General features: G+C 71.6%; 48 protein-coding genes, 2 pseudogenes and 1 riboswitch. Of the genes and pseudogenes, 21 read left to right on the forward strand and 29 right to left on the reverse strand.

The window, feature by feature from the left end:
* Window positions 1-136: 136 nt before the first annotated feature.
* From ACIRQ9_RS19565 to dxr, 6 genes are all read right to left on the reverse strand, one after another.
* A complete protein-coding gene (locus ACIRQ9_RS19565) occupies window positions 137-1,843 on the reverse strand; it encodes a proline--tRNA ligase (protein WP_404174544.1) in 1,707 nt (568 codons plus the stop codon).
* Window positions 1,844-1,916: 73 nt separating this feature from the next.
* On the reverse strand, window positions 1,917-2,462 hold the full coding sequence (locus tag ACIRQ9_RS19570) for a GNAT family N-acetyltransferase (RefSeq protein WP_404174547.1): 546 nt from the start codon (window positions 2,460-2,462) through the stop codon (window positions 1,917-1,919).
* Window positions 2,463-2,520: 58 nt separating this feature from the next.
* Window positions 2,521-3,369, reverse strand: coding sequence for a GNAT family N-acetyltransferase (locus tag ACIRQ9_RS19575; protein WP_404174550.1), 849 nt, complete (start codon window positions 3,367-3,369; stop codon window positions 2,521-2,523).
* A gap of 331 nt (window positions 3,370-3,700) precedes the next feature.
* On the reverse strand, window positions 3,701-4,858 hold the full coding sequence (ispG, locus tag ACIRQ9_RS19580; protein ID WP_404174553.1) for a flavodoxin-dependent (E)-4-hydroxy-3-methylbut-2-enyl-diphosphate synthase: 1,158 nt from the start codon (window positions 4,856-4,858) through the stop codon (window positions 3,701-3,703).
* Between the two features lie 170 nt (window positions 4,859-5,028).
* Window positions 5,029-6,321 (reverse strand): M50 family metallopeptidase, encoded by a 1,293-nt coding sequence (locus tag ACIRQ9_RS19585; protein ID WP_404175117.1) that lies wholly within the window; start codon window positions 6,319-6,321, stop codon window positions 5,029-5,031.
* 8 nt (window positions 6,322-6,329) lie between these two features.
* Window positions 6,330-7,601 carry a 1-deoxy-D-xylulose-5-phosphate reductoisomerase gene (dxr, locus tag ACIRQ9_RS19590; protein ID WP_404174556.1) on the reverse strand — a complete coding sequence of 424 codons (1,272 nt, stop codon included), beginning with the start codon at window positions 7,599-7,601 and terminating at the stop codon, window positions 6,330-6,332.
* Between the two features lie 188 nt (window positions 7,602-7,789).
* Between dxr and ACIRQ9_RS19595 the strand changes: the two genes are divergently transcribed.
* Entirely contained in the window at window positions 7,790-8,248 is a 459-nt protein-coding gene (locus ACIRQ9_RS19595; protein WP_404174563.1) for a lamin tail domain-containing protein, read from the forward strand.
* 1 nt (window position 8,249) lies between these two features.
* Here the strand turns inward: ACIRQ9_RS19595 and ACIRQ9_RS19600 are convergent, their stop codons facing one another.
* Window positions 8,250-10,184, reverse strand: coding sequence for an acyl-CoA dehydrogenase family protein (locus ACIRQ9_RS19600; protein ID WP_404174566.1), 1,935 nt, complete (start codon window positions 10,182-10,184; stop codon window positions 8,250-8,252).
* A 293-nt stretch (window positions 10,185-10,477) separates the two neighbouring features.
* Between ACIRQ9_RS19600 and ACIRQ9_RS19605 the strand changes: the two are divergent.
* The 3 genes and pseudogenes from ACIRQ9_RS19605 to ACIRQ9_RS19615 form a co-directional block, all read left to right on the forward strand.
* Window positions 10,478-10,632 (forward strand): annotated as a pseudogene (locus tag ACIRQ9_RS19605) (LacI family transcriptional regulator); the annotation flags it as partial.
* A 4-nt stretch (window positions 10,633-10,636) separates the two neighbouring features.
* Entirely contained in the window at window positions 10,637-10,906 is a 270-nt protein-coding gene (locus ACIRQ9_RS19610) for a hypothetical protein (protein WP_404175144.1), read from the forward strand.
* 45 nt (window positions 10,907-10,951) lie between these two features.
* On the forward strand, window positions 10,952-11,683 hold the full coding sequence (locus ACIRQ9_RS19615) for a dienelactone hydrolase family protein (protein ID WP_404174570.1): 732 nt from the start codon (window positions 10,952-10,954) through the stop codon (window positions 11,681-11,683).
* A gap of 94 nt (window positions 11,684-11,777) precedes the next feature.
* On the opposite strand, the gene ACIRQ9_RS19620 is transcribed toward ACIRQ9_RS19615, so the two are convergent.
* From ACIRQ9_RS19620 to ACIRQ9_RS19630, 3 genes are all read right to left on the reverse strand, one after another.
* On the reverse strand, window positions 11,778-13,226 hold the full coding sequence (locus ACIRQ9_RS19620; RefSeq protein ID WP_404174573.1) for an aldehyde dehydrogenase family protein: 1,449 nt from the start codon (window positions 13,224-13,226) through the stop codon (window positions 11,778-11,780).
* 192 nt (window positions 13,227-13,418) lie between these two features.
* Window positions 13,419-14,984 (reverse strand): PucR family transcriptional regulator, encoded by a 1,566-nt coding sequence (locus ACIRQ9_RS19625; protein ID WP_404174576.1) that lies wholly within the window; start codon window positions 14,982-14,984, stop codon window positions 13,419-13,421.
* 131 nt (window positions 14,985-15,115) lie between these two features.
* Complete coding sequence (locus ACIRQ9_RS19630; protein ID WP_404174579.1) at window positions 15,116-17,284, reverse strand: ATP-binding protein; 2,169 nt, start codon at window positions 17,282-17,284, stop codon at window positions 15,116-15,118.
* Between the two features lie 307 nt (window positions 17,285-17,591).
* Between ACIRQ9_RS19630 and gabT the strand changes: the two genes are divergently transcribed.
* Both gabT and ACIRQ9_RS19640 read left to right on the forward strand, forming a co-directional pair.
* Window positions 17,592-18,926 (forward strand): 4-aminobutyrate--2-oxoglutarate transaminase, encoded by a 1,335-nt coding sequence (gene gabT / locus ACIRQ9_RS19635; RefSeq protein ID WP_404174582.1) that lies wholly within the window; start codon window positions 17,592-17,594, stop codon window positions 18,924-18,926.
* A 176-nt stretch (window positions 18,927-19,102) separates the two neighbouring features.
* Entirely contained in the window at window positions 19,103-19,990 is an 888-nt protein-coding gene (locus ACIRQ9_RS19640; protein ID WP_404174585.1) for a phosphatase PAP2 family protein, read from the forward strand.
* On the opposite strand, the gene ACIRQ9_RS19645 is transcribed toward ACIRQ9_RS19640, so the two are convergent.
* The 8 genes from ACIRQ9_RS19645 to ACIRQ9_RS19680 all read right to left on the reverse strand — a co-directional run bounded on the left by ACIRQ9_RS19645 (window position 19,929) and on the right by ACIRQ9_RS19680 (window position 29,714).
* Window positions 19,929-21,725 (reverse strand): chitinase, encoded by a 1,797-nt coding sequence (locus ACIRQ9_RS19645; RefSeq protein WP_404174588.1) that lies wholly within the window; start codon window positions 21,723-21,725, stop codon window positions 19,929-19,931. The two genes, ACIRQ9_RS19640 and ACIRQ9_RS19645, sit on opposite strands and share 62 nt — an antisense overlap.
* Before the next feature lie 221 nt (window positions 21,726-21,946).
* Entirely contained in the window at window positions 21,947-22,390 is a 444-nt protein-coding gene (locus ACIRQ9_RS19650) for a hypothetical protein (protein ID WP_404174591.1), read from the reverse strand.
* A gap of 130 nt (window positions 22,391-22,520) precedes the next feature.
* Window positions 22,521-23,948, reverse strand: coding sequence for an NAD(P)/FAD-dependent oxidoreductase (locus ACIRQ9_RS19655; protein WP_404174594.1), 1,428 nt, complete (start codon window positions 23,946-23,948; stop codon window positions 22,521-22,523).
* A 35-nt stretch (window positions 23,949-23,983) separates the two neighbouring features.
* Window positions 23,984-24,784 carry an ABC transporter permease gene (locus ACIRQ9_RS19660; protein ID WP_404174597.1) on the reverse strand — a complete coding sequence of 267 codons (801 nt, stop codon included), beginning with the start codon at window positions 24,782-24,784 and terminating at the stop codon, window positions 23,984-23,986.
* The gene (locus ACIRQ9_RS19665) at window positions 24,785-25,717 is read right to left on the reverse strand and encodes an ABC transporter permease (protein ID WP_404174600.1); all 933 of its coding nucleotides are present in this window, start codon (window positions 25,715-25,717) and stop codon (window positions 24,785-24,787) included.
* Complete coding sequence (locus tag ACIRQ9_RS19670; protein ID WP_404174603.1) at window positions 25,717-26,883, reverse strand: ABC transporter ATP-binding protein; 1,167 nt, start codon at window positions 26,881-26,883, stop codon at window positions 25,717-25,719. Before ACIRQ9_RS19670 ends, ACIRQ9_RS19665 begins: the two co-directional genes overlap by 1 nt.
* Before the next feature lie 7 nt (window positions 26,884-26,890).
* Window positions 26,891-28,126, reverse strand: coding sequence for a PotD/PotF family extracellular solute-binding protein (locus ACIRQ9_RS19675; RefSeq protein ID WP_404174606.1), 1,236 nt, complete (start codon window positions 28,124-28,126; stop codon window positions 26,891-26,893).
* 52 nt (window positions 28,127-28,178) lie between these two features.
* Window positions 28,179-29,714 (reverse strand): gamma-aminobutyraldehyde dehydrogenase, encoded by a 1,536-nt coding sequence (locus ACIRQ9_RS19680; protein WP_404174609.1) that lies wholly within the window; start codon window positions 29,712-29,714, stop codon window positions 28,179-28,181.
* 209 nt (window positions 29,715-29,923) lie between these two features.
* On the opposite strand from ACIRQ9_RS19680, the gene ACIRQ9_RS19685 reads away from it, so the two are divergent.
* Window positions 29,924-30,496, forward strand: a complete 573-nt coding sequence (locus ACIRQ9_RS19685) for an NADAR family protein (protein WP_404174612.1) — start codon at window positions 29,924-29,926, stop codon at window positions 30,494-30,496.
* Window positions 30,497-30,973: 477 nt separating this feature from the next.
* Here the strand turns inward: ACIRQ9_RS19685 and ACIRQ9_RS19690 are convergent, their stop codons facing one another.
* Window positions 30,974-31,681 (reverse strand): DUF4190 domain-containing protein, encoded by a 708-nt coding sequence (locus tag ACIRQ9_RS19690; RefSeq protein ID WP_404174615.1) that lies wholly within the window; start codon window positions 31,679-31,681, stop codon window positions 30,974-30,976.
* 68 nt (window positions 31,682-31,749) lie between these two features.
* Between ACIRQ9_RS19690 and ACIRQ9_RS19695 the strand changes: the two are divergent.
* The 6 genes and pseudogenes from ACIRQ9_RS19695 to ACIRQ9_RS19720 all read left to right on the forward strand — a co-directional run.
* A pseudogene (locus ACIRQ9_RS19695) lies at window positions 31,750-32,918 on the forward strand (adenosine deaminase); the annotation flags it as partial.
* A 33-nt stretch (window positions 32,919-32,951) separates the two neighbouring features.
* Complete coding sequence (locus ACIRQ9_RS19700; protein ID WP_404174618.1) at window positions 32,952-33,647, forward strand: glycerophosphodiester phosphodiesterase; 696 nt, start codon at window positions 32,952-32,954, stop codon at window positions 33,645-33,647.
* Between the two features lie 110 nt (window positions 33,648-33,757).
* Window positions 33,758-34,477 carry a LuxR C-terminal-related transcriptional regulator gene (locus ACIRQ9_RS19705; RefSeq protein ID WP_404174621.1) on the forward strand — a complete coding sequence of 240 codons (720 nt, stop codon included), beginning with the start codon at window positions 33,758-33,760 and terminating at the stop codon, window positions 34,475-34,477.
* Window positions 34,478-34,672: 195 nt separating this feature from the next.
* Entirely contained in the window at window positions 34,673-36,376 is a 1,704-nt protein-coding gene (locus tag ACIRQ9_RS19710) for an NAD-dependent malic enzyme (protein WP_404174624.1), read from the forward strand.
* Window positions 36,377-36,469: 93 nt separating this feature from the next.
* Complete coding sequence (locus tag ACIRQ9_RS19715) at window positions 36,470-37,393, forward strand: LysR family transcriptional regulator (RefSeq protein WP_404174627.1); 924 nt, start codon at window positions 36,470-36,472, stop codon at window positions 37,391-37,393.
* Window positions 37,394-37,453: 60 nt separating this feature from the next.
* The gene (locus ACIRQ9_RS19720; RefSeq protein WP_404174630.1) at window positions 37,454-38,332 is read left to right on the forward strand and encodes an SDR family NAD(P)-dependent oxidoreductase; all 879 of its coding nucleotides are present in this window, start codon (window positions 37,454-37,456) and stop codon (window positions 38,330-38,332) included.
* A 176-nt stretch (window positions 38,333-38,508) separates the two neighbouring features.
* Here the strand turns inward: ACIRQ9_RS19720 and ACIRQ9_RS19725 are convergent, their stop codons facing one another.
* Window positions 38,509-39,702, reverse strand: a complete 1,194-nt coding sequence (locus ACIRQ9_RS19725) for an extracellular solute-binding protein (RefSeq protein ID WP_404174633.1) — start codon at window positions 39,700-39,702, stop codon at window positions 38,509-38,511.
* 189 nt (window positions 39,703-39,891) lie between these two features.
* Window positions 39,892-41,340 (reverse strand): gamma-aminobutyraldehyde dehydrogenase, encoded by a 1,449-nt coding sequence (locus ACIRQ9_RS19730; protein ID WP_404174636.1) that lies wholly within the window; start codon window positions 41,338-41,340, stop codon window positions 39,892-39,894.
* A 166-nt stretch (window positions 41,341-41,506) separates the two neighbouring features.
* Between ACIRQ9_RS19730 and ACIRQ9_RS19735 the strand changes: the two genes are divergently transcribed.
* From ACIRQ9_RS19735 to ACIRQ9_RS19755, 5 genes are all read left to right on the forward strand, one after another.
* The gene (locus ACIRQ9_RS19735) at window positions 41,507-42,025 is read left to right on the forward strand and encodes an Lrp/AsnC family transcriptional regulator (RefSeq protein ID WP_089098474.1); all 519 of its coding nucleotides are present in this window, start codon (window positions 41,507-41,509) and stop codon (window positions 42,023-42,025) included.
* Window positions 42,010-43,392: an aspartate aminotransferase family protein gene (locus tag ACIRQ9_RS19740; protein ID WP_404174639.1), complete on the forward strand. Its 1,383-nt coding sequence runs from the start codon at window positions 42,010-42,012 to the stop codon at window positions 43,390-43,392. The genes ACIRQ9_RS19735 and ACIRQ9_RS19740 overlap by 16 nt, the downstream gene beginning before the upstream one ends.
* A gap of 190 nt (window positions 43,393-43,582) precedes the next feature.
* A complete protein-coding gene (locus ACIRQ9_RS19745; protein ID WP_404174642.1) occupies window positions 43,583-44,323 on the forward strand; it encodes an ABC transporter ATP-binding protein in 741 nt (246 codons plus the stop codon).
* Window positions 44,305-45,699: a hypothetical protein gene (locus ACIRQ9_RS19750; protein WP_404174645.1), complete on the forward strand. Its 1,395-nt coding sequence runs from the start codon at window positions 44,305-44,307 to the stop codon at window positions 45,697-45,699. Before ACIRQ9_RS19745 ends, ACIRQ9_RS19750 begins: the two co-directional genes overlap by 19 nt.
* Before the next feature lie 107 nt (window positions 45,700-45,806).
* The gene (locus ACIRQ9_RS19755; protein WP_404174648.1) at window positions 45,807-46,214 is read left to right on the forward strand and encodes a VOC family protein; all 408 of its coding nucleotides are present in this window, start codon (window positions 45,807-45,809) and stop codon (window positions 46,212-46,214) included.
* A gap of 29 nt (window positions 46,215-46,243) precedes the next feature.
* On the opposite strand, the gene ACIRQ9_RS19760 is transcribed toward ACIRQ9_RS19755, so the two are convergent.
* Entirely contained in the window at window positions 46,244-46,429 is a 186-nt protein-coding gene (locus ACIRQ9_RS19760; protein WP_404174651.1) for a hypothetical protein, read from the reverse strand.
* Between the two features lie 154 nt (window positions 46,430-46,583).
* Between ACIRQ9_RS19760 and ACIRQ9_RS19765 the strand changes: the two genes are divergently transcribed.
* On the forward strand, window positions 46,584-47,714 hold the full coding sequence (locus ACIRQ9_RS19765; protein WP_404174654.1) for an LOG family protein: 1,131 nt from the start codon (window positions 46,584-46,586) through the stop codon (window positions 47,712-47,714).
* Window positions 47,715-47,852: 138 nt separating this feature from the next.
* Window positions 47,853-48,581 (forward strand): LAETG motif-containing sortase-dependent surface protein, encoded by a 729-nt coding sequence (locus tag ACIRQ9_RS19770; RefSeq protein ID WP_404174657.1) that lies wholly within the window; start codon window positions 47,853-47,855, stop codon window positions 48,579-48,581.
* 82 nt (window positions 48,582-48,663) lie between these two features.
* Here the strand turns inward: ACIRQ9_RS19770 and ACIRQ9_RS19775 are convergent, their stop codons facing one another.
* The 5 genes from ACIRQ9_RS19775 to ACIRQ9_RS19795 all read right to left on the reverse strand — a co-directional run bounded on the left by ACIRQ9_RS19775 (window position 48,664) and on the right by ACIRQ9_RS19795 (window position 54,044).
* The gene (locus ACIRQ9_RS19775) at window positions 48,664-49,686 is read right to left on the reverse strand and encodes an ABC transporter ATP-binding protein (RefSeq protein WP_404174660.1); all 1,023 of its coding nucleotides are present in this window, start codon (window positions 49,684-49,686) and stop codon (window positions 48,664-48,666) included.
* Window positions 49,686-51,284, reverse strand: a complete 1,599-nt coding sequence (locus ACIRQ9_RS19780; RefSeq protein WP_404175120.1) for an ABC transporter permease — start codon at window positions 51,282-51,284, stop codon at window positions 49,686-49,688. The genes ACIRQ9_RS19775 and ACIRQ9_RS19780 overlap by 1 nt, the downstream gene beginning before the upstream one ends.
* 35 nt (window positions 51,285-51,319) lie before the next feature.
* Window positions 51,320-52,390, reverse strand: a complete 1,071-nt coding sequence (locus ACIRQ9_RS19785) for a thiamine ABC transporter substrate binding subunit (protein WP_404174664.1) — start codon at window positions 52,388-52,390, stop codon at window positions 51,320-51,322.
* 76 nt (window positions 52,391-52,466) lie between these two features.
* Window positions 52,467-52,574, reverse strand: a riboswitch (TPP riboswitch).
* Between the two features lie 17 nt (window positions 52,575-52,591).
* Complete coding sequence (gene rlmN / locus ACIRQ9_RS19790) at window positions 52,592-53,698, reverse strand: 23S rRNA (adenine(2503)-C(2))-methyltransferase RlmN (RefSeq protein WP_404174667.1); 1,107 nt, start codon at window positions 53,696-53,698, stop codon at window positions 52,592-52,594.
* A 133-nt stretch (window positions 53,699-53,831) separates the two neighbouring features.
* A complete protein-coding gene (locus ACIRQ9_RS19795; RefSeq protein ID WP_404174670.1) occupies window positions 53,832-54,044 on the reverse strand; it encodes a hypothetical protein in 213 nt (70 codons plus the stop codon).
* 81 nt (window positions 54,045-54,125) lie between these two features.
* On the opposite strand from ACIRQ9_RS19795, the gene ACIRQ9_RS19800 reads away from it, so the two are divergent.
* Window positions 54,126-54,332: a hypothetical protein gene (locus ACIRQ9_RS19800; RefSeq protein ID WP_404174673.1), complete on the forward strand. Its 207-nt coding sequence runs from the start codon at window positions 54,126-54,128 to the stop codon at window positions 54,330-54,332.
* A 180-nt stretch (window positions 54,333-54,512) separates the two neighbouring features.
* On the opposite strand, the gene ACIRQ9_RS19805 is transcribed toward ACIRQ9_RS19800, so the two are convergent.
* On the reverse strand, window positions 54,513-55,163 hold the full coding sequence (locus ACIRQ9_RS19805; protein WP_404174676.1) for a tetratricopeptide repeat protein: 651 nt from the start codon (window positions 55,161-55,163) through the stop codon (window positions 54,513-54,515).
* Between the two features lie 295 nt (window positions 55,164-55,458).
* Entirely contained in the window at window positions 55,459-56,694 is a 1,236-nt protein-coding gene (locus ACIRQ9_RS19810; RefSeq protein ID WP_404174679.1) for a cytochrome P450, read from the reverse strand.
* Window positions 56,695-56,818 lie beyond the last annotated feature (124 nt).

Below are 56,818 nucleotides of genomic sequence, written 5' to 3' on the forward strand. Positions count from 1 at the left end.
GGGGCTCTGGGACGCCCGCCACGCCCCCCCCGCGGTGGGGGGGGGGCGGGGGGGGGGGGGGGGGGGGGGGTGCGGCCGGCGCGCGGGGGGGGGGGGGGGGGGGGCCCGGGGGGCCCCCCGCGGCGGGAGTCGCGCCTCAGTGGGCGGTCAGGCGGGCGATCGCCTCGTCCACCGTCAGCTCCTCGCGCTCGCCGGACCTGCGGTCCTTGAGCTCCATGACGCCCTCGCCGGAGCGGCGGCCCGCGATCAGGATCTGCGGGACGCCGATCAGGTCGGCGTCGGCGAACTTCACGCCCGGGGAGACGCCGGCCCGGTCGTCGACCAGGACGCGCAGCCCGGCGGCGCGCAGCTTCTCCGAGACGTCCAGGGCGAGTTCGGTCTGCAGCGCCTTGCCCGCGGCCACCACGTGCACGTCGGCGGGCGCGACCTCGCGGGACCAGACGAGGCCGCGCTCGTCGGCGGTCTGCTCGGCGAGGGCGGCGACCGCGCGGGAGACGCCGATGCCGTAGGAGCCCATGGTGACGCGGACCGGCTTGCCGTGCTGGCCGAGGACGTCCAGCTTGAGCGCGTCGGCGTACTTGCGGCCCAGCTGGAAGATGTGGCCGATCTCGATCGCGCGGTCCAGGTTCAGGCCGGTGCCGCACTTCGGGCAGGGGTCGCCGTCCCGCACGACCACGACGTCGACGAACTCGTCCACCTCGAAGTCCCGCCCGGACACCACGTTCCTGGCGTGCGTGTCCGCCTTGTTGGCGCCGGTGATCCAGGCGGTGCCGGGGGCCACGCGCGGGTCGGCGACGTACTTCACCTTCTCGCCGAGGCCCTGCGGACCGACGTACCCGCGCACCAGGTCGGGACGGCCGGCGAAGTCGGTCTCGGTGACCAGTTCGACGGCGGCCGGCGCGAAGTGCGCCTCGACCTTGTCCATGTCGACCTCGCGGTCACCGGGAACGCCGACGGCCACGATCTCGCCGTCGACCTTCACCAGCAGGTTCTTCAGGGTGGCGGAGGCCGGCACGCCGAGGTGGGCGGCCAGGGTCTCGATGGTCGGGGTGTCCGGGGTCGGGATCTCCTCCAGCGCGGGCACGGCGGACCCGTCCACCGGCTTCAGCTCGTAGGTGATCGCCTCGGTGTTGGCCGCGAAGTCGCAGTTCGGGCAGTCCGCGAAGGTGTCCTCGCCGGCCTCGGCGGGGGCCAGGAACTCCTCCGACTTCGAGCCGCCCATGGCGCCCGCGGTGGCCGCGCAGATGCGGTAGTCCAGGCCGAGGCGCTCGAAGATCCGCTGGTAGGCGGCGCGGTGCAGGGCGTAGGAGTGGGCCAGGCCCTCGTCGTCGAGGTCGAAGGAGTAGGAGTCCTTCATCAGGAACTCGCGGCCGCGCAGGATGCCGGCCCGCGGGCGGGCCTCGTCCCGGTACTTGCTCTGGATCTGGTAGAGGATGACCGGCAGGTCCTTGTAGGAGGAGGCCTGGTCCTTCACCAGCAGGGTGAAGATCTCCTCGTGGGTGGGGCCGAGCAGGTAGTCGCCGCCCTTGCGGTCCTGGAGGCGGAACAGCTCGGCGCCGTACTCCTCCCAGCGGCCGGTCGCCTCGTAGGGCTCCCGGGGCAGGAGGGCCGGCAGCAGCACCTCCTGGGCGCCGATCGCGTCCATCTCCTCGCGGACGACCCGCTCGACGTTGGACAGCACCTTCAGACCGAGGGGCAGCCAGGACCAGATGCCGGCCGCGGTGCGGCGGACGTAGCCGGCGCGGACGAGCAGCTTGTGGCTGAGGACCTCGGCGTCCGCCGGGTCGTCACGCAGCGTCTTCGCCATCAACTGGGACATGCGTTGGACCGGTGCGTTCGCCATGGTTCTCGTACTCCTGCCGGGAAAGGGTGATGGCTAGGAGGTTAGCCGGGCCTGCCGGGCCGGTGGAAATCCGTTAACGGCGTCCGCTCCCGGCGCGCCGCAGCGGCAGCGGGGCGCCCATCACGGCGTACGGCTTCGGTGCGCTCGGGAAGTGGACCTGGCGGGCCAGGTCGGTGTAACCGAGCGAGTGGTAGAGGCCGCGGGCCGGGCTGTCGGTGTCGATGGCGGAGAGGATCGAACGGGGCTCGGCGGCGCCGTCGGTGATCGTCGTGATCAGCCGGCGGCCGACACCGCGGTTCTGGTGGCGGGGGTGCACGTGCAGCTCGGTGATCACGAAGGAGTCGTCGAGCCAGCCGGCGTGGCCCTCGGCGCGCAGGTAGGGCTCGACGACGGTGGACCACCAGTGGGTGCGGCTGTTCGGCATGCCGTAGACGAAGCCGACGAGCAGGCCGTCGGCGGTCGCGCCGAGCGCCCTGGCACCGGGGTACTGCATGTGGCGGACGACGATCTGGCGGCGTACGGCTACCTCGTCGGGGCCCAGGCCGAAGGCGATCGCCTGGACCGCCAGGGCCTCGTCCACGTGGGCGGAGAGATCCAGGGGGCCGATCACGAGGTCCATGGGGGGAGGGTACAGGCAGGGCTCGGCTCGCGCCCCGTCGCCCGTGGCGGGGGAACGGTCAGAACAGCACGCTCATGAAGGCGCCGACTTCCCTGAAGCCCACCCTCAGATACGTCCTGCGCGCCGCGGTGTTGAAGTCGTTGACGTACAGGCTGACCACGGGCGCCACGTCGGCGAGCGCGTAGCGCAGCACCGCCGCCATGCCGGGGGCCGCCAGCCCCATGCCCCGGTACTCCGGGGCGACCCACACGCCCTGGATCTGGCAGGCCTCGGACGTGGCCGCGCCGATCTCCGCCTTGAACACGACCCTGCCGTGCTCGTCGAGCCGGGCGAACGAGCGGCCGGAGCCGACCAGTTCGGCGACCCTCGCCTGGTAGAGGAGTCCGCCGTCGCCGGCCATCGGGGAGACGCCCACCTCCTCGGTGAACATCGCCACGCACGCCGGCATGATCGACTCCATCTCGTCCTTGCGGATGCGGCGGACGTACGGATCCGGGGCGATGTCGGCGGGCATTTCTTTGGTGACCATCAGGGGCTGGTGGGCGCGGACCTCGCGGGCCGGGCCCCAGTGCGGTTCCAGCAGGCGCCACAGCTGGGTGGTGGCCTCGCTGGGGCCGACGATCGAGGAGCAGCGGCGGCCGGCCCGGCGTGCGCGGTCGGCGAAGGCGCGCACCGCGCGCGGAGTGGCGCAGATCGGGACCAGGTTGGCGCCGGCGTAGCACAGGGACGTGAGCATGCCGTCCTCGTACCAGCCCCACATCTCGCCGCCGAGGCGCCAGGGATCGAGGCCGGCCACCTGGACGCGCGAGGTCACGAAGGCGTTCGTGACCGGCTCGCGGCCGAGGACGGCGAGCGCGGCGTCCAGGTCGCTCGGTTCGAGCACCCGGGAGGTGGTCTGCGTCAACACGTGCGGGGCCTCACACTGAGGGGTTCTGCTGATCTCCGCACTGTACCTGCGGAAGCTTGGCGATGCCGCCCCGTGTGGGTGACCGCGGGCTCGGTGGCCGGTGTCGGCCGCGGTCCCGTCGCCGGGGTCCGCCGTCTGCCGCGACCCCGCTCACAGACGCCCATGGGCCGGGATGGGCCTGTCCGTTCACGAGCGGGGGTGGTCCGTGGCCGCTCGCGCGGTTCCCCGCGCCCGCTTCGGGACGGCGGACCGGCCGGCGTCGACCAGGGTGCGGCCCCTCAGGGTGCGGCGGCGGGGGTGACGAACCCTCCCCCGCCGGCCGGGGACCGCCTCAGCCCGCCACCGAGATCGACGGCTCGCCCGACGCCACGCCGTCCGCCTCCATCTGCTCGGCCAGCTTCATGGCCTCCTCGATGAGGGTCTCCACGATCTTGGACTCGGGGACGGTCTTGATGACCTCGCCCTTGACGAAGATCTGGCCCTTGCCGTTGCCGGAGGCGACGCCGAGGTCGGCCTCGCGGGCCTCGCCGGGCCCGTTCACGACGCAGCCCATGACGGCGACGCGCAGCGGCACCTCCATGCCGGTCAGGCCCGCCGTGACCTCCTCGGCCAGCTTGTAGACGTCGACCTGGGCGCGGCCGCAGGACGGGCAGGAGACGATCTCCAGGCCGCGCTGCTTGAGGTTGAGGGACTCCAGGATCTGGTTGCCGACCTTGACCTCCTCGACCGGCGGGGCCGACAGGGAGACCCGGATGGTGTCGCCGATGCCCTGGGAGAGGAGGGCGCCGAAGGCGACGGCCGACTTGACGGTGCCCTGGAAGGCGGGGCCGGCCTCGGTGACGCCGAGGTGCAGCGGGTAGTCGCACTGCGCGGCGAGCTGCCGGTACGCCTCGATCATGACGACCGGGTCGTTGTGCTTGACGGAGATCTTGATGTCCCGGAAGTCGTGCTCCTCGAAGAGGGACGCCTCCCACAGGGCGCTCTCCACGAGCGCCTCCGGGGTGGCCTTGCCGTACTTCTGGAGCAGACGGCGGTCCAGCGAGCCCGCGTTGACGCCGATCCGGATCGGGGTGCCGTGGTCCTTCGCGGCCCGCGCGATCTCCTTGACCTTGTCGTCGAACTGCTTGATGTTGCCGGGGTTCACCCGGACCGCCGCGCAGCCGGCCTCGATGGCCGCGAACACGTACTTCGGCTGGAAGTGGATGTCCGCGATCACCGGGATCTGGGACTTCCGCGCGATGGTCGCCAACGCGTCCGCGTCGTCCTGCGTGGGGCAGGCGACGCGGACGATCTGGCAGCCGGAGGCGGTCAGCTCGGCGATCTGCTGAAGGGTCGCCCCGATGTCCGACGTGCGGGTCGTGGTCATCGACTGGACCGAGACCGGGGCGTCTCCGCCGACAGCCACGGAGCCGACCTGGATCTGCCGGCTCTTCCGGCGCTCGGCGAGCTTGGTCGGAACGGACGGCATGCCGAGAGAAATCGCAGTCATCTGCTGTGCAACCCCAAGTCGTGGATCTAGGTCCAGGTCCCGTCGAAAGCGGGTTCCAGACTCCGAGATTACGGCACCACCACCGGCGCGAGCACATCCCCTACCGCTAAACCCACTCGATGGAAGCGGCCCGGAACATGCCGTTCCGGGCCGCTTCGAACGCCGCGTGGCTAGGAGATTTTGACCGGGTTAACCACGTCGGCCACCAGGACGAGCAGGGTGAAGCAGATGAAGACGCCCGCGACCACGTAGGCCACCGGCATCAGCTTCGCCACGTCGAAGGGGCCGGGGTCCGGACGGCGCAGGACCCTGGCCAGGTTGCGCCGGAGGGACTCCCACAGGGCGCCCGCGATGTGGCCGCCGTCCAGCGGGAGCAGCGGCAGCATGTTGAAGAGGAACAGGGAGAGGTTGAAGCCGGCCACCAGCATCAGGGCCATGGCCAGCTGCTGGGTGGGCGGGATGTCGAGGGTGAAGATCTCACCGCCGACCCGGGCCGCGCCGACCACGCCCATCGGGGAGTCCGGCTGGCGGGGTGCGCCGTCGAAGGCCGCGTCCCACAGGGCCGGGATCTTGCCGGGCAGGCCGGCGATGGAGTCGACGGCCTCGCCGAGCCGGTCGCCCATCCAGGTCACCGACTGGCCGAGGTCCTGGCGGACGACGCCGGTGGCGGCGCTGAAGCCGAGGAAGCCGGCGGTGACGAACTGGCCCTGGACGATCTGGCCGCTGGAGTCCTTCTTGGCGACCTGGTTGCTGGCGATCCTCGCGTGCAGGGTGACGTCCTTGCCCTTGCGGTCGACGACGATCGCGACGTCCTTGCCGGGGGTGGCGCGGATCAGGTCGGAGAGCTGGTTCCAGCTGGTGGTCGGTGTCCCGCCGAAGGAGACGATCTTGTCGCCGGCCTTCAGGCCCGCGGCGGCGGCCGGGGAGGCCGCGTCGGTCTTCTTGCAGCTGTCGCGGTTCTCGCTCTGGGCGATCACGCACTGGGAGACCGAGCTGACGGTGGTGGTCTGCTGGCTGATGCCGAAGCCCATGAGGACCGTGAGGAAGAGGGCCACCGCGAGGATCAGGTTCATGAACGGGCCCGCGAACATCACGATCACGCGCTTCCAGGGCGCGCGCGTGTAGAAGAGGCGGGACTCGTCGCCGGGCTGCAGCTCCTCGAAGGCGGCCGAGCGGGCGTCCTCGATCATGCTGCGCCAGGGCGAGGTGGAGCGCGCGGTGATGCGGCCGTCGGCGCCCGGCGGGAACATGCCGATCATGCGGATGTAGCCGCCGGCCGGGATGGCCTTGAAGCCGTACTCGGTCTCGCCCTTGTGCCGCGACCAGATGGTCGGGCCGAAGCCGACCATGTACTGCGGGACGCGGATGCCGAAGAGCTTGGCGGTGGAGAGATGCCCCAGCTCGTGCCAGGCGATCGAGACCAGCAGGCCGACCACGAAGACGACTATGCCGAGGATCATCATCAGGGCTGTCATGCACGCGCCTCCGCGGTCGCCGTCTGTGCGGTCAGTTCCCGGGCCCGGGCCCGCGCCCAGGTCTCCGCTTCGAGTACGTCCGGCACGGTGAGCGAAGTTCCCGTACGAGGCGTGCCGTGTTCCTCGACGATCCGGGTCACGGTTTCCATGATCCCGTTGAAGGGCAGCAGACCGCTCCGGAACGCCTCGACGCATTCCTCGTTGGCGGCATTGAACACCGCCGGCGCGGTGCCCGCGAGCTCACCGACGTGCCGTGCGAGGTTCACGGAGGGGAAGGCCTCGTTGTCCAGCGGGAAGAACTCCCAGGTGGAGGCCTTGCTCCAGTCGAAGGCGGGGGCGGCGTCCGGCACCCGTTCGGGCCAGCCGAGACCGATGGCGATCGGCCCCCGCATGTCGGGGGGCGTCGCCTGCGCGATCGTGGATCCGTCCGTGAACTCGACCATCGAGTGGACATACGACTGCGGATGCACGACCACCTCAATCCGGTCGAAGGGAATGTCGTAGAGGAGGTGCGCCTCGATGACCTCCAGTCCCTTGTTGACCAGCGTGGCGGAGTTGATCGTGATGACCGGTCCCATCGCCCAGGTGGGATGGGCGAGCGCCTCCTCGACGGTCACCGTGGCGAGGTCGGCCCTGGTACGTCCCCGGAAGGGACCGCCGGACGCCGTGACGACCAGCTTGCGGACGTCCGCCCGCGTCCCCGAGGCCAGCGCCTGGAAGAGCGCCGCGTGCTCGGAGTCGACCGGGATGATCTGGCCGGGCTTGGCCAGCGCCTTGACCAGCGGGCCGCCGACGATCAGCGACTCCTTGTTGGCGAGCGCGAGAGTGCGGCCCGCCTCCAGGGCGGCGAGGGTGGGCGCGAGGCCGATGGAGCCGGTGATGCCGTTGAGGACCGTGTGGCAGTCGGAGGCGGCCACGGCGGTGGCGGCCTCCGGTCCGGCGAGGATCTCGGGAAGCGGCTCGCCGGGACCGTACAGCGCGGTCAGGGCCTCGCGCAGCGCCGGTACGACGTCCTCGCGGGCGACCGCGACGGTCCGTACCCGCAGGCGGTGCGCCTGCTCGGCGAGGAGGGCGACCCGGCCGCCGTTGGCCGAGAGGGCGGTGACCCGGAAGCGGCCGGGGTTGCGCAGCACGAGGTCGATGGCCTGGGTGCCGATGGATCCGGTGGAGCCGAGGATCACCACGTCCTTGGGGCCGTCGCCCGCGAGCGGGTCGTAGACGAGGTGCGGGTCGGCGAGGGGAGCCGGACTGGCAGGACTGTCGGTCATCCCCCCATTGTGGCCGCATCCGGGGGCCCGGAGGACAGCGCGTCCCTCACGCGGGTGTCTTAGCAGTTCTTGCCGCCCTATGGAGCGGAATTCCCTTTGTGAGGTTCACGTGAAGGTTGTGTGATAACACTTCTTCCGGGCCGGCAGGGGGTCGGCCCGACCGGAAGACATCCTGGGGGGATCTCTCCATGCGTACTCCGCGCATACGCGCCGCCCTGCCCGCGCTCGCGGGCGCCGCGCTGCTCACCGGCACCCTGCTCAGCACCCCGGCGCAGGCCGCCGGCGGCGTGACCGTCTACCACGTGTGGTTCGACAGTCCGGGCAGCGACAACCGCTCCAACGCGAGCCTGAACGCCGAGTGGGTGCAGATCAAGAACACCGGCGGTACGGCCGTCTCGCTCAAGGGCTGGGTCCTCAAGGACACCTCCAACCACCGCTACGTCTTCAAGAACGTCAAGATCGGCGCCCACAAGACGATGAAGGTGCACACCGGCCGGGGCTCGGACACCGCGTCGGACAAGTTCCAGAACCGGGGCGCCTACGTGTGGAACAACACGAGCGACACGGCGACCCTGACCAGGGCGAGCGGCAGCAAGGTCGACTCCTGCTCCTGGACGACGCGGGATCCGAGCGACAAGTACTGCTGACCTACTCGAAGGGGCGGCGGACGTTCTCGTGCCGGGACGGTCCGGGGGTCGCGTCGGCGATCCACGGGCCGTCGTCCGACGGGTCGACGATGCCCTGCTCCAGCCACTCGTAGGAGCCGCCGAGCACGCCCTTGACGACCTTGCGGTCCAGGTCGTCGGTGTTCGACCACAGGCGGCCGAACAGTTCGTCGACGCGGATCCGGGACTGCCGGCAGAACGCGTCGGCGAGCTGGTAGGCCTCGCGCCCGTGGTCGCCCTGGCGGCGCAGCAGTTCGGCGCGCACGCAGGCCGCGCTCATCGCGAACAGTTCGGCGCCGATGTCCACGATCCGGCCCAGGAAGCCCTGCTTGGTCTCCATGCGGCCCTGCCAGCGGGACATGGCGTAGAAGGTGGACCGGGCGAGCTTGCGGGAGTGCCGCTCGACGTAGCGCAGGTGCGGGGAGAGGTCCACGCCGTGCTTGAAGTCGCCGTAGGACGTGGGGACCTGTCCGGGGCCCGCGACCAGCTTCGGCAGCCACTTGGCGTAGAAGACACCCGCGTTCGCGCCCGCCCTCGCCTTGTCCTGGAGGGACTTGTCGGGGTCGATGAGGTCGCCCGCGACCGAGAGGTGGGCGTCGACGGCCTCGCGCGCGATCAGCAGGTGCATGATCTCCGTGGAGCCCTCGAAGATGCGGTTGATGCGCAGGTCGCGCAGGAGCTGCTCGGCGGGGACGGCGCGTTCGCCGCGGGCCGCGAGGGACTCCGCGGTCTCGAAGCCGCGGCCGCCGCGGATCTGGACCAGCTCGTCCGCCATCAGGCAGCCCATCTCGGAGCCGTAGAGCTTGGCGAGGGCGGCCTCGATCCGGATGTCGTTGCGGTTCTCGTCGGCCATCTGGGAGGACAGGTCGACGACCGCCTCCATGGCGAAGGTGGTCGCGGCGATGAAGCTGATCTTGGAGCCGACCGCCTCGTGCAGCGCGACCGGCTTGCCCCACTGCTCGCGGACGGCCGACCACTCCCGGGCGATCTTCAGACACCACTTGCCGGCGCCCACGCACATCGCGGGCAGCGAGAGGCGGCCGGTGTTGAGCGTGGTGAGCGCGATCTTGAGGCCCGCGCCCTCGGGGCCGATGCGGTTGGCGGCCGGGACCCGGACCTGGTGGAAGCGGGTGACGCCGTTCTCGATGCCGCGCAGGCCCATGAAGGCGTTGCGGTGCTCGACGGTGATGCCGGGCGAGTCGGCCTCCACGACGAAGGCCGTGATGCCGCCCTTGCCGTCCGGCGACTTCGGGACGCGGGCCATGACCACGAGCAGGTCGGCGACCACGCCGTTGGTGGTCCACAGCTTGACCCCGTCGAGGACGTAGTCGTCCCCGTCGCGTACGGCGGTGGTGGCCAGGCGGGCCGGGTCCGATCCGACGTCCGGCTCGGTGAGCAGGAACGCGGAGATGTCGGTGCGGGCGCAGCGGGGCAGGAAGGTGTCCTTCTGCTCCTGAGTGCCGAAGATCTTCAGCGGCTGCGGCACGCCGATCGACTGGTGGGCGGAGAGCAGCGCGCCGACCGCCGGGTTCGCGGAGCCGGCCAGGGACAGGGCCCGGTTGTAGTAGACCTGGGTGAGGCCGAGGCCGCCGTACTTGGTGTCGATCTTCATGCCGAGGGCGCCGATCTCCTTGAGGCCGGCGACGACCTCGTCGGGGATGCGGGCCTCGCGCTCGATGCGGGCCGAGTCGATGCTCGTCTCGCAGAACTCGCGGAGGCGGGCCAGGAACTCCTCGCCGCGGCGCACGTCCTCGTCGGCGGGGAGCGGATGCGGGTGGATGAGGTCGAGCCGGAAGCGTCCGAGGAACAGTTCCTTGGCGAAGCTGGGCTTGCGCCAGTCCTGTTCCCGGGCGGCCTCCGCCACCTGACGGGCCTCCCGCTCGGTGACGGTGGGTTTCTTGGTGGTGGGGGCGGACATTGGGGCTCACCTCGCCACGAAAGGGGTTGTTTGAGGACCGTTCGTTACCGACCAGTGCTACTGGATCGTTGGTACCTGAAACGGGCCGCCCCCACCAGTCCTCGCGGTCCGATCGGGTCACCCGGATCCGCCGGGGCGCGCGCCGTGTCGCGTCGGGTCGCCTGCCGGGCGGACGGGCCGGACGGGAATCCGCAGCCCGATGCGGGTCGAAGCGCTTCACCGAGCCCGGAGAGCCGGATGGTCACCCTCGCCGCGCCGAGGTCGCCCAGCACGCCGGAGTCTCGGCGAGCACGGTGAGCTGTGTCCTCAGCGGCAAGCGGTCCGTCTCCGCCACCACCCGGCAGCGGGTCGAGCGGAGCGTCCGCGAGCTGGGCTGCCACCCGAACGCCGGCGCCCGCGCCGGGCCGGCAACCGGTCGGACATCAGCGCGCTCACGGTCCCGCTGCGAGGAGGTGGCGTCGACCGTCCAGGTCGCCGTCTACGACGCCACCAACCCCGAGGCCCGCGACTTCGTGTGGTCCAGGGTGAAGGAGAACCACCTCGACCCCTACGGCATCACGGCGCCGCGGCGGCCCGCGCCGGGGCGGCCGGAGAAAACCCGTTGGCGGGGCACGGCGGCCCCTGCTAGGTTCCTGACGGCCGTGCGAGAGAACCAGGAGGTGGTACCCGTGAACACACTGACGACATGGGTGCTCCCCTCCGGGGTCACGGTCGGGCGGTAGGTCGTCCGGGAGCGCCGTTGCAGCGCATTCCCGAAAGGCACGACCATGCGTCTCACCTCGGAACGACACCTCGACGACGGCGTCGTCGAGCGCACCTTCACCCTCGGCGACGTCCCGGGCGTCCTGTGGACACCCGGATCCGTGTCCGGGCCGGTGCCGCTGATCCTGCTCGGCCACCCCGGCGGACTGCGGCGCATGCACCCCCGGCTGGAGGGCCGGGCCCGGCAGGCAGCCGCGGACGGCTTCGCCTCGGCCACCGTCGAACTGCCCGGAAGCGGTGACCGGCCCCGCCTCCCCGGCGTGGAGGAGGCCCGCGCGGACATGCGCCGGGCGCTGGCGGCCGGCGAACCGGTCGGCGACGACATCGTGGACCGGCTGGTCCTCCCCCTGGTCGAGCAGGCGGTCCCGGAGTGGCGGACCGTCCTGGACGCCCTCCTCGCCCTGCCCGGGATCGGCGGGCCGGTCGGCTACTCGGGAGGAGTGATCTCCATCGGCACCCGGCTGGCGGTGGCCGAACCGCGCATCGCGGCCGCCGTCCTGTTCGCGGGGAGTTTCGTCCCCCGCGCCATGTTCGAGGAGGCCCGCCGGGTCACCGTCCCGCTGCACGTCCTGCTGCAGTGGGACGACGAGGGGAACGACCGGCAGGCCGCGCTGGACCTCTTCGACGCCTTCGGTTCGAAGGAGAAGACGCTGCACGCCACCATGGGCGGCCACACCGGTGTCCCGCAGTTCGCGGGGGACGCGGCGGCCCGCTTCTTCGTCCGGCACCTGGGGTGACGCCCGGCGGCCGGACCGCCACCGCCTGACGGAACACCGGCGGCCGGAGCCCCCGCACAGCGGGCTCCGGCCGTGGTGTCCTGTCCGTGGCAGGTCAGAGCGCGAGACCGGTGAGGACCAGGACTCGCTCGTAGGTGTAGTCGTCCATCGCGAACCTGACGCCCTCGCGGCCGACACCGGACTGCTTGGCGCCGCCGTACGGCATCTGGTCGGCGCGGTAGGAGGGGACGTCGCCGATGACGACACCGCCGACCTCCAGGGCGCGGTGGGCCCGGAAGGCGGTCTGCAGGTCGTGGGTGAAGACACCCGCCTGGAGGCCGTACTTGGAGTCGTTGGCGGCGGCGAACGCCTCGGCCTCGCCGTACACCTTCTGCACGGTGAGGACGGGTCCGAAGACCTCCTCGCAGGAGATCGTGGTGTCCGCCGGGACATCGGTGAGGACGGTCGGCGCGAAGCTGGCGCCGTCGCGGTCGCCGCCGGTGACCAGGGTGGCGCCGGCCTCGACGGCCTCCTTCACCCACGCCTCGACGCGCTCCGCGGCGGCCTCGCTGACCAGCGGGCCGACGTCGGTCCTGTCGTCGGAGGGGTCACCGGTGACCTGGGCCTCCACGGCGGCGACGATGCGCGGCAGCAGCCGGTCGTAGACGGACGCGTCGGCGATGACCCGCTGCACGGAGATGCAGGACTGGCCGCCCTGGTAGTTGGAGAAGGTGGCGATGCGGGTGGCGGCCCAGTCGAGGTCCGCGTCGCTCGCCCAGTCGCCGAGGACGACGGCCGCGCCGTTGCCGCCCAGCTCCAGCGTGCAGTGCTTGCGCGGCACCGAGTCCATGATCGAGTAGCCGACCTTCTCGGAACCGGTGAACGAGATGACCGGGAGGCGCTCGTCCTGGACGAGGCCGGCCATCTTGTCGTTGGCGACCGTGAGGATCGACCAGGAGCCGGCGGGCAGGCCCTCGGTCTCGGCCAGGAGGTCGCCGATGATCAGGCCGGACAGCGGGGTGGCGGGCGCCGGCTTGAGGATGATCGGCGCGCCGGCGGCGATGGCCGGGGCGATCTTGTGCGCGCACAGGTTGAGCGGGAAGTTGAAGGGCGCGATGCCGAGGACGACGCCCTTGGGGAACCGGCGGGTCAGCGCGAGCCGGCCCTGGCCGCCGAGGTCGGTGTCGAGCCGCTGGGCCTCGCCGCCGTTGAAGCGGCGGGCCTCCTCGGCCGCGAAGCGGAACACGGAGACGGCACGGCCGACCTCGCCGCGCGCCCACTTCATCGGCTTGCCGTTCTCGGCGGAGATCAGCCGGGCTATCTCCTCGGTGCGCTCGGCCAGACGCCGGCTGACGTGGTCGAGGGCGGCGGCGCGTATGTGGGCCGGGGTGGCGGCGAACTCGTCCCGCACGGCGTACGCGGCGGCTACGGCTTCCTCGACCTGGGCGTCGGTGGGGACGCTGACCTTGCCGACGAGGTGCCCGTCCCACGGGCTGGTGACGTCGAAGGTGTCCTCGCCGGTGACCTGACGGCCGGCGAGCCAGAAGGCGTGGGTGGCGGTCATGAGAGTCCCGGCCCTTCCGCGTGTGGGGATGTTCTTGGCTTGCATGTGTTCTTCGCTTGCGTGGTCCACCGTAGGCGCGGGAGGGGAAAGCGGGGCTTGTCCGGGGTGTAGTGGTGGACCATGATCGTGTGCCTCTTTGTCAGGGGCGCACGGACCGTGTTCCGCGCGGTCGGTGAGGGCCCTCGGCGCCGGTCAGTCCGCCGACGTCGCCTTGAGGGCCAGCCACAGCTCCATCCGGGCGTCCGGGTCGTCCAGGGAGCGGCCCAGGATCTCCTCGACCCTGCGCATCCGGTACCTCAGCGTATGCCGGTGCACGCCCAGATCGGCGGCCGCCGCGTCCCACTGGCCGTGCCGGGACAGCCAGGCCCGCAGGGAGGCCACCAGGTCGCCGCGGCCCGTGGCGTCGTGCTCGTACAGCGCCCTCAGCAGGCCGTCCGCGAACGCCTTGACCGCGTCGTCGGCGAGCAGCGGCAGCACCGAACCGGCGGCCAGCTGGTCGTGCTCGACCAGTACCCGGCCCCGCCGCCTGGCGACCGACAGCGCCTGTTCGGCCTGTTTGTAGGCGGCCGACGCGCCGATCGGGCCCGACGGCGCGGACATGCCCACCACCAGGTCGTCCTCCGCGGCGGCGTCCTGGTCCGGTACGGCCCGCGCGGCCTCGCGCGCCGCCGCGTGGTCCACGCACGCGGCGGCCGCCGCTCCGCCGTCCGCGGCCAGCACCACCAGCCGCTCCCCCTCCGGCACCACCAGGACCGCCTCACCCGCCCGCGCCGCGGCCGACTCGACGGCCTCCGTGAGACCGGTGAGCAGTTCGCCGCCCGCGTCGGCGACGATCATCCGGAACGGCGCGTCGAGCAGTCCGCCGTACAGGTCCCCGGCGACGCCCCGGGCGTGGTCCGGCTGCCCGGCGAGCAGCATCCGCAGCACCGCCGCGCCGACCCGCTGCTCGGCGGCGTGCAGCGACCGGGAACGTTCCGTCGTCAGCGTGAGCAGGGCGATGGCCGAGTGCACGGCGTACCGCTCGGCGGTGCCGAGGGCGGCTGCGGTGCCGACCGCGAGGGCCGCCCGGGGCCTGCGGCCGGTGCCCAGCGAGTGCAGTTCCACCCGGTCCTCGTTGTCCGGGCCGCCCACCACCGAGGAGGCCGGTGCCGGGCGTTCCCGCAGCCGTTCCACCTCGGCCGTCAGCCGGGCCGCCCGGCGCCCCGCCCAGTCCGGCGCGGTGGCGACGACCGCGCCGGAGGCGTCGTACAGCGCCGCCCAGCCGTCGACCTGCGCGGCGAGCGCGGCCAGCAGGCCCTCGGGCCCGGCGTTCAGGGCCTGCCTGGTCAGTTCGCGCTGGGCGGCGAAACCGGCCGTCACCGCCCGGTACTGGTCGGCCGCGATCGCCGCCGAGACGGCCTTGCTGATGGCGAGGAACGGGGTGCGGCGCGGCACCTCCAGCAGCGGCAGGCCTTCCTGCTCGGCCGCGCCGACCAAGGCCTCCGGGATCTCGTCGTAGTTGACCCCTACGGCGAAACCGAGACCGACCACACCGGCTCCCACCAGGCGTTTCACATACCGGCGCATCGCCTGCGGGTCCTCCGCGTCCAGTTTCAGCGCGGTGATCAGGAGGAGTTCGCCGCCCTCCATGTACGGCACCGGGTCGGCGAGTTCGCTGACATGGGCCCAGCGCACGGGCACGTCGAGGCGGTCCTCGCCCGCGCGCACGGTCAGCTTGAGCGCGGAATGGTGGACGAGCGAGGCGAGCGTGGGTGGCATCGGGCCGTCAGGTCTTCTCTTCGGTCGGCGCACACGTGGAGCCGTGCACTGGGGCAGGTGGCCGTTGGCCGTCTCGTATGAACGGCCTCTCTCGATTCTGCCTCACTGTACGGTCACGTGGGTCGCCTCGTTCAAACCCGGCCGGCACCGCCCCTGAGGTCCACGAGCAGCGGCGGCGCGTGCTCGCCCTTGACCGTCGTCAGCGAGAGGACCGCGTGGCCCGCCGGCACGCCGTGGGCGAGTTCGGAGGCCGACCAGCGCTCGCGTTCCACCTGGCGGACGGTGACCGCGCGGGCGGTGGGCGCCTTGCCGGTGATGACCTGGCGGACGACGTGCAGCGCCTTGCCCGCCGGGGTCTCGGCGATGATCTGCCGGTCGGTGACGTCCCGGGCCTCGGTCCACTCCTTGCCCCAGACCTCGGCGAAGTCCTGGCCGTCCCACGGGGTCAGCCCGGCGAAGGCCATCCGGCAGCCGGCGGCGCCCAGCAGCGGGCCGCGCAGCGGGCGGGGCACGTCGTCCAGGGTGCGCAGGGTCAGCGCGACGCCCGCGTTGGCCGACCGCAGCCGCTGGACGGCGCGCACCGCCTCCGGCGTCACCACGCCCGTGGCGTCGTCCAGGAGCAGGCAGGCGAAGAGCGAACGGTCCTCCCGTACCGTCACGCTGGCCGTGAACTGGGCGAGCACCAGCCGGGCCAGCATCCGGGAGGCGTCCGCGTGGCCGCGCTCCGGCAGGTCGATCCGGACCCGGACCGGGTGGTCGAGGGCCCTGAGGGAGAAGGGCCGGGTCTGGCCCGAGGTGTCGAAGAACCCGGCGAAGGCCGGCCGGTCGAGCAGGGCGATGCGGTCGGCCAGGACCGAGCCGACGTCTCCCGGATGGCCCATCTGGCGTTCCCGGGCGTCCAGTTCCCGCAGCATCGACTCGTGTCCGGTGGCCGTGAGGCCCTTGCGGAGCGCGGCCACCGGGCCGGGCGCGCCGTCCAGGAGGCCGCGGAGTTCGGGGACCGAGGGGAAGCGGCCGTGGACGGCGCGGAACGGGCCGAGCAGCTGGGCGAGGACGGTGGTGGAGCGGCGGCTGTCGCTGCCGGGGTGCGGGTCGGCGAGGTCGCCGACGAGCGCCTCGGCGAGTATGGCGGCGGCCTCGTCGGGGTCGGTGGTGCCGCCGTACAGATCGAGGTCGTAGACGGACTCGGGGTGGGCGACGCGGACGACGACGTCGTAGGAGTCGGCGGGGCCGAGTCCGGCGCCGGCCGCGCCGACGACGACGACGGAGGCACGGCCGGCGAGCGCGTGCAGGCACAGCGACTCGGCGAGCGGGCGCACCAGCGAACCGGTCTTGCCGGAGCCGGCCGGGCCGACGGCGAGCAGCGAGGTGCCGAGCAGCTCGGGGCCGAGGGCGAGGCCGGTGCCGCGGTAGAGGTAGGGGTTGCGCGGGTCGTCGGCGGTCGTGCCGAGCCGTACCTGGCCGGTGACCAGGTCGTGCCGGGCGTGCCGGGCGGGCAGGTCGCGTTCGCCCGAGGGGTGCGGGCAGGCGGCGGCGCCGTCCTTGACCACGGCGGCGGCGAACGAGGCCATGCTGTGCCGGCCGCTGCGCACGCCCTGCCAGGCGCGGGCGATCCTGGCCTGGTCCACGTCCCGCATCAGTCCGGCCCGCGCCTCGGCGGCCAGCCGGTCGGCGGCCTCCGTGGCCCCGGCGGCCCGCAGGTGCGGCCACTGGGCGGGGTCCTGCTCCGGGGCCGGGGGGCGTTCCACGGCGGGGGCGCCGGCGGCCTGCGTCCAGGCGCGCGGGCCGTAGCGGCGCCAGACCTCGCCCCAGCGGCCGAGCCGGCCGACCACGAGCATGATCGCCAGGGCGATGAGGGTGTAGTAGCCGTACCAGAGGAAGGCGTTGCCGACGCGGTTGTCGGAGTGCCGCCAGGAGTCCGGGGTGAACAGCTCCAGGGGCACCACCCACCAGCCGCCGAGGTAGCCGTTCCACAGCAGCGACCAGAGCAGCCAGCCGACCAGGAACGCGATCAGCGCGCCGCTCAGCAGCTGCCGGGCCGGGATCCGCTCGGGCTCCTCCGCGGGCCTCGGGGTGTACCGGAACCGCCATACGCCGGGTACGGCCTCCGGCCTAGGCGCCCGCAGCCAGCTCACGAAGGCGGAGCCGTCGGGCCTGGGCGGCGCCCCCGGCGGCAGGTCGGGCGTCCCCGGGGGCAGGCTCGGCCGCGGCGGCACCGCGCGCGCGTCCTGTGGCCCCGCCGGACGCGGCACAGGATGCGCGTGCGTGCCCCGCGTGTCCCGCGTCCTGTCGCTGTCCATCGCCCTCTCCCCCTGACCAGCCGTTCCGTCCACCGTCAGCGAGTCAATCTAACGCCCTCCCCACGGGAGTTCACCGCTTACGCGGCCGTGGATCGGCCGGGCGGTTCGGGGGGCCGCCCGGCGGACTATGTCCACCACGGACAAGGCCGCCCCCCGACAACACCCACATGGAGCATGCCCACCTCTCATGGGCGGCCCTAGCCTGCGAAGAAAGAAGGAAAGCGTCCGGATACGCACCGCCGGAACCGCCCCGGGGCCGCCGGACTCGCACGGCGCCCCGGAACGCACGATTGATCAGGGAGCCCCCATGACCGCACTTCCGCAGGAGCGCCGCGTCGTCACCGCCATCCCCGGCCCCAAGTCGCAGGAGCTGCAGGCCCGCCGCACCGCCGCGGTCGCGCAGGGCGTCGGTTCCGTGCTGCCGGTGTTCACCGCCCGCGCGGGCGGCGGCATCATCGAGGACGTCGACGGCAACCGCCTGATCGATTTCGGTTCCGGCATCGCCGTGACCAGCGTGGGCGCCTCCGCCGAGGCCGTCGTACGCCGGGCCGCCGCCCAGCTGGCCGACTTCACCCACACCTGTTTCATGGTCACCCCCTACGAGGGGTACGTCGCCGTCGCGGAGGCGCTGGCCGAGCTGACCCCGGGCGACCACGCGAAGAAGTCCGCGCTGTTCAACAGCGGCGCCGAGGCCGTCGAGAACGCCGTGAAGATCGCCCGCGCCTACACCAAGCGGCAGGCCGTCGTCGTGTTCGACCACGGCTACCACGGGCGGACCAACCTGACCATGGCGCTGACCGCGAAGAACATGCCGTACAAGCACGGCTTCGGGCCGTTCGCGCCCGAGGTGTACCGGGTGCCGGTGGCGTACGGCTACCGCTGGCTCACCGGCCCGGAGAACGCCGGTCCCGAGGCCTCCGCCCAGGCCATCGACATGATCAAGAAGCAGATCGGCGCGGAGAACGTGGCCGCGATCATCATCGAGCCGGTGCTCGGCGAGGGCGGCTTCATCGAGCCCGCCAAGGGCTTCCTGCCGGCGATCAGCCAGTTCGCCAAGGACAACGGGATCGTGTTCGTCGCCGACGAGATCCAGTCCGGGTTCTGCCGTACCGGCCAGTGGTTCGCGTGCGAGGACGAGGGGATCGTCCCGGACCTGATCACGACCGCCAAGGGCATCGCCGGCGGTCTGCCGCTGGCGGCCGTGACGGGTCGCGCCGAGATCATGGACGCCGCGCACTCCGGCGGCCTCGGCGGCACCTACGGCGGCAACCCGGTGGCCTGCGCCGGTGCGCTCGGCGCCATCGAGACCATGAAGGAGCTGGACCTCAACGCCAAGGCGAAGGCGATCGAGGCGGTCATGAAGGCGCGGCTGTCCGCGATGGCCGAGAAGTTCGACGTCATCGGCGACGTGCGGGGCCGCGGCGCGATGATCGCCATCGAGCTGGTCAAGGACCGTACGACCAAGGAGCCGAACCCGGAGGCGACCGCCGCCCTCGCCAAGGCCTGCCACCAGGAGGGCCTGCTGGTCCTGACCTGTGGCACCTACGGCAACGTGCTGCGCTTCCTGCCGCCGCTGGTCATCGGCGAGGACCTGCTCAACGAGGGCCTCGACATCATCGAGCAGGCCTTCGCCCGGATCTGACCTCCGGTTCCGGGCGGCCCGGCCCGTGCGTCACGACCGCCCCTGCCCTCCCGCGCCGCAAGCCGCGGGAGGCTGGGGCGGCCCTCGTCAGGCCGTGTGAAGAACGTGTGCGAGGTGGATGACGGGACGCGTTTCCGCCTGTCGCCGCACCGGACTCTGCCGTAGGTTCTGACCAGATGAGAGATACACCCCGCCCACAGGGGACTGTGGGCGATTTCAGGCCGGGGCCTCCCCAGCTTCGACCTGGTCGTGCCCTCGCGCACACAGCCGGTGCCGCTGGCTCCGGATCTCCTCACCGATCGGACGGTCGCCCGCCCCAAACCCCCCGGGGCGCGCGGCGTTCCGATCCGGACGGCCGCTCCGGAACCACCCCCCCTGTTCCGGGGCGGCCGGCCTCCTTCCTCGGCCTCCCGCTCACGGGACTCCTCGGGCTCGTGGCGTTCCCGGCCCTCCTCTTCGCGCTGATCACCTGGCAGGTCGTGGCCCATGGCCCGCTGCTCCGGCTGGACGGCCGGCTGAGCAGCGCCGTCGTCCACCCGGACCGGTTCTCCGAACTGCTCTCCGACCTCGGGAACGTCCAGGTCGCGGTGCCGGTCCTGGTGATCGTCATCGGCTACGCCGTCCACCGCGGCCGCGGCACCGGTACGGACCGCTGGTGGCTGCCGCCCGCGGCGGCAGCCGTCCTGATGGCCCTGGTCCCGGCGGTCATCGTGCCGCTCAAGGACTGGACCGCCCGTCCGGGGACCCCGGCGGTGCCCCCGGCGGTCGGCTACTTCCCCTCGGGCCACACGGCCACGGCTGCGATCGCGTACGGCGCCGCGACCCTGCTCCTCCTTCCCTGGCTGCGCACGCCCGCCGCCCGCCGCGGCGCGGTCGCCGTCTGCGCGGTCCTCGTCCTCGCCGTCTCCTTCGGGCTGGTCCGGCGCGGCTACCACTGGCCGCTGGACGTGGTGGCCAGCTGGTGCCTGGCCACCGTCCTGCTGACGTCGCTGCGCCTGGTGCTCAGCCGAAGTACGCGTCGAACGTCTTCTGGAACTCCCAGTTCGAGAACCGGTCCCAGTTGACCGACCAGGTCATCAGGCCGCGCAGCGACGGCCAGGTGCCGTGGGTCGAGTACGCGCCGCAGTTCGTCTTCCTGGTGAGGCAGTCCAGGGTCTTGGTGACCTCGGCCGGTGCCACGTAGCCGTTGCCGGCGTTGACCGAGGCGGGCATGCCGATCGCTATCTGGTCCGGGCGCAGCGGCGGGAAGACGTTGGCCGCGTCGCCCGCCACCGGGAAGCCGGTGAGCAGCATGTCGGTCATGGCGATGTGGAAGTCGGCGCCGCCCATGGAGTGGTACTGGTTGTCGAGCCCCATGATCGGGCCCGAGTTGTAGTCCTGGACGTGCAGCAGCGTGAGGTCGTCGCGCAGGGCGTAGATGACCGGGAGGTAGGCCCCGCAGCGCGGGTCCTGGCCGCCGAACTTGCCGGTTCCGTAGAACTGGTAGCCCATCTGGACGAAGAAGGTCTCGGGCGCCATGGAGAGCACGAACGTGGAGCCGTACCTGGCCTTCAGGGTCTTCAGCGCCGAGATCAGGTTCACGACGACCGGGGTGGTCGGGTTCTTGAAGTCCGTGTCGTTCGCGTTCAGGGACAGCGAGTGGCCCTCGAAGTCGACGTCGAGGCCGTCCAGGCCGTAGGTGTCGATGATGTTCGAGACCGAGGAGACGAAGGCGTCCCGGGCGGCGGTGGTGGTCAGCTGGACCTGGCCGTTGGCGCCGCCGATGGAGATCAGCACCTTCTTGCCGGCCGCCTGCTTGGCCTTGACCGCGGCCTTGAAGTCGGCGTCGGACTCGACGTTCGGGCACTCGGTGACCGGGCAGCGGTTGAAGCGGATGTCCCCGGAGGTGGCCGAGGTCGGCTCGCCGAAGGCCAGGTCGATGACGTCCCAGCTGTCGGGGACGTCGGCGAGGCGGGTGTAGCCGGAGCCGTTGGCGAAGGAGGCGTGCAGGTAGCCGACCAGCGCGTGGGTGGGCAGGTCGCCGGAGCCGCCGGAGGATCCGGCGGTGGTGGTGGCCGTGACGGTGGCGGACTTCGCGGACTCGCCGGCGTCGTTCACGGCGGTGACCTGGAAGCCGTACGCCGTCGACGGGGTCAGCCCGGCCACGGTGGCCGAGGTCCCGGTGGCCGTCTGGACCTTGGTCCCGTTGCGGTAGACCGCGTAGCCCGTCGCGCCCGTGACGGCCGTCCAGGACAGGGCGACGCTGGAGGAGGTGATCGTGCCGGTCTTCAGGCCGGTCGGCGCGGCGGGCGGCTGGCCGGTGCTGCCGCCGGGGCCGACGAGGGAGATGTCGTCGGCGTTGTAGGCGCCGGTGCCGTACCAGCCGTGGGTGTAGAGGGTGACCTTGGTGGTGGCGGCGCCGGTGGTGAACGTGGTGGTGAGCTTCTGCCAGTCGGGGGCGGACGGGGTCCAGGTGGAGACGTCGGTGGTCCCGGTGCCGCCGGCGCCGAGGTAGACGTAGGCGCCGCGGACGTAGCCGGACAGGGTGTACTGCGCGCCGGGCTGGACGGTCACCGTCTGCGTGCACTGCGCGTTGTCGCTGCCGGCCGGGGTCGCCTGCAGCGCGTGGGTGCCGCTGTGCACGGGTGAGGTCACGGTGGTTCCGGCCGTACAACTCCAGTTGTCCAGGCCGGACTCGAAGCCACCATTGCGGGCGAGGTCCGCGTCGGCCGCACGGGCGGCCGACGAGAGCGCGGTGATACCGGACGCGGCCAGCAGACCGGCCGTGAGCAGGGTGAGGACAGGTCTCGCGCGAACCACAAGTACCTCCGGTGAGGGGGGAATTGGAGGAGTCGAAGCCGCGCTCAATTTGGTCCAGACCAATTCGGTTGTCAAGACCCGCGGTTCTTCACGACCGCCCATGGGACGGCGCCCCGCCCGACGGCACCCCGCCGGGCGCGCGGGGCCGCGCCATGCGCCGCTCCGCCGCGCGGGCGCGAACGACCACCCGCACCCGATCGGCGACTTCGCGGCGACGGCGCCTAGTCATCGGCCAGCCCGGCGGCGGCCTCGTGCATCGCGAGCTCCAGCAGCGCCGGATCCGTCAGCGTCCCCGACCCGTCCGGCGTCACCAGCCACCGCACCCCCTGGGTCGAGCGGCCGGGATACGGCACGACGATCCAGGTGCCTGAACCCGCCGTGCGGATCCCGGTGCCGAGCCACCGGGCGGCCGTGCCGGGCGGCACGAAGAAGCCCACCCGGTTGTCCCCGAAGTCGACCAGGACGGGTCCCGGCTGGTCGAGGACGCGGGTGAGCACGTCCAGGGTCGGGTAGCCGAGTTCGCCGGGCAGGATCAGCACGTCCCAGGCGCGGCCCGCGGGCAGCAGCGCGATCCCCAGGGGGTTGCGCTCCCACTCCCACCGGCACGCCTCGGGATCGGGTGCCACGGATGCCAGCCACTCGACCGCCGTCTTCGCCCCAGTCATCAGAAGACCTCCCAGTCCCACTCGTCGACGCGGTCGTCGCGTCACGAGGAGAGAGGGAGGTCCTCCGGGTGCATTACGCGGGTTTCGTCACCTTGCAAGAGTGACGTGGATCACACGTGTCGCGGGCGGGTCAGCTGTCGAAGCCGAGGCCCATCCGGTCCATCGCCCTGAGCCACAGGTTGCGCCGGCCGCCCTGGGCGTCGGCGCGGGCCAGCGACCACTTGGTGAGCGCGATGCCGGTCCAGGCGAACGGCTCCGGCGGGAACGGCAGCGGCTTCTTGCGGACCATCTCCAGCCGGGTGCGCTCGGTCTCCTCGCCCGCGAGCAGGTCGAGCATCACGTCGGCGCCGAAGCGGGTCGCGCCGACGCCGAGGCCGGTGTACCCGGCCGCGTACGCCACCTTTCCCTGGTGCGCGGTGCCGAAGAACGCCGAGAACCGGGAGCAGGTGTCGATCGCGCCGCCCCAGGCGTGCGTGAAGCGGACCCCTTCGAGCTGCGGGAAGCAGGTGAAGAAGTGCCCCGCGAGCTTGGCGTAGGTCTCCGGGCGGTCGTCGTACTCGGCGCGCACCCGGCCGCCGTAGTGGTGGACGGCGTCGTAACCGCCCCACAGGATCCGGTTGTCCGAGGACAGCCGGAAGTAGTGGAACTGGTTGGCCGAGTCGCCGAGGCCCTGCCGGTTCTTCCAGCCGATCGCGCCGAGCTGCTCGGCGGTGAGCGGCTCGGTCATCAGCGCGTAGTCGTAGACCGGGACGGTGTAGGCGCGGACCCGCCTGACCAGGTTCGGGAAGATGTTGGTGCCGAGCGCGACCCGCCGGGCCCGGACCGAGCCGTACGGCGTGCGTACGGCCATGCCGGCACCGTACGCCTTCAGTTCGAGGGCGGGGGTGTGCTCGTACACCCGCACGCCGAGGGCGAGGCAGGCCCGCTTGAGGCCCCAGGCGAGCTTGGCCGGGTTGATCATGGCCACGCCCCGCCGGTCCCACAGGCCGGCCTCGAAGGTCGGCGAGTCGACCTGGGCGCGCAGCGCGTCGGCGTCCAGGAACTCGACGCCGTCCGCGAGGCCCCTGCCCTCCAGCTCCCGGTGCCAGTCGCGCAGCTCCCAGGCCTGGTAGGGCTCGGTGGCCACGTCGATCTCGCCGGTGCGCTCGAACTCGCAGTCGATGCCGTGCCGGGCGACGGCGGCCTCGATCTCGTCGAGGTTGCGCCGGCCCAGCTCCTCCAGCCGGTGGATCTCGTCCGGCCAGCGGGCCAGTCCGTTGGAGAGTCCGTGGGTCAGGGAGGCGGCACAGAAGCCGCCGTTGCGGCCGGAGGCGGCCCAGCCCACCTCGCGGCCTTCCAGCAGGACCACGTCGCGCCCGGGGTCGCGCTCCTTGGCGTTGAGCGCGGTCCACAGTCCGCTGTATCCGCCGCCGACGACCAGCAGGTCACAGGTCTCGGCGCCGGTGAGCGCGGGCTCGGCGTGCGGCTTGCCGGGGTCTTCGAGCCAGTACGGGACCGGCTGTGCTTCGGAGAGGGACCTGGTCCAATCCGCCTGACGGCTCATGGCGCTTGGGGCCATGATTTTCAACTCCCTACAGAGTTTTTGTCGGTGCCTTATGCCTTTTGCCTGGTACGGCGGTTGGTGATGAGCATCGATACCAGCACGAGCAGTACCGCGACCAGGAACATGGCCGTACCGATGACGTTGATCTGGACGGGCGTGCCGCGCTGCGCCGAACCCCAGACGAACATGGGGAAGGTGACGGTGGAGCCCGCGTTGAAATTGGTGATGATGAAATCGTCGAAGGAGAGCGCGAAGGAGAGCAGCGCGCCCGCCGCGATTCCCGGGGCCGCGATGGGGAGGGTGACCCTGACGAAGGTCTGGACGGGACCCGCGTACAGGTCCCGGGCCGCCTCCTCCAGGCGCGGGTCCATCGACATCACGCGCGCCTTGACCGCGGTGACGACGAAGCTGAGGCAGAACATGATGTGGGCGATCAGGATGGTGTAGAAGCCCAGCTGGGCGCCCATGTTCAGGAAGAGGGTGAGCAGCGAGGCCGCCATGACGACCTCGGGCATCGCCATCGGCAGGAAGATCAGCGAGTTCACTGCGCCGCGGGCGCGGAACCGGTAGCGGACCAGCGCGAAGGCGATCATCGTGCCGAGGAGCGTGGCGCCGATGGTCGCCCAGACGGCGATCTGGAGGCTGAGGGAGAGCGAGCCGCACATGTCGGCCACGCCGCACGGCTGCTTCCAGGCGTCGAGCGAGAACTGCTGCCATTCGTAGTTGAAGCGCCCCTTCGGCTTGTTGAAGGAGAACACCGTGACAATGACGTTCGGAAGCAGCAGATATCCGAGGGTGAGCAGTCCCGCGATGACGACGAGACGCTTCTTGAACCAGTTGACGAGAGGCATTTAGACCAGATCCTCCGTCCCGGACCGGCGAATGTAGATCGTGACCATGAACAGGATCGCGGCCATGAGGATGAAGGAGAGCGCGGCCGCCGTCGGATAGTCGAGGATCCGCAGGAACTGCGTCTGGATGACGTTTCCGATCATGCGGGTGTCGGTGGAGCCGAGGAGTTCGGCGTTGACGTAGTCACCGGCCGCCGGGATGAAGGTCAGCAGCGTGCCGGAGACCACGCCCGGCATCGACAGCGGGAAGGTGACCTTGCGGAAGGTCGTCCAGGGCTTCGCGTACAGGTCGCCGGCGGCCTCGTGCAGCCGTCCGTCGATCCGCTCCAGCGAGGTGTAGAGCGGCAGGATCATGAACGGCAGGAAGTTGTACGTCAGACCGCAGACGACGGCCAGCGGTGTGGCGAGGACCCGGTCGCCGGCCGTCCAGCCGAGGAAGTCGGTGACGCTCAGGACGTGCAGCGAGTTCAGCGCGTGCACGACCGGGCCGTTGTCGGCGAGGATCGTCTTCCAGGCCAGGGTGCGGATCAGGAAGCTGGTGAAGAACGGCGCGATCACCAGGATCATGATCAGGTTCCGCCAGCGGCCCGCCCGGAAGGCGATCAGGTACGCCAGCGGGTAGCCGAGCAGCAGGCAGAGCACGGTGGCCCCGGCCGCGTAGAAGACGGACCGCAGGAACTGCGGCCAGTACTCGCTCAGCGCGTTCCAGTAGGTCGCGAAGTGCCAGGTGACCTTGTAGCCCTCTTCCAGGGAACCCGTCTGGACGGACGTGGACGCCTGGTAGATCATCGGCAGCGCGAAGAAGATCACCAGCCAGAGCAGGCCGGGCAGCAGCAGCCAGTACGGCGTGAAGCGGCCGCGTCTGCGCGGCGGCTTCGACGTCTCGGGTTCGGCGGGCGCCAGCGGCGGCGGCGCCTCGGAGAGTGTGGCCATCAGGCGGCTTCCTCCTCGGTGCCGGCGGAGCCCGTCGTCCCGGCAAGCGGGGACTGGGCGGCGTCGAGACCGAACGTGTGCGCCGGGCTCCAGTGCAGGACCACGTCGGCGCCCGGGACGAGCCGGCCGTCGCGGTCGACGTTCTGCACGTACACCGCGAACTCCGGGCAGACCGCGCTGTCGATGACGTACTGCGTGGAGACACCGATGAAGCTGGCGTCGGCGATCTTGCCGGTGATCCGGTTGCGTCCCTCCGGGATGGACCCGGCGTCGTCGGCGTGGGTGAGGGAGATCTTCTCGGGCCGGATGCCGACCAGCACCTTGCCGCCCGTCGTGGTCGGCGCCGAACATCGCGCCTCGGGCAGGACGAGCTTGCCGCCGCCCGCCTTCAGCACGAGGTCGCCGCCGTTCCTGGTGTCCACCTCGGCCTCGATCAGGTTCGAGGTGCCGAGGAAGTTGGCGACGAAGGTGGTGTTCGGGTTCTCGTACAGGTCGGTGGGCGAGCCGAGCTGCTCCACGCGTCCCGCGTTCATCACGGCGACCGTGTCGGCCATGGTCATGGCCTCCTCCTGGTCGTGCGTGACGTGGACGAAGGTGATGCCGACCTCGGTCTGGATCCGCTTGAGCTCCAGCTGCATCTGGCGGCGCAGCTTGAGGTCGAGGGCGCCGAGCGGCTCGTCGAGGAGCAGCACCTTGGGGTGGTTGATCAGCGCCCGGGCCACCGCGACCCGCTGCTGCTGGCCGCCGGAGAGCTGGTGCGGTTTCTTGCGCGCCTGCTCGCCGAGCTGGACCAGCTCCAGCATCTCCTCGACCTGCTTCTTCACGCTCTTGATGCCGCGCCGGCGCAGGCCGAAGGCGACGTTCTCGAAGATGTCGAGGTGCGGGAAGAGGGCGTAGGACTGGAAGACCGTGTTCACCGGCCGCTTGTACGGCGGCAGACGGGTCACGTCCTGGTCGCCGAGGTGCACGGTGCCGCTGGTCGGCTCCTCCAGGCCCGCGATCATGCGCAGGGTGGTCGTCTTGCCGCAGCCGGAGGCTCCGAGCAGGGCGAAGAAGGAACCCTGGGGCACGGTCAGGTCCATCGGCTTCACGGCGGTGAAGCCGTTGTCGTAGGTCTTGCCGATACCGGTGAGGCGGACGTCGCCGCTGCTGTCTGTCGTCGTCATGGTGTCGTCACGCCCCTGTGAGCTTCGCGAACTTCTGCTGGTAGGCCGTCTCTTCCTTCGAGCTGAGGGCTCGGAAGGCGTGGGACCTGGCCTGCATGGCCTTGTCGGGAACGATCAGCGGGTTGGCGGCCGCCGACTTGTCGATCTTGGCGAGGTACGGCTGCACGTCCGCGACCGGACTGACGTAGTTGACGTAGGCGGAGAGTTCGGCGGCCGGCTCGGGTTCGTAGTAGAAGTCGATGAGCCGCTCGGCGTTCGTCTTGTGGCGCGCCTTGTTGGGAATCATCAGGTTGTCGGTCGACGTCATGTAGCCGCTGTCCGGGATGACGTACGCGACGTCCGGGTTGTCGGCCTGGAGCTGTACGACGTCTCCGCCCCAGGCGACGCAGGCGGCCAGGTCGCCCTTGCTGAGGTCCGAGGTGTAGTCGTTGCCGGTGAACCGGCGGATCTGCCCCTTGTCGACGGCCTTCTGGAGGCGGGCGATCACCGCGTCGTAGTTGTCGTCGGTGAACTTCGCCGGGTCGATGCCCATGTCGAGCATGGTCATGCCGACGGTGTCCCGCATCTCGGTGAGCAGCCCGACCCGGCCCTTGAGCGCGGGGTTGTCGAGCAGGTCGGAGACCGACTTCACCTCGACGCCGTCCAGGGCCTTCTTGTTGAAGGCGACGACGGTCGAGATGCCCTGCCAGGGGTAGGAGTAGGCGCGGCCCGGGTCCCAGTCGGGACTGCGGAACTGGTCGGTCAGGTTGGCGAAGGCGTGCGGGAGGTGGGACGCGTCCAGCTTCTGGACGTAGCCGAGCCGGATCATGCGGGCGGCCAGCCAGTCGGTGAGGACGATCAGGTCGCGTCCGGTGTCCTGGCCCGCGGCGAGCTGCGGCTGGATCTTGCCGAAGAACTCGTCGTTGTCGTTGATGTCCTCGGTGTACTTCACCGTGATGCCGGTCCGCTTGCGGAAGGCGTCGAGGGTCGGGTGGGTCTTCCCGCTGTCGTCGACGTCGATGTACTCGGGCCAGTTGGAGAAGTTGACCACCTTCTCCGCGGCCGAGTGGTCGTCGGCGGAGACGCCGCCCTGGGACTTGCCCGCCGCGGGGATGCCGCAGGCGCTCAGTGCCCCGACGCCGCCGACCGCGAGCGCACCGCCCAGGAACGACCGGCGGGCCAGGGCGGCCCTGCCGCTGCGGAGGCTGCGCCGGATGGCGGCCACTTCGACCGGCGAAGGGCGGTCGGGCTCGTACTGCCTCATGCGCTGGATGCCCTTTCGGGAAGAGGGCCGTGATGAGCGGCCGCAGGTATGACTATCGGTCCCCGAAGATCGTGCGGTGCCAGTCCTTCCTGGCCACCGCAGTGTTGTCGAACATTACGTGCTTGACCTGGGTGTACTCCTCGAACGAGTACACCGACATGTCCTTGCCGAAGCCGGACGCCTTGTAGCCGCCGTGCGGCATCTCGCTGATGATCGGAATGTGGTCGTTGACCCACACACACCCCGCCTTGATCTCGCGGGTGGCGCGGTTCGCGCGGTAGACGCTGCCGGTCCACGCGGAGGAGGCAAGGCCGTACGGGGTGTCGTTGGCCAGCCGGATGCCCTCATCATCACTGTCGAACGGCAGAACGACCAGCACCGGACCGAAGATCTCGGACTGGACGACCTCGCTGTCCTGCGGCGCGTCGGCGATCAGCGTGGGCCGGTAGTAGGCGCCGCCCTTCAGCTCGCCCTGCGGCGCCTCGCCACCGGTGACCACGCGCGCGTAGCCGCGCGCCCGCTCCACGAAGCCGGCGACCCGGTCCCGCTGGGCGTGCGAGATCAGCGGTCCGAGGTCGGTGCCCGGGGCGAACGGGTCGCCCAGCCGCACGGTCTCCATCAGGGCGGCCGTCCGCTCGACGAAGGCGTCGTACAGCGGCCGCTGCACGTAGGCGCGGGTGGCGGCGGTGCAGTCCTGCCCGGTGTTGATGAGCGCCCCGGCGACGGCGCCGTTCGCGGCCGCCTCCAGATCGGCGTCGTCGAAGACGACGAACGGCGCCTTGCCGCCGAGTTCCAGGTGGAGCCGCTTGACGGTCGCGGTGGCGACCTCGGCGACCCGCTTTCCGACGCCGGTGGAGCCGGTGAAGGAGGTCATGGCGACGTCGGGGTGCCCGACGAGGTGTTCACCGGCCTCCCGCCCGGTCCCGGTGACGATGTTGACGACACCGTCGGGGATGCCGGCGAGGGTGGCCGCCTCGGCGAAGAGCAGCGAGGTCAGCGGCGTCAGCTCGGCCGGCTTCAGCACGATCGTGTTGCCGGCCGCGATCGCCGGGAGGATCTTCCACGCGGCCATCTGGAGCGGGTAGTTCCAGGGCGCGATCGACCCGACGACGCCGATCGCCTCGCGGCGGACGTACGAGGTGTGGTCGCCGGAGTACTCACCCGCCGCCTGGCCCTGCAGGTGCCGGGCGGCACCCGCGAAGAACGCGGTGTTGTCGATGGTCCCCGGCACGTCGAACTCGCGCGACAGCTTGAGCGGCTTGCCGCACTGGAGCGACTCGGCGCGGGCGAACTCCTCCGCGCGGTCGGCGAGCACGGCGGCGAACCGGTGCAGCGCGTCCGACCGCTCGCCGGGGGTCACTCCGGACCAGCCGGGGAACGCGTCCCGCGCGGCGGCCACGGCCCGGTCGACGTCGTCCGTCCCGGCCAGCTCGTAGGTGTAGACCTCCGCGCCGGTGGCCGGGTCGACGACGGCGTGGGTACGGCCCGAGGTGCCCTTGCGGAACCGGCCCGCGATGAACTGCGCGCCGCCCGCGAGCCGCTCCTGCGCGGGGAAGGTCTCCGGGGTGGCGGTGCCCGGCTTGTCCATGTCGCTTCTCCTCCGCCGTCACCCCGTCCCGAGAGGCGGGTGGCGTAGCTCCAGCTCGATTTGACTGCCGATCCTGACAGAGCAGTGGGAGTCCAACAAGTGATTCCGTTGTTGCCTTTTGGTTACGCGACGGAATCTGTCGACCACCTGTCGAGTCAAGGAGGAAAAGGCGGGACGGAGTGTCAGTGGTGCCTGCCAGACTGCCGTGCATGGTGAAGATCGATTCCGCGGAAGCCCTGATCAGGGCGATCCGGGCAGGGGCCGGGATCACGTACCTGCACTTCTGGGGACACCGGCCGAGGCACGACGGGCAGCTCTCGGCGAGCTGCCTGAGCCAGTGGTGGCCGTCACCCTTCGTGGTCGACGGTGTGGAGTACGCGACCGCCGAGCACTGGATGATGGCAGGAAAGGCCCGGCTGTTCGGGGACGCGGAGGCGGAGCGCCGGATCGTGGCGGCCGGGCATCCCGCGGCCGCGAAGAAGGCGGGCCGGCTGGTCAGGAACTTCGACGAGGCGACATGGCAGCAGGAGCGCTTCGGGATCGTCACCGAGGGCAGCGTGCACAAGTTCGCCGCCGACCCGGACCTGCGGGCGTTCCTGCTCGCGACCGGCGACCGCGTACTGGTGGAGGCGAGCCCGATGGACCGGGTCTGGGGCATCGGCCTGGCGGCGACCGACGAGGCAGCCACGGACCCGTCCCGCTGGAAGGGCCTGAACCTGCTGGGCTTCGCTCTGATGGAGGCGAGGGAGCGGCTGCGGGGGTCCGCGGGGGCGGAGGCGTAGAGGTAAGGGGGGCGGGGCGTGTGTCGGCGGGATTCCCGCCCGGCGGGGGGGCGCGCGTCTGTGGGATTCCCGTCCGACGGGGGGCGCGCGTCGGGGGGATTCCGCCTGGCGGATGGCGCGCGTCGGCGGGATTCCGTGCGACGGGGGGCGGGGCGCGTGTCGGCGGGATTCCCGCCCGGCGAGGGGGCGCGCGTCTGCGGGATTCCCGTCCGACGGGGGGCGGGAATCCCCTCCGGCGGGAGACGGGTCCGCAGCGCGCGGTAGGCCGACGTTCCCCACTGGCGGAGGCGCGGGGCGCGGCGGATAGGGGGCGGGATTCCCGTCCGGCACCCTCCGGCGGGGGGCCGGGAACGCGGCACGCATGGAAAGGGGGTCAGGCCGAAGCGGCGCGGGGCCCCATCCGCCAGCGGCTCGGGCGCGGGGGTGAGGCCTGCCCCGCTCACCCGCGCCTTGCGACCACGGCCACCGGGAGACTCGCTAACGCGTGCTCGCCACCACCAGCGCCGCGATGAAGGCCACGGCGAGGAGGAGCCCCACCGAGCCGCAGATGATCCCCGCCAGGGCCTGGCCTCCGTTGGTGGCCTCCCCGCGCCGGACCCGGGCGCGGCCGATCGAGCCGAAGACGATGGCCAGCACCCCCATCACCAGCGCGACCGGCCACGCGCAGAACCCGACGACACTGATGATCCCGGTGACGAGACTCCCCGTGCCCAGACCGTTGTTGGGCATCGGCTGCATGCCGGGCCAGCCGCCGTACCCGCCAGGGCCGCCGGGGTACGGCGGATACGGCTGTCCCGGGTAGCCGTAGGCGGGACCAGGACCCGGACCAGGTCCCGGCCCCGGTGCGCCCGGGTAGCCGTAGGGAACCGGTCCCGGCCCGCCCGGCGCCAGCGGCGGCGGAGGCACGGCCGCGCCCTGCGGATACATCGGCACCGGCGGAGCGGGAGGGGTCGGCGCGGGCCAGGTGCCGGGCGCCGCGAAAGGCTCGGCCGGCGCCGCGTCCGGCGGAGCCCCGTACGGGTTCGCCCAGTCCTGGGGAGGCACCCGGTCCTGCGGGCCCGGCAGCGCGGCGACGGTCTGCTGGTCGTGGACCGACGGCCGCACCGGCGCCGGCGCCGCCCCCTCCGCCGTGTCCGCGGTCTTGTCCAGCCGTATCCTCGCACCGTCCGGCGCCTCGTCAGCCATCTCGCGATGTCCCCTCTCCTGCACGCGTGCCGCCGTCATGCTAAGGCCCGTCCCGCGCCGACGCCGGTCCGGCCTACGATGGCCCGGAATCACCGATCAGCCGATCACCGCGCGGAGGCGCAGCTCACGGCCGTGAACACCGCCCGAGGCACCCTCGCGCCGTTCCGGGGAGGAACCCTTGACCGACCACCGCACCGACCCCGCCCTCCGCGATGTGCACGCCTTCATCGCCGGGCTGCCCAAGGCCGAACTGCACGTCCACCACGTCGGCTCCGCCTCTCCCCGGATCGTGTCCGAACTGGCCGCCCGGCACCCCGACTCCAAGGTGCCCAGCGACCCCGAGGCCCTGGCCGACTACTTCACCTTCACGGACTTCGCGCACTTCATCGACGTCTATCTCTCGGTCGTCGACCTCATCCGTACGCCCGAGGACGTCCGGCTGCTCACCTACGAGGTCGCCCGCGAACTCGCCCGCCAGCAGGTGCGCTACGCCGAGCTGACCATCACCCCGTTCTCCTCCACCCGCCGCGGGATCGACGCGCGGGCCTTCATGGACGCCATCGAGGACGCCCGCAGAGCGGCGGAGACCGAGTTCGGGACGGTGCTGCGGTGGTGCTTCGACATCCCCGGCGAGGCGGGCCTCGAGGCCGCCGAGGAGACGGTCCGGCTCGCGACCGACGACCGGCTCCGCCCGGAGGGCCTGGTCTCCTTCGGTCTCGGCGGCCCCGAGATCGGCGTGCCCCGGCCGCAGTTCAAGCCGTACTTCGACCGGGCGGTGGCGGCCGGCCTGCACTCCGTCCCGCACGCCGGTGAGACCACCGGCCCGCAGACGGTCTGGGACGCCCTCGTCGACCTGCACGCCGAGCGCATCGGGCACGGCACCAGCTCCGCGCAGGACCCGAAGCTCCTCGACCACCTCGCCGACCGGCGCATCGCGCTGGAGGTGTGCCCGACCTCCAACATCGCCACCCGCGCCGTCCGCACTTTCGACGAGCACCCGATCAGGACGTTCGTGGACGCGGGCGTGCTGGTCACGGTCAACTCCGACGACCCGCCGATGTTCGGCACCGACCTGAACAACGAGTACGCCGTCGCCGCCCGCCTCCTCGGCCTCGACGAACGCGGCGTCGCCGACCTCGCCAAGAACGCGGTGGAGGCGTCCTTCCTGGATCTGGCCGGCAAGGCCAGGATCTCCGCCGAGATCGACGCGTACACGAAGGCATGGCTCGCCCCCTGAGGAACCGCCGCGGGCCCCTGAGAGCATGGGCCCATGCAGACCGTGACCGCCGTGGCCCACCGCGGCGACCCCTATCGCATCCGTGAGAACACGTCGGCCTCCCTGCGTTCCGCGCTCCAGCACGGCGCGGACGCGGTGGAGATCGACGTACGGCTGACCCGGGACGGCGTCCCGGTCCTCCTGCACGACGCGACCCTCAAACGCCTCTGGGCGGTCGACCGGCCGCTGTCCGCGCTCTCCGCGGAGGAGGTGCGCGGTCTCACGGACGGCGGCGTGCCGACGCTCGCCGAGGCGCTGGCCGCGACGGCTGACAGCCGCGTGATGATCGACCTGCCCGGCGGTCCGAGCGAGCGGGCGGTGGCGCGGATCGTCGCCGTGGCCCGGGAGTGCGGTGCGGCGGAGCGCGTCTACTACACGGGGGACGCGGCCGCGATGCTGGCGGTGCGGGCGGCGGACGGGGCGGCCGAGATCGCCCTGACCCGCACGACGTCGGCGCCCGTGCGCCCGGCGCTCCTGGACGTGATCCGCCCCCGTTTCCTCAACTTCCGCTTCACCCTGCTCGACCACGACCTCATCGAGCACGTCCACCACGGCGGTCACCTGGTCTCGTGCTGGACCCCGGACACCCGCCGCGCGATGCGCCGCCTGCTGGACATGGGCGTCGACTCCGTCACGACGAACCGGGTGGACGTGCTCGACGCGCTCCGCCGACGGTCCGCCGAGGGCTGACCGGCCGTACGGGGCAGAGGGCGGGCCGGACGGAAGCCCCCCTCTGCCGGGCCGGCCGATCCAGGCGTAGCATCTGAACGAAACAGTTTCGTTCACGGAACGGACCTCGCATGGAGAAGACAGGCACGGTCTCCGTACTCGTCGTCAACGGCCAGTCCCTGCAACGCCTCGCCCTGCGCATGCTGCTCACCGCCGAGCCCGGCCTGACGGTCGCCGGGGAGGCGACGGACGGGGACGAAGCGATCCGCGCGAGCGCCGAACTCCGCCCCGACGTCGTGCTGATGGACGGCCGGCTGTCCGGTGCGGCCGGTACCGGGACCATCCGGCACCTGACCCACCCGGCTCCCCGGACGCCCCGCGTCCCCGGATTCCCCGCCGCCGAGGAGACCCATGTCCCCCGGATCCTGGTGCTGACCCCGGCCGGACAGGAGGCGGAGGCCTGGGCAGCGCTGCGCGCGGGCGCCGGCGGCTTCCTCCTCGACGACGCCGATCCTGCCGAACTGACCGCGGCGATCCGGGTGGTGGCCGCCGGGGAGGCCGTCATCCCGCCCGGCCCGACCCGTGCGCTCATCGACGCCGTCCGCGAGCAGCACACCGTCCGCCCCCTCCCCCGCGTCGCCGGGCTCGGCGCGCTCACCGGACGCGAGCGCGACGTTCTGGTCGCCGTGGCCTCCGGCTGGTCCAACGCCGAGATCGCCCAGTGGCTGTCCATCGCACCGACCACCGTGAAGACCCACGTCAGCAACGTCCTCGCGAAGATCGGTGCCCGCGCCCGCGTCCAGGCGGTGACCTTCGCCTACGAGACGGGCCTGATCCGCCCGGCCGCGTGACGCGGGCCGCGACACCCCTGCCTCCATCCATGCACCACACGCATGGGCAACCTCTTTGTCAGGCATTGGACGCATGCATGGCCGCCTGCGAGGCTTCCGGAGAGCGTTCCCCGGAGGTGCGGGCTCTCCGAGGCGCCCCGAACGCACACCGGCAGCACTCTGGAAGCGACGCGGAAAGCCGACAAGGAGCCGATCATGAGGACCCAGTGGAACGCCGCGGAAGGGCACGTCGAGACCACCGCACGCGGCCGCGCCGTGCTCTCCCAGCCCCGCCTCAACCGAGGCACCGCCTTCACGCGGGAGGAACGGCGGTCACTGGGCCTGGTGGGTCTGGTGCCGTCGGCGGTGCTGACCCTGGAGCAGCAGGCCGAGCGGGCGTACCAGCAGTACCAGGCCCAGCCGACCGACCTCGCGAAGAACGTCAACCTCACCGCGCTGCACGACCGCAACGAGGTGCTCTTCTACCGCCTGCTCGGTGACCACCTCGACGAGATGCTGCCCATCGTCTACACCCCGACCGTGGGCCGGGCGATCCAGCGCTACAGCAACGAGTACCGGCGCCCGGCCGGCGTGTACCTGTCGGTGGACGCGCCGGAGGACATCGAAGGAGCCCTCACCGCCACCGGTATGGGCCCCGAGGACGTCGACCTGATCGTCGCCACGGACGGCGAGGCGATCCTCGGCATCGGCGACTGGGGCGTGGGCGGCATCGACATCTCGGTGGGCAAGCTCGCCGTCTACACCGCCGCCGCGGGCATCGACCCGAACCGCACCCTGGCCGTCATGCTGGACGTCGGCACCAACCGCCGGGAACTCCTGGAGAACCCGCTCTACCTGGGCAACCGGCACCCGCGGGTGGACCGGGAGACGTACGACGCGTTCATCGACGCCTACGTCACCACCGCGCGCCGCCTCTTCCCCGACGCCCTGCTGCACTGGGAGGACTTCGGCGCCGCCAACGCCCGCCGGATCCTGGAGCGTTACCGCCCGCACGAGTTCACCTTCAACGACGACGTCCAGGGCACCGGCGCCGTCAACCTCGCGGCCGTGCTCTCCGGGGTGAAGGCCAGCGGGATCGCGCTGCGCGACCACCGCGCGGTGATCTTCGGCGCGGGCACCGCCGGGATCGGCATCGCCGACCAGTTGCGGGACGCCATGGTCGCCGACGGGCTGACCGCCGAGGAGGCCACCGCGCGCGTCTTCGCCGTGGACCGCCACGGCCTGCTCACCGACGACCAGGACGGACTGCGCGACTTCCAGGTCCCCTACGCGCGGCCCGCCGCCGAGGTCGCCGACTGGCGGCGGGACGAGAAGGTCGGCGGCATCGCGCTCGCCGAGGTCGTCGAGCGGGTGCGGCCGACGGTCCTGATCGGCACCTCCGGCCAGGGCGGCTCCTTCACCGAGGACATCGTCCGCACGATGGCCGCCCACACCGACCGTCCGATCGTCCTGCCGATGTCCAACCCGACGGACCTCGCCGAGGCCGTCCCGGCCGACCTGCTGGCGTGGACGGACGGCCGCGCGCTGATCGCCACCGGCAGCCCGTTCCGCCCGGTCGACCAGGACGGGGTCCGGTACGAGATCGGGCAGGCCAACAACGCGCTGATCTTCCCGGGCCTCGGGCTCGGCGCGATCGTCGTCCGGGCCACCCGGGTCACCGACGGCATGCTGACCGCCGCCGCGCACGCCGTCGCCGGGCAGACCGACGCCACCGGACCCGGCGCGCCGATCCTGCCGCTGACCGACCGGCTGCGGGAGACGTCGGTGTCCGTGGCGGTCGCGGTGGCCCGCGCGGCCGCCGCCGACGGGGTGGCGCGGGTGCCGGTGGACGACTCCGTCGAGGAGCGGGTGCGGGCCGCGATCTGGCAGCCGGTGTACCCGCCGATCAAGGCCGTCTGAGGGGCCGCCCGGCCCGCCTCCCGCCCGCGGGCGCCGCTCCCATGCCGCCACGGCCTGCGTCCGGCCTGCTCCATGCGGCGGGAGAATGAATCCATGGATCTCCAGGTACTGCGCTCCTTCCGGGCCGTGGCCGAGGGCGCGACCGTCACCGAGGCCGCGGCCGCGGCGCACCTCACCCAGCCCGCGCTCTCCCGGGCCCTGAACCGGCTGGAGAGCGAGGTCGGCGCCGAACTCCTCCAGCGGGTCGGCCGGGTCCTGCGGCCCACCCCGGCCGGGCGGGTGTTCAAGGAGTACGTCGACACCGTGCTGGACGGTTACGACCGCGGGCGCCGGGCGGTGGCCGAGATGGTCGACCCCGACACGGGCGTGGTCTCGCTGGCCTTCCTGCACACCCTGGGCACCTGGCTGGTGCCCCGGCTGGTCACCGGCTTCCGGCAGCGTTTCGCCGCCGTCCGCTTCGAACTGCACCAGGCCGACGAGAACGGCCTCGCCCAGCACCTGCTGGACGCGACCGCCGACCTGATCATCACCGGCAAGGACCCCGGCCATCCGCTGATCACCTGGCGGCGGCTCCTGGTCGAACCGCTCTGGCTGGCCGTCCCCGCCCGGCACCGGCTCGCGCAGCGGCGGCGGGTGCGGCTGGCCGAGGTGGCCGGCGAGCAGTTCATCGTGCTCAAGCCGGGTTACGGGCTGCGCAGCGTCACCGAGACCCTGTGCCACCAGGCCGGGTTCAGCCCGCTGGTGGGCTTCGAGGGCGAGGAGGTGGAGACGCTGCGCGGGCTGGTGGCCGCCGGTCTCGGCGTCTCCCTGATGCCGGCCGCGCCGGAGGTCACCGCGGCCCACGAGGCCGGCCCGGACCTGCCCGTCCGCTACGTCGGGCTCACCGACGTGCGGGCCGCCCGGGACATCGGCGTGGCCCGGCGCACCGCCCGCACGCTGCCTCCGGCGGCCCGGCGCTTCCTCGACCACGCCCTGCGCGCGACGGCCGGGACGGACGGAGCCCCACAGCCGGCCTGACCGCACCGCACTTAACACAACACGGTTGCACTAATAACGAAACCGTGTTGTGCTGTCGTCATGAGCACTGACACCTGGTTCATCACCGGTTCCTCCCGCGGCTTCGGCCGCGACCTCGCGATCGCCGCCCTGGAGGCCGGCGACAACGTCGTGGCCACCGCCCGCAGGCCCGCCGGGCTGGACGACCTCGTCGAGAAGTACGGCGACCGGGTGCTGCCCGTCGCGCTCGACGTCACCGACCGGGCCGCCGCCGAGGCCGGTCTCCGGGCCGCCGTCGAACGGTTCGGCCGGGTCGACGTCGTGGTCAACAACGCGGGATACGCCAACCTCGGCGCCGTGGAGACGACCCCCGAGGACGACTTCCGCCGCCAGTTCGACACGAACTTCTGGGGCGTCTACCACGTCTCCACCGCCGCGCTCCCGATCCTCAGGGCGCAGGGCGGCGGCACCCTCGTGCAGTTCTCCTCGATCGGCGGCCGCGTCGGAGGCACCCCCGGCCTCGGCTCCTACCAGGCCGCCAAGTTCGCCGTGGACGGCTTCACCCGGGTCCTCGCCGCCGAGACGGCACCGTTCGGCATCCGCTGCCTGGTCGTGGAACCCAGCGGCTTCGCCACCGACTGGGCGGGCTCCTCCATGCGGATCCCCGAGGTGGCGCCGGAGTACGACGCCACGGTCGGGGAGATGGTCCGCCTGCTCGGCGGAGCCGTCGCCGCGGCGGGCGACCCGCGGCGCGCCGGCGAGATCCTGGTCCGGGTCGTCAAGGCACCGAACCCGCCCTCGCACCTGCTCCTCGGCGTCGACGCCGTCGAGATGGCCCAGGCGTACTCGCGCGCCCAGCTGGAGGAGGCGGCGGCCTGGGAAGAGGTGGGCCGCTCGGCCGACTTCGGCCAGGACTTCCCGGCCGGACTCCCGGCGCCGGCGGGTCACCAGGACCGGTGAAGGCTCCGGACGGAGCCCGCGCGCGGCGGTGTCAGGCGCACCTTGCCCGTGCCAGGGCGTGGCACGCGATGCCGGGCGCGAACAGCGGCCTCTCCCGCCGGTCGTGATCACCGGAGGCGGCCCGAAGTCTCCTCAGGTCACAGCCCATGGACACGGACCGCGCGGGCGTTCTTCCGCTACAGCCCCGCGATCTTGTTCCAGCGCTTGGCGAAGTCCACCCGCTCGGTCGACGTGATGTCGCGGGCGATGGCCAGGCGCCCGCGCATCGCCGTGTTCGGGAAGATCAGCGGGTTCTCGGCGAGGGCCGCGGTGTCCCTGTCCTTGGACGCGGCGAGGACCTGCTGCGCGGCCGGGACGGGGCAGACGTAGTTGACCCAGGCCGCCAGCCGGGCCGCGACCTCCGGCTCGTAGTAGTGGTCGACGAGACGTTCCGCGTTGGCCTTGTGGGCGGCCCGGTCCGGGATCATCAGGGAGTCCGACCACAGCTCCGCGCCCTCCTCGGGGACGACGAAACGGATGTCGGGGTTGTCGGCCTGCAGCTGGATGACGTCACCGGAGTACGCCTGGCAGGCCAGGACGTCGCCGCTGACCAGGTCCTTGGTGTAGTCGTTGCCGGTGAAGCGGCGGATCTGGCCGCGGGCCAGCTGCCGTTCCACCTCGTCGCACACGTCGTAGAAGTCGTCGGCCGTCCACGTGGTGATGTCCACGCCGTTGCCCTGCATCAGCAGCGCGAACGCCTCGTCGAGGCCGGAGAGCAGGGTCACCCGGCCCTTGAGGTCTCTCGCCCACAGGTCCTTGACGTGCCGGATCTCGCGGCCCAGCTTCCGGTGGTTGTAGGCGATGCCGGTGATGCCGGACTGCCAGGGCACCGTGTACAGGCGGCCGGGGTCGAAGGCGGGCGAACGCAGCAGCGGGTCGAGGTACTTGGCGACGTTCGGCTGGTGAGCGCGGTCCATCCGCTGGACCCAGCCGAGCCGGACGAAGCGCGCGCACATCCAGTCGCTGATGACGATCAGGTCCCGGCCCGTGGACTGGTGGTTCATCAGCGCCGGGCTGATCTTGCCGAAGAACTCGTCGTTGTCGTTGATCTCCTCGGTGTAGTCGACGGAGATCCCGGTCTGCTTCTCGAAGGCGTCGAGGGTGGGCCGCCTGTTCGGGTTGTCGTCGTCGACGTCGATGTACAGCGGCCAGTTGGAGAAGACCAGCTCGCGGTCCCGTGCGGACAGGTCGGTCACGGCGCGGTCGTCCGCCTTGACGTACGCGGCGGGCACCCCGCAGCCGGCCAGGCCGCCCAGCGCGGCGGTGCCGCCGAGCGCGCGCAGCAGGGTACGACGGGACGGCCGAGGCGTTCGGGAAGGATTCTGGGGCACGTCTTCAGCATGTCTCGCCCGGCCTCCGCCGGGCAATCGACGGTCCGTCGAGCGGCCTGACGCGGACAAGACACCTTGTCGATGACCTGGGTCGACCCGCCGTGACGGGCCCGTCCACCGGCACGGAAAGGCGCTGCCGGGGGGTCTCCCGCCCCGGCAGCGCCGCATTCCCGGACCACGTGCTCCGCACTACGCGTCGAGCGACGTCATCACGTGCTTGATCCGCGTGTAGTCGTCGAAGCCGTAGGCCGACAGGTCCTTGCCGTACCCGGACTTCTTGAACCCGCCGTGCGGCATCTCCGCGACCAGCGGGATGTGGGTGTTGATCCACACGCAGCCGAAGTCCAGCTTCTTGGACATCCGCATCGCCCGCCCGTGGTCCTTGGTCCACACGGAGGAGGCCAGCGCGTACTCGACGCCGTTGGCCCACTCGGTGGCCTGGTCCTCGTCCGTGAAGGACTGAACGGTGATGACCGGTCCGAAGACCTCGTTCTGGATGATCTCGTCGTCCTGCTTGAGGCCGGAGACGACGGTAGGGGCGTAGAAGTAGCCCTTGTCGCCGACCCGCTGGCCGCCGGCCTCGACCTTGGCGTGGGCGGGCAGCCGCTCGATGAAGCCGGAGACCTGCTTGAGCTGGTTGGGGTTGTTGAGGGGGCCGAAGAGCACGTCCTCGTCGTCCGGCTGCCCGGTCTTCGTCTCGGCCGCGGCCTTCGCCAGCGCGGCGACGAACTCGTCGTGGATGGACTCCTGGACGAGGACGCGGGTGGCGGCCGTGCAGTCCTGGCCGGCGTTGAAGAAGCCGGCGACGGAGATGTCCTCGACGGCCTTGGCGATGTCGGTGTCCTCGAAGACGACGACCGGCGCCTTGCCGCCCAGCTCCAGGTGGACCCGCTTGAGGTCCTTGGAGGCGGACTCGGCGACCTGCATGCCGGCGCGCACCGAGCCGGTGATGGAGGCCATCGCCGGGGTCGGGTGCTCGACCATGAGGCGGCCGGTGTCACGGTCACCGGTGACCACGTTGAAGACGCCCTTGGGGAGGATGCCGCCGAGGATCTCGGCCATCAGCACGGTCGACGCCGGGGTGGTGTCGGACGGCTTCAGCACGACGGTGTTGCCCGCGGCGAGCGCCGGGGCGAACTTCCACACGGCCATCATCATCGGGTAGTTCCAGGGCGCGACCTGCGCGCAGACGCCGATCGGCTCGCGGCGGACGATGGAGGTCAGGCCCTCCATGTACTCGCCGGCCGAGCGGCCCTCCAGCATCCGGGCCGCGCCCGCGAAGAAGCGGATCTGGTCGATCATCGGCGGGATCTCCTCGGAGCGGGTGAGCCCGACGGGCTTGCCCGTGTTCTCCACCTCGGCCGCGATGAGTTCCTCGGCGCGCTCCTCGAACGCGTCGGCGATCTTCAGGAGGTACCTCTGGCGCTCGGCGGGCGTGCTGTCCCGCCACGCCGGGAAGGCCTGGGCGGCGGCGGCCATGGCCGCGTCGACGTCGGCCGCCCCGGACAGCGGCGCCGTCGCGTACGCCTCGCCGGTCGCGGGGTTGACCACCTCGGTGGTCCGTCCGTCGGCGGCGTCCCGGAACTCACCGGCGATGTAGTTCTGTAGTTTGCGCAGCCGACCCAGCTCGGTACTCACTGCCGGCCCTCCAAGATTCGGGTGTCCATTGACTGAGACACCCACAGTAATCCGAGATCCCACGTTTTCAACACCCCCGCCCCGGCCCCCCCTGCGAAATCCGCAGTACTGGGTACCTCAAACAACGAATTTCATCGAAGCGGCCTTGCGGAACCGTCGAGACGTCGTGCACAGTGAGGTCGTGGCCAGTCGAAGCGCAGACCAGAGGGACTCCTCCCGCGAGTCCAGGAACGGCACCCCGCAGTTGGATGCCGTCTCCCTCGCCATCATCCAGCAGCTCCAGGAGGACGGCCGCCGACCGTACGCCGCGATCGGCAAGGCCGTCGGCCTGTCGGAGGCGGCCGTGCGCCAGCGCGTCCAGAAGCTGCTGGACCAGGGCGTGATGCAGATCGTCGCCGTCACGGACCCGCTCACCGTGGGCTTCCGCCGGCAGGCGATGGTCGGCGTCAACGTCGAGGGCGACGTCGAGTCGATAGCGGACGCGCTGACGGCCATGTCGGAAGTCGAGTACGTGGTGATGACCGCGGGCTCGTTCGACATCCTCGCGGAGATCGTCTGCGAGGACGACGACCACCTGCTGGACGTCATCAACAAACGCATCCGGGCGCTGCCCGGCGTGCGCTCCACCGAAAGCTTCGTCTACCTGAAGCTGAAGAAGCAGACCTACATGTGGGGAACCCGATAACCGTGACCCAGAAGGACCTCAGCCGCACCGCGTACGACCACCTGTGGATGCACTTCACCCGCATGTCCTCGTACGAGAACTCACCCGTCCCGACCATCGTCCGGGGTGAGGGCACCTACATCTACGACGACAAGGGCAAGCGCTACCTGGACGGTCTCGCGGGTCTGTTCGTGGTCCAGGCCGGTCACGGCCGCACGGAACTCGCCGAGACCGCCTTCAAGCAGGCCCAGGAACTGGCCTTCTTCCCGGTGTGGTCGTACGCCCACCCCAAGGCCGTCGAGCTGGCCGAGCGCCTCGCCGACTACGCCCCCGGCGACCTGAACAAGGTCTTCTTCACCACCGGCGGCGGCGAGGCCGTGGAGACCGCCTGGAAGCTCGCCAAGCAGTACTTCAAGCTCAAGGGCAAGCCGACCAAGTACAAGGTCATCTCCCGCGCGGTCGCCTACCACGGCACCCCGCAGGGCGCCCTGTCGATCACCGGCCTGCCGGCCCTGAAGGCGCCGTTCGAGCCGCTGGTGCCGGGCGCGCACAAGGTGCCGAACACCAACATCTACCGCGCGCCGCTCTTCGGCGACGACCCGGAGGCCTTCGGCCGCTGGGCCGCCGACCAGATCGAGCAGCAGATCCTCTTCGAGGGCCCGGACACCGTCGCCGCGGTCTTCCTGGAGCCCGTGCAGAACGCCGGCGGCTGCTTCCCGCCCCCGCCCGGCTACTTCCAGCGCGTGCGCGAGATCTGCGACCAGTACGACGTGCTGCTCGTCTCCGACGAGGTCATCTGCGCCTTCGGCCGCCTCGGCACGATGTTCGCCTGCGACAAGTTCGGCTACGTCCCGGACATGATCACCTGCGCCAAGGGCATGACCTCGGGCTACTCCCCGATCGGCGCCTGCATCATCTCCGACAAGCTCGCCGAGCCCTTCTACAAGGGCGACAACACCTTCCTGCACGGCTACACCTTCGGCGGCCACCCGGTCTCCGCGGCCGTGGGTCTCGCCAACCTCGACCTGTTCGAGCGCGAGAACATCAACCAGCACGTGCTCGACAACGAGGGCGCGTTCCTGTCCACGCTGCAGAAGCTGCACGACCTGCCGATCGTCGGCGACGTCCGCGGCAACGGCTTCTTCTACGGCATCGAGCTGGTGAAGGACAAGCACACCAAGGAGTCCTTCAACGAGGAGGAGACCGAGCGCGTCCTGTACGGCTTCCTCTCCAAGGCCCTGTTCGACAACGGCCTGTACTGCCGTGCCGACGACCGCGGCGACCCGGTCGTCCAGCTCGCCCCGCCGCTGATCTCCAACCAGGAGACCTTCGACGAGATCGAGCAGATCCTGCGCGCCACGCTGACGGAGGCGTGGACGAAGCTCTGATCATCAGATCAGCGGAATGACGCGGCCCCGGTGCCGTCCGTTCGAGTGAGAACGGCGGCCCGGGGCCGTGTGCCGTCCGGGCTCGGCCCGACGACCTGCCTAGCGTGCACGTGACCGATCGGCCCAGCCTTCGTTCCCCCGGACGGGGGATCGGACACGGGAAAACGGATCAGAACCGAGGTGTACGCCCATGGAGGCCCCGCCGGACAACGACGTGCTGTGGGCACGCTCCCTGCACTTCAGCCACCAGGACGGCTCGCCCGGTGTCACCGGCGTCTCGCTCGGTGTCCGGGAGGGCGAGATCCTCGCCGTCAGCGGCCCGCGCGGCAGCGGCAAGACCACGCTGCTCAGGTGCCTGTCCGGTCTGGTCCCGGCGCAGCACGGCGAGGTCTGGTTCAACAGCACGGCCGTGCACCGGATGGGCCCGATGACCCGCGAGCGGCTGCGCCGCGACCGCTTCGGCTGGATCGACCCGGCCCCGGCCCTGGTCCCCGAGCTGAACGTCTGGGAGAACACCGCCCTGCCCCTCATGCTGCGCGGCACCGGCCGCCGCCGGGCCAAGGTGGCCGCGCTGGAGTGGCTGGAGCGCCTCGACGTCGGCGACAAGTCCCGCCGTCACCCCGCCCAGCTCCAGCAGGCCGAACGCCAGCGCGTCTGCATCGCACGCGCCCTCGCGCCCGCCCCCACGATCCTCTTCGCCGACGAGCCGACGGCACCGCTGCACCGCGCCGACCGCGCGCACGTGCTGCGCACCCTCACCACGGCGGCCCGTTCGCACGGCATCACGGTCGTCCTCGCCACGCACGACGCCGAGACGGCGGCCCTCGCCGACCGCACCGTCCAGCTCCTGGACGGCCGCCGGGTCAACACCGTCCACCTGCCGCCGGTGCCCGAGACGGAAGGCCGGGCCGAGTGCTCGCTCTCCGTCTGACCCGCGCCGCCCGCCCGGCCGTCCACCTGCGCCGCCTCCTGGTGGCCGCGGCGGCCGCCGGCACGGGCTTCCTGCTGCTGTCCGCCCTCGGCTACGCGATGGTCCACCCGACCCACTCGACGGCCGCGCTGCTGCGCCTGGCCTGGTGCCTGGGCCCGCTCGCCGCCACGGTGTACCTCGCGATCGCGGTGGCCCGCACCGACCCCGGCACCCGGCCGCGCCCCGGCCTGTCCGCCCTTGGTCTGGGCCCGGGCCGGCTGATGGCCGTCGCCGCCCTCAACACGGCCCTGGCCTGCACCCTGGGCTCGCTCGTCGCCCTCCTGGTCTTCCTGCACCTGCGCGGCGATCTCACGGGCATGCCCTTCGACGGCGCGGCGAAGGACTTCCTGGCGGCGAACAGGTCGCTGCCCGTGCCGGCGGCGCTGACCCTGCTCGCCGTCCTGCCGGTGCTCGCGTCCGCGGCGGTGGCGGTGACCCTCCGGCCGCGGGACCTGCCGGACCCGGCGGCCCGCGCGCGGGGCTTCGGCCGGTTCGGGGCCTACGGCAAGCGGGCGCAGGCCGAGACCTTCGGGACGTACGGCCGCTTCGGCGCCCGCCTCTTCGGCTCCCCGCCGCGGCCCGCGCCGCCCGCCACGGCCGACCGCGCCGCCGACGGCTCCGCCCCGGACGACTCCACCGCGCGCGCCGACGCCGCGGACGGCACCGGGCAGGCACCCGCGGATCAGGCCGCCCCGCCCGCGGCGGCGTCCGGACCGGCGGCCCTCGCGAAGACGCCCACCGGTCTCCCCTGGGGCGTCGCGGTGATCGCCGCCGGCCTCGCCGTGGAGTCCTACGCCGGCGCCACCGCGTCCGCCCCGCGCACCACCCTCCCCGGCGGGCTGACCGTCGGCCCCGTCGGCGTCCTGGCCGGGTGGGCCCTGACCGCCCTCGGGCTGGCACTGGCGGCCCCCGGCCTCACCCACCTCTGCGGCCGCGTCCTGCAGGCCGTGCGCCCCGGCGCGCTGCGCCTCCTGGCCGGCCGCGTCCTGATGGCGGAGGCCACCCGCATCGGCCGCCCGCTCGGCATCGTCTGCGCGGTGGCGTCGGCGGGCTTCGCGGCCCGCACGCTCCACGCCGACGGCCGCGCCCTCGCCTTCGGCCCGCTCACCGCCCTCGGCGGTCTCGTGGTCGCCGGCTGCGCGGTGGCCACCCTGCTGACCGCGGCCGTGGAGGCCCGCCAACTGCGCGCCGACACCACCGCGGCCCTGCTCCGGGTCGGCGCGCCGGCCACCGTGCTGCGCGGCGCCGCGGCCCTGCGCACCGGCGCCCTGCTGGCCTTCTTCGTGCCCCTGACCCTGCTGGTCGCCGACCTCGCCGCGCTGCCCCTCGCCCGCTGAGCCGCGGTGCGGACCTTCCGACGGCGGATTCCGAACCGACCGATGAGTTTCGCACCTTCCTTCGGTCCAACCCCCCGAACGGCACGACACCCGAGGGAGAGGCCCCCATGTACCAGCAGATGATCTTCGTGAACCTGGCCACCGCCGACGTCGCCGCGTCGCGGAAGTTCTTCACGGAGCTCGGCTACACGATCAACCCGCAGTTCAGCGACGACAACTGCTCCTGTGTCGTGATCAGCGACACGATCGTCGCGATGCTCCTGAGCAAGCAGCGCTACGCCGACTTCACCAAGAAGGAGATCGCCGACTCGACGAAGACCAGCGAGGTGCTGATCTGCCTGAGCGCGGAGAGCCGCGAGAAGGTCGACGAGCTGGTGGAGAAGGCGGCCGCGGCGGGCGGCACGGCGAACGACGACGTCCAGGACCAGGGCTTCATGTACGGCCGCTCCTTCGACGACCTCGACGGCCACAGCTGGGAGGTCGTGTGGATGGACCCGGCGGCCGTGCAGGGCTGACGCCTGGTCTTCCGAGTCGGGAATTCTGTTCAGACAGCGATCCAGGTGCGGATGTCCTTCTCCAGGGCGTGGACGGTTTCGTGGACGCCTCCCTGCCCGACAAACCGGGCCCGCCGGCGTCCCACCGCCTGCGGGGTCGAGCCGGGTCGTGCGGCCACGTCCTTGTTCGACGCCCCGCTCGCGCAGGCCAGGACGATCCGCACCGCTGAGCCCACGCCCGCGGCGTCGAACGGTGCCGCACCCAGCCCTCCAGCGCGGCCCGTTCCCCGCCCGACAGGACCAACTCGGCCTTCGGCCGCCCAGTGCGCGCCACCCCGCAACCCCACACATCCGAACAGAATTCCGGACTCGGAAGACTAGGGTGGGCGGGTGCATCAGACACCCGCCCAGCCGCAGCCCGAAGACGCCGTCCACGACCGTGAGATCGAGTCGCTCGCCGAGTTCGACGCGGTGGTCGCCGTGCACGGCACGCTCGCCCGGTACCGCGTCCAGGCCGTCGATCTGACGGACCGTACGGACGTCCTGCTCGCCACCGACACCGCCGAGGCGGTCTTCCTCGGCTGCCCGATGTCGGACGAGGCCGCCGCCGCGGTCCGCGCCTCGGGCGCCCTGGTGTTCCCGCCCGTACCCGACGTTCCGTTCGATCCCTACCGCGCCTTCGTGTACACGCCGGGCGAACTGTTCGACGGGCTCGGCGCGGGCTACGAGGCGACCCCGGACGCCCGTTCGTACGCCTGGTTCCGGCGGACCAGGGCGGACGGCGACATATTCGCCTCGATGCTCCGCTCCGTGCACGACGACGCGGTCTCCGACGCGCTCGACGAACTCCTCACCGGGGCGCGGGTGGTCGGCGTGATGGGCGGGCACGCGATGGCCCGCGGCACGGCGGAGTACGCCGGTGCCGCCCGGCTCGGCCGGGATCTGGCGCGGTCCGGCCTCACGGTCGCCACCGGGGGCGGCCCGGGCGCGATGGAGGCGGCGAACCTGGGCGCGTACGCGGCGCCGTTCGACGACGGCATGCTGGAGGAGGCGCTGCGGCTCCTCGCCAAGACGCCGTCGTTCCGGCCGTCGGTCGCCGACTGGGCACGCGCCGCCTTCGAGGTCCGCGAACGCTGGCCGGACGGCGGTCCCTCGGTCGGCATCCCCACCTGGTTCTACGGCCACGAGCCGCCGAACGCCTTCGCCGCGCACATAGCCAAGTACTTCGCCAACGCCACCCGCGAGGACGGCCTGTTGGCCCGCTCCACCGCCGGTGTGGTGTTCCTGCCGGGCGCGGCCGGGACGGTGCAGGAGATCTTCGACAACGCGACGCCGAACTACTACGAGTCACGGGGCGAGCCGACCCCGATGGTGCTCGTCGACGAGGCGCACTGGAGCGAGCGGCTGCCGGCTTGGCAGCTCCTGACCTCGCTTGCCCAGGACCGGCCGATGGCGTCCCGTATCGCCCTCGTTGACCGGATCGAGCAGGCCGCCGAGGCGCTGAAACGTCTTAGCATCTAATAAGAAGGTAAAGTCAACGCCCGTGGGCCGCATATGCATTGACACTCCTTACGGCGCACTTATAGACCTGTGAGCCTCTTGGGGTAGCTGATGCCTCACCTCACGTTGCGTCAACTGCTCCACAAGCCCCCCGCAGTTATGCACCCAGTAAGGACAAACGTGTCCATATCCCGCCGCAGTGCACGTCGTTCCGTGCGCATCCTGGGAGTTGCCGCTGCGTCGGCCGCGCTGACGCTCGGCGTCTCCGCTTCCGCGCTCGCGTGCAACATCCGCGATTTCTCCGCCGAGGCCACCTGCGACGGCACCAACGGTGTCATCAACGTCAAGGATGTCGACGCCTCGGGTACGTCGGCCACCATCACGGTCTTCCTGGAGAACAACGGCGCCGACGCCAACCAGGTCGGCACCGCTCAGACCGTCAAGGGCTCCCGCGAGGGCACCACGGTCACCTTCTCCGAGAACTGGAAGCCGAACGCGGAGTACCGCGTCCGTGTCAAGGTCGACAGCGGCAACATCCACATCGACAAGGACATCACGCCCAACCTCACCACCCCCTCCACCGCCTGCAAGGCGGAGGAGAGCACCAGCCCGTCCCCGTCGGAGTCGGCCACGCCGTCCCCGTCGGAGTCGGAGAGCACCGCTCCGGCCGAGTCGGACTCCCCGGCCCCCTCGGAGTCGGAGAGCACCGCTCCGGCCGGCACGACGGACAACGCCCCGTCCCCGGCGGTCGGTGACTCCAACCTCGCCGAGACCGGTGCCAACTCCAACACCGGTCTGATCGCCGGCATCGCCGGCGCGCTCGTCGTGGTCGGCGGCGGCGCCGTCTGGTTCGGCATGCGCCGTCGCGGGGCGAACAGCGGAAGCTGACGCACCCGTACCCCCGCACACCGCCGAGGCCCGTCCCCCCTTCCCCGGGGGACGGGCCTCGGCCGTGCCGTCGCCGGGTCCGTCAGCCCAGTACGACGGTCTCCGCGGCGTCGAACTCGACGCCGACGGTGTCGCCGACCGCCGGTGCCTCCCGCAGCGCGCAGGCCGCCGCCAGCCGCGGCCCGTCCCCGGGCTGGAGGTGCACGGTGACATGGGTGCCCTGGAAGGTGCGCGCGGACACCGTGCAGGACAGCCCGGTGCCGGCGGCCGTCAGCCGTACGCCCGCGGGCCGCACCAGGACGGTGCGCGCCCCCTGCGGCCCGTCCCCCGGCACCGGGAGCTTCCCCCACGGCGTCACCGCGACCGTGCCCCGGACGGTCGCCGGGACCACGTTGTCGAAGCCGAGGAAGCGCGCCACGAACGCGTCGGCCGGCCGCTGCCAGACGTCGAGGGGCGTGCCGGACTGGGCGATCCGCCCGTCCCGCATCACCACCACCCGGTCGGCCAGCGCGAAGGCCTCGCCCTGGTCGTGCGTGACCGCGAGCACGGTCGTTCCCAACCGGCCGAAGAGTTCGCGCAGTTCGACCACCAGCCGCTCGCGCAGCGAACGGTCGAGCTGTCCGAGGGGTTCGTCGAGCATCAGCAGCCGGGGGCTGGGCGCCAGCGCGCGGGCGAGCGCCACCCGCTGCTGCTCGCCCCCGGAGAGCCCGGCCACCGCCCGCCCGGCCGCCCCCGGCAGTCCGACCAGCTCCAGCAGCTCCGCCACCCGCTCGGCCTGCCGGTCCCTGCCCTCGCCGCGCATCCGGAGTCCGAAGGCCACGTTCCGGCCCACGTCCCGCTGCGGGAACAGCTGGTGGTCCTGGAACATCAGCCCGACCCCGCGCCGGTGGGCCGGCACCCGCGCCTGGTCCCGGCCGTCCAGCAGCACCCGGCCCTCGTCCGGCGGCCGCAGTCCCGCCACCACCCGCAGCAGCGTCGACTTGCCGCTCCCGCTCGGTCCGAGCACGCACACCACCTCGTGCTCGGCGACCTTCAGGTCCACGGCGTCGAGCACGGCCCGCCCGCCGAACCGCACGGTGGCCCGGTCCAGTTCGAGAAGCGGCATCAGAACTCCCCCGTCCGGTCGGTCCGCAGCCGCTCCAGCACCAGCAGGGCCACCGCGCACACCACCATCAGAATCGTGGAAAGGGCCATCGCCTGGCCGTAGTTGAGATCGCCGGGGCGGGACAGCAGCCGGGCCACGGCGACGGGAAGGGTCGGGTTGTCCGGCCGGGCGATGAAGACCGTGGCCCCGAACTCCCCGAGCGAGACGGCGAAGGCGAAGCCCGCGGCGATCAGCAGCGCCCGCCGCACCAGCGGCAGATCGACCTCCCGCCACACCCGCCAGGGCGACGCCCCGAGCACGGCCGCCGCCTCCCGCAGCCGTTCGTCCACGGCGCGCAGCACCGGCAGCATGGTCCGCACCACGAACGGCACGCCGACCAGCGCCTGCGCGAGCGGCACCAGGATCCAGGACTGCCGCAGGTCCAGCGGCGGCTTGTCGAGGGCGATCAGGAACCCGAAGCCGACGGTCACCGCGGACACCCCGAGCGGCAGCATCAGCAGCGCGTCGAAGCCCCGTACCAGCCGTCCCGCGTCCCTCCGGGCCAGCGCGGCAGCCGCGAGCGCCCCGATCAGCACGGCGACGGCGGTCGCGACCGCGGCGTACTCCAGCGAGGTCACCACCGACTGGACGGGCGCGACCAGGAAGGTGCCGCCGTCGGCGTCGCCGAGGGCCCGGTAGTAGCCGAACCCGCCGTCGAGCGAGCGCCGTACCAGCACCGCCAGCGGCAGCACGAGGAGCACGGCGACGGTGGCGAGGACCCCGCCGAGCAGCGCCCACTGGCCGGGGCCGCGCGGCCGGCGGGCCGTCACCGCCGGGTCCACCAGACGCAGCGCGCTCTCCCGCCGCCGTACCGTCCACGCGTGCACGGCGAGGATCGCGCCGACCGCCATGAACTGCACGACCGTCAGGACGGCTGCCGTGGAGAGGTCGAAGATCTCCGAGGTCTGCCGGTAGATCTCCACTTCGAGGGTGGAGAAGGCAGGTCCGCCGAGGATCTGCACCACGCCGAAGGAGGTGAAGGTGAACAGGAAGACCATCAGCGCGGCGGCGGCCACGGCGGGCGCCAGCGCGGGCAGCGTCACCTTCCGCCAGGCGCCCAGCGGCGAGACGCCGAGCATCCGCGCGGCCTCCTCCTGCCGCGGGTCCAGTTGCGCCCACAGCCCGCCCACGGTCCTCACGACGACCGCGTAGTTGAAGAAGACGTGCGCGATCAGGATGGCCCACACGGTGGTGTCCAGCCGTACGCCCCACAGTTCGTCCAGCAGTCCGCCGCGGCCGACCAGGGCCAGGAACGCCGTGCCGACCACCACGGTCGGCAGCACGAAGGGCACCGTCACCACGGCCCGCAGCACCTGCTTGCCCGGGAAGTCCAGGCGGGCGAAGACGTAGGCGGCGGGCAGCGCGACCAGCAGGGTGAGGCCGGTGGAGGCGAGCGCCTGCCAGGTGGTGAACCACAGGACGTGCCGGATGTCCGGCCGGCCGACGACGTCGGCGATCCGCCCGAACCGCCAGCCGCCGTCCGCCTTCAGACCGCGGCTGACGATCGCCGCGACCGGCCAGGCGAAGAAGACGGCGAAGAACGCGACGGGCACGGCCATCAGGCCGAGCCGCGCCGCGCCTGCGCGCCTGCCGGTCACTTGAGTACGAGCGAGGTCCACGCCTTGACCCACTGGTCACGGTCGGCGGCGATCCTGTCGGGCGCCATGGTCTCGGGGGCCTTCGCGGCCGGACCGTACTTGGTGAACTCGGCGGGCACGCCCGCGCCCTCGACCACCGGGTAGACGAACATGTTCAGCGGCATGTCCTCCTGGAACTCCTTGGAGACCAGGAAGTCGAGGAACGCCTTGCCGCCCTTGGAGTTCGAGGCGTTGCTCAGCAGCCCGGCGAACTCGATCTGCCGGAAGCAGGTGCCGGCCGCGACGCCGGTGGGCGCGGTGCCCGGCTTCGGGTCGGCGTAGATGACCTCGGCGGGCGGCGAGGAGGCGTACGACACGACGAGCGGCCGGTCGCCCTTGGCCTTACGGCCGCCGGCCGAACCGGAGAACTCCTCGTTGTAGGCCTGCTCCCAGCCGTCGACGACCTTCACGCCGTTGGCCTTGAGCTGCTTCCAGTAGGTCTGCCAGCCGTCGTCGCCGTACCGGGCGGCGCTGCCGAGCAGGAAGCCGAGTCCCGGCGAGGAGGTGGCCGCGTTCTCCGTGACGAGGAGGTTCTTGTACTGCGGCTTGACCAGGTCGGCGAAGGAGGCGGGCGGGGCCAGCTTGTGCTCGCTGAAGTACGCCTTGTCGTAGTTGACGCAGATGTCGCCGTAGTCGACGGGCGTCACCCGGTGCTTGCCGGCGTCGAGCTGGTAGTCGGTGCCGACCCGGTCGAGGCCCTTGGCCGTGTACGGCTGGAAGAGGCCGTTGTCGAGCGCCCTGGACAGCAGGGTGTTGTCGACGCCGAACAAGACGTCGCCCTGCGGGTTGTCCTTGGTGAGGATCGCCTTGTTGACGGCCTGGCCCGCGTCGCCGTCCTTGAGGACGCGCACCGTGTAGCCGGACTGCTTCTCGAAGTCCTTGAGCACGTTCTTGGAGACGGCCCACGAGTCGTGGCTGACCAGGGTGACGGTCTTGGAGTCGGCCGGGGCGCCCGAGGACGACCCGCACGCGGACAGCGTGAGCAGACCGAGTCCGACGGCCGCGGACACGAAGGTCTTGGTGTGCACTGGTGTTTTCCTCCTGGGGTGGACCAGGAAGAGACGCGGCCCCACCCGGTGGAACCACCCGGGCAGGGCACAACAGCTTGAGTGATGACCGAACTTCCTACCCAGAATGACCTGGGCGAGGTTCAGAGGGTCTGCGGCCCGATTGCCGCACTCTCAGCGCTGTGGCGCTCCCCTGTCGGAATATGAAGATGTGTCCAGATCCTACCGCTCGGTCGCCGCCAGCTGACCGCACGCTCCGTCGATCTCCTGGCCACGGGTGTCCCGGACGGTGACGGGTACGCCGTGCGCGGCGATCGCCTCGACGAAGGCCTTCTCGTCCTCGGGCCGCGAGGCCGTCCACTGGGAACCCGGCGTCGGGTTCAGCGGGATCAGGTTCACGTGCACGGGCTTGCCCTTGAGCAGGCGGCCCAGCCGGTCGCCGCGCCACGCCTGGTCGTTGATGTCACGGATGAGGGCGTACTCGATGGACAGCCGCCGGCCGCTCTTCTCGACGTACTCGAAGCCGGCGTCCAGGACCTCGCGCACCTTCCACCGGGTGTTCACGGGGACGAGGGTGTCGCGCAGTTCGTCGTCGGGCGCGTGCAGGGAGATCGCCAGCCGGCACTTGAGGCCCTCGTCGGCGAACCGGTGGATCGCCGGCACCAGCCCGACCGTCGACACGGTGATCCCGCGCTGCGAGAGGCCCAGGCCGTCCGGAGCCGGGTCGGTCAGCGCCCGGATGGCGGTGACGACCCGCTTGTAGTTGGCCAGGGGCTCGCCCATGCCCATGAACACGATGTTGGAGAGCCGCGCCGGACCGCCGGGCACGTCCCCGTCCCGGAGCGCCCGCATCCCGTCCACGATCTGGTGGACGATCTCCGCGGTGGACAGGTTCCGGTCCAGACCCGCCTGCCCGGTCGCGCAGAACGGGCAGTTCATCCCGCACCCCGCCTGTGAGCTGATGCACATCGTCACCCGGTCCGGGTAGCGCATCAGCACGGACTCCACGAGCGTGCCGTCGAACAGCCGCCACAGCGTCTTGCGCGTGGTCCCCTCGTCGGTCGACAGATGCCGGACGACGGTCATCAGCTCCGGGAACAGCGCCTCACGCAGCCGGTCCCGGGAGCCGGCCGGAATGTCCGTCCACTGCTCGGGGTCGTGCGCGTACCGCGCGAAGTAGTGCTGCGCGAGCTGCTTGGCACGGAACGGCTTCTCCCCGATCTCGGCCACCGCGTCCTTGCGCTCGGCGGGCGTGAGATCGGCGAGATGCCGCGGCGGCTTCTTGGCTCCGCGCGGCGCGACAAAGGTGAGTTCTCCGGGCTTGGGCATGGTGGTACCAGTGTCGCAGATCCACTTGGGTGACCTGCGGCTGTCTTCGCCTACGGCTGTCGTCAGCAGGCGTCACCGGTCGTCACCGAGTGGCCTCGCACGGCCCAGAGACGGCCCGTGTGTCGATCACTCGTCATTCTCCCGCCGGGCCCATGGCAACGGAGATCGCTTCTCGCTCGGGTAGGAACGTGATCGGGGCCGAGTACGCGGCCAGGTCGTTCACGCGGACCAGGCACAGCTCGCTGGGTTCGATCTCGGAGCCGGACAGGACCACTTCGGTGCTCTCGACACGGCCCCGGGCGACCCAGTACGGGTTGCTGCTGTTCCGCCAGAGTTCGAACGTCACGGGTTTGAGGTTGCCGCACTGCGCTGATGGTCTGCCTGGACGGGACGGCATGACGGCCGGCGTTTGCGCGATCATGAGCACATGGACTCGTGGATGATCAAACACTTCTCCCAGGCCAACCCGGCGGGAACCGGGCAGGATGACGTGCCTGCGCTGCTCCGTAGAGTCGCAGACTCCATCGAACGCCGCGGCTCGGTTCAGGTTCAGGATCTCGTCATGCATACGGAGATCACCGCGGACGGCCCTTGGCCGAGCCTCACGGTGTACTTCCACGACACCGAAGACTGATCCGGACTTCCCCCGGAGCGCTTTGCCCTTCGTCCGCTTCCTTGTCAGGTCGATCACAGGGGTCTGCCCACGTCGGCCAACACCCCCTGCGCCTTGGTCAATCGTCCGCTGAGGTCCAGCGTCGACCGCGGCCGCTCGTGCCTGACGGTGTCAGCCGCCGCACGCGGTCTCGTGCCACCCCTACGGAATCTGGAGCCTCTCGCGGGCTGCCGCCACCCAGCGCAGGACGCCATGCGATTCCGTGTCCTTGGCCAACTCGCCGGCCTCCTTGAGAAGCGCCACCGCGTCGTCCCACTGATGCTGCTCGGCGGCAAGCTCGGCGAGTGTGATCAGATTTGCCGCAACTCCCGGCAGGAACCCTAGCTCCCGGCGTAGGCGGGTGGACTCCTCGAAGTGTTCTCTTGCCGCGTCAAGGCGTCCGGCCATGTGGTCGGCGAAGCCGAGGTGCCGAAGGACGTAGGAAAGGGTCAGCCGGTCATCGGCCTGGGTGGCGAGGTTGCGGGCCCGCATGAAGGCGGGCAACGCCGTCTCCGTGTCGTCGCGGACCACCTGGTGGAAGGCACCGACCCAGAACAGTGCCTCGCCTTCGCCCCGCACGTCGCCGATTCGCTCATACAGCTCTGCTGCCCGCTCGAACAGTTCGAGCTCAAGGGCGTTCGCTACTCGACTGTCCAGGAAGCGGGCATGTTCTACGCGGCCACGGGCTAGGGCGACGTCTGCCTCAACCGCATCGAGCCCCAGCTCAGCATTGACGAGTGTGTCGCTGTCACCACCGAAGACGGCCCGCTCGTATGAAAGATTTGCCTGCTCGATTCGCGTATCCGCAGTCATGTGGTGATCGTACGATCACTGCTCACCCGTATGGCGAGGAATTACGACCACTCTCCCCAGCTCCCTCCTCGTCTGCCGTCGACCCACACACGTGGAGCGGGCGTGGCCCCAGGCGTCCATGAGGTAAGGAAACCTGTAACAGCTCTCGTCCTACATGGTCATGACGCCGGCCGCACCGCCGCATGGCGTGGCTCAGGTGACACAGGGGAGGACCGTCGCCGGACCGGGTGCGCCGACCGGGCTCGGACGCTTCTCGTGGCGGGATCAGCGGCGGATCCGCGCCCGGGTCACCAGGTCACCAGGTCACCGGCAGCGTTCGCGGGCCGCGGATCAGGCCCTGGCGCTGGAATTCGACCTCCTCGGCGGGGACGGCCAGGCGGATGGCCGGGAAGCGGGTGAGGACCGCGGCGATCATGACCTCGGCCTCCATGCGGGCCATGATGGCGGCCATGCAGTGGTGGGGGCCGTGTCCGAAGGCCAGGTGGGGGCCGTCGGTGCGGTCGAAGTCCAGGTCGTCGGGGTCGGGGAAGACCTCGGGGTCGCGGTTGGCGGCGACGTACGCGTTGTAGACGACCTCACCGGCGCGGATCAGCCGGCCGCCGACCTCGACGTCCTCGACGGCGACCCGCGGGATGCCGACGCCGTTGCGGTGCGGGACGTAGCGGAAGAGTTCGTCCACGGCCTTGGGGAGCAGCTCCGGCTCGCGGCGCAGGCGTTCCAGGTGGCCGGGGTGGGTGAGCAGCGCGTACATCATCGAGCCGCTGTTGTTGCGGACCGCGTGCCCGCCGCTGACCTGGATGGCGGTGGCCAGCGAGATCGCCTCGTCGCCGGTGATCTCGCCGGCCTCGGTGGCCTGTGCCAGGACGCCGGCGAGGTCTTCCCCGGGTTCCTCGCGGCGGTGCTGGAGCAGTTCGGTGATCCGGGCGCGGGTGGTGCGGGCGGCGTCCTTGGCGCGCTCCCCGGAGTCGGGGCCCGCCGACAGCAGGGCCTCGCCGGCCGACGCCCAGCGGTGCCAGTCCTTCTCGTCGACGCCGAGGAAGTCACGGATCACCGCGATCGGGAAGGGGCCGTGCAGGTGCTCCATCAGATCGGCCGGCGGTCCGGCGTCCGCCATGGCGTCGAGCAGTACGGCGGCCCGGCGCTCGGCCATCGGCCGCAGCCGCTGCATGGCCCGCCCGGTGAAGGCGCGGGCGACCACCCGGCGCAGCCGGTTGTGCCGGGGCGGGTCGATGTACTGCAGGCCGGCGGTCTGCGAGGCCACCGGCTCGGGGCGCATGCTGGTGACGTCGCGGCCGACGACCTCTTCCCGGGAGAAGCGGGGGTCGGAGGTGACGAAGCGGCAGTCCTCGTACCGGGTGACGAGCCAGGCGTGGCCCTCGCCGTGCGCGAGCCTGATGCGGGTGACGGGCTCGTCGCGCAGCAGTTCGTCGAGGAACGGGTCGGGGTCGAGGGCGGGCAGATCACCGACGGGCCAGGGCCGCACGGGGGGCGGCGGGGGCGGGGTGGGGGCCTGGGCCGGGTCGAGGGGCATGGGCACACTCCCTGCGCGTCGAAGGACTCACGGCGTCCTCACGGGGAGTCTGCCTCCGGACGGGCGGCGAGGCGACTTCTGCTGCGCCGTCCGGGCCGGGAAGCCGACGGGCCCCCGCCTGCGA

Origin of the sequence: Streptomyces sp. NPDC101237 (assembly GCF_044767465.1) — a bacterium.
Taxonomy (GTDB): domain Bacteria; phylum Actinomycetota; class Actinomycetes; order Streptomycetales; family Streptomycetaceae; genus Streptomyces; species Streptomyces gramineus.

Coding starts and splice junctions, on each gene's coding strand:
- ACIRQ9_RS19565 (WP_404174544.1), bottom strand. CDS start 1,843: ATGGCGAACGCACCGGTCCAACGCATGTCCCAGTTGATGGCGAAGACG.
- ACIRQ9_RS19570 (WP_404174547.1), bottom strand. CDS start 2,462: ATGGACCTCGTGATCGGCCCCCTGGATCTCTCCGCCCACGTGGACGAG.
- ispG (WP_404174553.1), bottom strand. CDS start 4,858: ATGACTGCGATTTCTCTCGGCATGCCGTCCGTTCCGACCAAGCTCGCC.
- ACIRQ9_RS19585 (WP_404175117.1), bottom strand. CDS start 6,321: ATGATGATCCTCGGCATAGTCGTCTTCGTGGTCGGCCTGCTGGTCTCG.
- dxr (WP_404174556.1), bottom strand. CDS start 7,601: ATGACCGACAGTCCTGCCAGTCCGGCTCCCCTCGCCGACCCGCACCTC.
- ACIRQ9_RS19595 (WP_404174563.1), top strand. CDS start 7,790: ATGCGTACTCCGCGCATACGCGCCGCCCTGCCCGCGCTCGCGGGCGCC.
- ACIRQ9_RS19600 (WP_404174566.1), bottom strand. CDS start 10,184: ATGTCCGCCCCCACCACCAAGAAACCCACCGTCACCGAGCGGGAGGCC.
- ACIRQ9_RS19615 (WP_404174570.1), top strand. CDS start 10,952: ATGCGTCTCACCTCGGAACGACACCTCGACGACGGCGTCGTCGAGCGC.
- ACIRQ9_RS19620 (WP_404174573.1), bottom strand. CDS start 13,226: ATGACCGCCACCCACGCCTTCTGGCTCGCCGGCCGTCAGGTCACCGGC.
- ACIRQ9_RS19625 (WP_404174576.1), bottom strand. CDS start 14,984: ATGCCACCCACGCTCGCCTCGCTCGTCCACCATTCCGCGCTCAAGCTG.
- ACIRQ9_RS19630 (WP_404174579.1), bottom strand. CDS start 17,284: ATGGACAGCGACAGGACGCGGGACACGCGGGGCACGCACGCGCATCCT.
- gabT (WP_404174582.1), top strand. CDS start 17,592: ATGACCGCACTTCCGCAGGAGCGCCGCGTCGTCACCGCCATCCCCGGC.
- ACIRQ9_RS19640 (WP_404174585.1), top strand. CDS start 19,103: ATGAGAGATACACCCCGCCCACAGGGGACTGTGGGCGATTTCAGGCCG.
- ACIRQ9_RS19650 (WP_404174591.1), bottom strand. CDS start 22,390: ATGACTGGGGCGAAGACGGCGGTCGAGTGGCTGGCATCCGTGGCACCC.
- ACIRQ9_RS19655 (WP_404174594.1), bottom strand. CDS start 23,948: ATGGCCCCAAGCGCCATGAGCCGTCAGGCGGATTGGACCAGGTCCCTC.
- ACIRQ9_RS19660 (WP_404174597.1), bottom strand. CDS start 24,784: ATGCCTCTCGTCAACTGGTTCAAGAAGCGTCTCGTCGTCATCGCGGGA.
- ACIRQ9_RS19665 (WP_404174600.1), bottom strand. CDS start 25,717: ATGGCCACACTCTCCGAGGCGCCGCCGCCGCTGGCGCCCGCCGAACCC.
- ACIRQ9_RS19670 (WP_404174603.1), bottom strand. CDS start 26,883: ATGACGACGACAGACAGCAGCGGCGACGTCCGCCTCACCGGTATCGGC.
- ACIRQ9_RS19675 (WP_404174606.1), bottom strand. CDS start 28,126: ATGAGGCAGTACGAGCCCGACCGCCCTTCGCCGGTCGAAGTGGCCGCC.
- ACIRQ9_RS19680 (WP_404174609.1), bottom strand. CDS start 29,714: ATGGACAAGCCGGGCACCGCCACCCCGGAGACCTTCCCCGCGCAGGAG.
- ACIRQ9_RS19685 (WP_404174612.1), top strand. CDS start 29,924: ATGGTGAAGATCGATTCCGCGGAAGCCCTGATCAGGGCGATCCGGGCA.
- ACIRQ9_RS19690 (WP_404174615.1), bottom strand. CDS start 31,681: ATGGCTGACGAGGCGCCGGACGGTGCGAGGATACGGCTGGACAAGACC.
- ACIRQ9_RS19700 (WP_404174618.1), top strand. CDS start 32,952: ATGCAGACCGTGACCGCCGTGGCCCACCGCGGCGACCCCTATCGCATC.
- ACIRQ9_RS19705 (WP_404174621.1), top strand. CDS start 33,758: ATGGAGAAGACAGGCACGGTCTCCGTACTCGTCGTCAACGGCCAGTCC.
- ACIRQ9_RS19710 (WP_404174624.1), top strand. CDS start 34,673: ATGAGGACCCAGTGGAACGCCGCGGAAGGGCACGTCGAGACCACCGCA.
- ACIRQ9_RS19715 (WP_404174627.1), top strand. CDS start 36,470: ATGGATCTCCAGGTACTGCGCTCCTTCCGGGCCGTGGCCGAGGGCGCG.
- ACIRQ9_RS19720 (WP_404174630.1), top strand. CDS start 37,454: ATGAGCACTGACACCTGGTTCATCACCGGTTCCTCCCGCGGCTTCGGC.
- ACIRQ9_RS19745 (WP_404174642.1), top strand. CDS start 43,583: ATGGAGGCCCCGCCGGACAACGACGTGCTGTGGGCACGCTCCCTGCAC.
- ACIRQ9_RS19755 (WP_404174648.1), top strand. CDS start 45,807: ATGTACCAGCAGATGATCTTCGTGAACCTGGCCACCGCCGACGTCGCC.
- ACIRQ9_RS19770 (WP_404174657.1), top strand. CDS start 47,853: ATGCACCCAGTAAGGACAAACGTGTCCATATCCCGCCGCAGTGCACGT.
- ACIRQ9_RS19775 (WP_404174660.1), bottom strand. CDS start 49,686: ATGCCGCTTCTCGAACTGGACCGGGCCACCGTGCGGTTCGGCGGGCGG.
- ACIRQ9_RS19780 (WP_404175120.1), bottom strand. CDS start 51,284: ATGGCCGTGCCCGTCGCGTTCTTCGCCGTCTTCTTCGCCTGGCCGGTC.
- rlmN (WP_404174667.1), bottom strand. CDS start 53,698: ATGCCCAAGCCCGGAGAACTCACCTTTGTCGCGCCGCGCGGAGCCAAG.
- ACIRQ9_RS19800 (WP_404174673.1), top strand. CDS start 54,126: ATGGACTCGTGGATGATCAAACACTTCTCCCAGGCCAACCCGGCGGGA.
- ACIRQ9_RS19805 (WP_404174676.1), bottom strand. CDS start 55,163: ATGACTGCGGATACGCGAATCGAGCAGGCAAATCTTTCATACGAGCGG.
- ACIRQ9_RS19810 (WP_404174679.1), bottom strand. CDS start 56,694: ATGCCCCTCGACCCGGCCCAGGCCCCCACCCCGCCCCCGCCGCCCCCC.